Raw genomic sequence first — 56,702 nt, 5'->3', positions numbered from 1 at the left:
GCTCGAAGGCGCCGGGCAGCCGGCGTCGAGCACGGAGGCCCTGCGCTCGGGCCGGGGCGTGCTGCTCGACCTCCAGGGCAACGCCGAGCTGCGCCGCCGGGCCGCCCCCTGGATCGACCGCGTCGACCTCGTCACCGCCACCGTCCCCGGCCCCACCGCCGGCTGCCTCGGGGAGACCAGCGCCCTGCTGCTGCGCCCCGACGGCCATGTGGCGTGGGCCGCGCCGGGCAGCTTCGCCGATCTGCCGATGGCGCTGGAGCGCTGGTTCGGCCCGGCGCGCTGAACCCTCCCACGGCCCTCCCACCGGCCCTCCCACCGGACCTCCCACCGGCCCTCCCTCCGGCCCTCCCACCGCTTCTCGACGGCCCCTCCACGGCCCCTCCACGGCCTCGCAGGCCCTCCCACGGCTTTTCCACGGCCCCTCCCGGGCCGTCCGACACCCTACGGAGACCCCATGCACAGCACGTTGATCGTGGCCCGGATGAACCCCGGCTCCAGCGAGGAGGTCGCCCGGCTCTTCCGCGACTTCGACGGCAGCGACATGCCGCACCGGATGGGCACCCGCCGCCGCCAGCTCTTCTCCTACCGCAACCTCTACTTCCACCTCCAGGACTTCGACGCCGACAACGGCGGCGAGCTGATCGAGGCAGCCAAGACCGACCCGCGCTTCCAGCGGATCAGCGACGACCTCAAGCCGTTCATCGAGGCGTACGACCCGGTGACCTGGCGGTCCCCGGCCGACGCCCTCGCCACCCGCTTCTACGACTGGGAGGGGCGCGGGTGAACGCCAGACGCGTGGTCATCACGGGGGTCGGCGTCACCGCCCCCGACGGCATCGGGGCCAAGAGCTTCTGGAGCCTGCTGAGCGAGGGGCGCACCGCCACCCGCGGCATCACCTTCTTCGACCCCTCCGCGTTCCGCTCCCGGGTCGCGGCCGAGATCGACTTCGACCCGGAGGCGCACGGGCTGAGCCCGCAGGAGATCCGCCGGATGGACCGGGCCGCCCAGCTCGCGGTCGTCACGACGCGGGAGGCGGTCGCCGACAGCGGGCTGGACCTGACGGCGCTGGACCCGTACCGCACGGGCGTCACCATCGGCAGCGCGGTCGGCGCGACGATGGGCCTGGACGAGGAGTACCGGGTGGTCAGCGACGGCGGCCGGCTCACGCACGTGGACCACACCTACGCGGTCCCGCACCTCTACAACTACCTGGTGCCCAGCTCGTTCGCGGCCGAGGTCGCCTGGGCGGCCGGGGCCGAGGGCGCCGCCACCGTCGTCTCGACCGGCTGCACCTCGGGCATCGACGCGGTGGGCCAGGCGGTGGAGCTGATCCGCGAGGGCTCGGCCGATGTGATGGTGGCCGGGGCGACGGACGCGCCGATCTCCCCGATCACCCTGGCCTGCTTCGACGCCATCAAGGCGACGACCCCGCGCAACGACGACGCCGAGCACGCCTCCCGCCCCTTCGACGGCACCCGCAACGGGTTCGTGCTGGGGGAGGGGTCGGCGGTCTTCGTCCTGGAGGAGCTGGAGAGCGCGCGCCGGCGCGGGGCGCACATCTACGCGGAGATCGCCGGGTACGCCTCGCGCTGCAACGCCTTCCACATGACGGGGCTGCGCGCGGACGGGGCGGAGATGGCCGAGGCGATCACCGTCGCGCTGGGCGAGGCCCGGCTGAACGCCGAGTCCATCGACTACGTCAACGCGCACGGCTCGGGCACCAAGCAGAACGACCGCCACGAGACCGCCGCCCTGAAGAAGAGCCTCGGCGACCACGCGTACCGGACGCCGGTCTCGTCCATCAAGTCGATGGTCGGGCACTCGCTGGGCGCGATCGGCTCGATCGAGATCGCCGCGTCCGTCCTCGCCATGGAGAACAACGTGGTGCCCCCCACGGCCAACCTGCACACCCCGGACCCCGAATGCGACCTGGACTACGTGCCGTTGACGGCGCGTGAGCACCGTACGGACACGGTCCTGACCGTCGGCAGCGGCTTCGGCGGCTTCCAGAGCGCCATGGTGCTCGCCCGGCCGGAGAGGAGCCAGCCGTGAGTACGAGCACGAGCACGAGCGCGAGTACGGGAACGAGTACGGGCACGAGTGCGGGGACCCCGCGCGCGGTGGTGACGGGGCTAGGCATCACCGCCCCCAACGGCCTCGGCACGGAGGCCTATTGGGCCGCTGTCCGGGTCGGCAAGAGCGGCATCGGCCGCATCACCCGCTTCGACCCCTCGCAGTACCCGGCGCGGCTGGCCGGGGAGGTGCCGGGGTTCACCGCGTCCGAGCACCTGCCGAGCCGGCTGATGGCCCAGACCGACCACATGACCCGCCTGGCCCTCGTCGCCACCGACTGGGCGCTCGCCGACGCGGGGGTCGTACCGGCCGAACTCCCCGCGTACTCCATGGGCGTGGTCACCGCCAGCTCCTCCGGGGGCTTCGAGTTCGGCCAGGGCGAGCTGCGGAAGCTGTGGGCCGAGGGCAGCCAGTACGTCTCCGCGTACCAGTCCTTCGCCTGGTTCTACGCGGTCAACAGCGGCCAGATCTCCATCCGCAACGGGATGAAGGGCCCCAGCGGGGTCGTCGTCTCCGACCAGGCGGGCGGCCTGGACGCGCTGGCCCAGGCCCGCCGCCAGATCCGCAAGGGGACCAGCCTGGTCGTCTCCGGCTCGGTGGACGCCTCGATCTGCCCCTGGGGCTGGGTCGCCCAGCTCGCGGGCGGCCGGCTCGCCACCGGCGACGACCCGGACTCCGCGTACGTCCCCTTCGACGCGGCCGCCGCCGGGCACGTCCCCGGGGAGGGCGGCGCCATCCTGATCATGGAGGACGAGGCGGCGGCCAGGGAGCGCGGCGCCACGGTCTACGGACACATCGCCGGGTACGGCTCCACCTTCGACCCGGCGCCCGGCAGCGGCCGCCCGCCCGGCCTCCGCAAGGCCATCGAACTCGCCCTGGCCGACGCGGAGTTGACCCCGGGTGACATCGACGTGGTGTTCGCCGACGCGGCGGCGATACCCGAGCTGGACCGGGCCGAGGCCGAGGCCCTGAACGCCGTCTTCGGGCCGCGCGGGGTGCCCGTCACCGCCCCGAAGACGATGACCGGGCGCCTCTACTCGGGGGCCGCGCCCCTCGACGTCGCGACCGCCTTCCTCGCCATGCGGGAGGGGCTCGTCCCGGCCACCGTCAACGTCGAGCCGGACCCCGCCTACGACCTGGACCTGGTGACCGGGCAGCCCCGGGTGCTCCCGGTCCGCAACGCGCTGGTGCTGGCCCGGGGCCACGGCGGCTTCAACTCGGCGGTCGTCGCCGGCGCGCTCTGAACCCTCTGAACCCTCCGAACCCTCGGACCCCTTTCCCCGCAGTACCCCCCCGCAGCTGACAGAGAAGGACGGAACAAAGACATGGACAACCAGACCTTCACCCTGGAGAACCTCAAGCGCATCCTGCGCGAGGGAGCCGGCGCCGACGAGAGCGTCGACTTCGACGGCGACATCCTCGACGCGGACTTCGAGGCGCTGGGCTACGAGTCCCTGGCGATCCTGGAGACGTGCGGCCGGATCGAGCGCGAGTACGGCATCACGCTCGACGACTCGGTGGTCAGCGACGTGCGCACGCCGCGCCACATGGTCGAGGTCGTGAACGAGCACCTGGGGCAGACGGCCGCCGCGTGACGGGCCCCTGAGACCTCTACGGCACCCGCACCCGTAACCGGCTCACGTACCCGTACCCGTACCCGTACCCGTACCTCTTCCGATTTCCCGTACCCCCCTCGTATCTCCCAAGGAGCAGTCATGCCCGGAAACGACCGACCCGTCGCCCTCATCTCCGGCGCCACCAGCGGCATCGGCCTGGCGGTGGCCCGGCTGCTGGCCACGCAGGGGCACCGCGTCTTCATCGGCGCCCGTGACGCCGAGAACGTCGCCGCCACCGTCAAGTCCCTGCGCGAGGAGGGCCTTGAGGCCGACGGCACGGTGCTCGACGTGCGCTCCCCGGACTCCGTCGACGCCTTCGTGACGACGGCCGTCGAGCGGTTCGGCACGGTCGACGTCCTCGTCAACAACGCGGGCCGCAGCGGTGGCGGGGTCACCGCCGACCTGGACGACGAGCTGTGGAACGACGTCATGGAGACCAACCTCACCAGCGTCTTCCGGCTCACCCGCGCCGTACTGAACACCGGCGGCATGCGCCACAAGGACCGCGGCCGGATCATCAACATCGCCTCCACCGCCGGGAAGCAGGGCGTGGTGCTCGGGGCTCCCTACTCCGCCTCCAAGCACGGCGTCGTCGGCTTCACCAAGGCGCTCGGCAACGAACTCGCCCCCACCGGCATCACCGTGAACGCGGTCTGCCCCGGGTACGTCGAGACGCCGATGGCCCAGCGCGTGCGGGCCGGCTACGCGGCCGCGTACGAGACGTCCGAGGACGCGATCATGCAGAAGTTCACCGCGAAGATCCCCCTCGGCCGCTACTCCACCCCCGAGGAGGTGGCCGGCCTGGTGGGCTACCTCGCCTCCGACACGGCGGCCTCCATCACCGCGCAGGCACTCAACGTCTGCGGTGGCCTCGGCAACTTCTGAGCCGCGCCGGCCCCACCGGGCCCCGGCCCCACCGGGCCCCGGCCCCACCGGCCGCCGGGGCCCTGCCGGCTTCCCGGGCCCTGCCCGCTTCCCGAGTGAGACGACCCGAGGAGATGAAGAGCATGTCCGACCCCCAGCTGCGCGAGGTGGAGCACGAGATCACGGTCTCGGCCCCGGCCGAGGAGGTGTACCGGCTGATCGCCGAGGTGGAGAACTGGCCGCGGATCTTCCCGCCGACCATCTACGTCGACCACATCGAGCGCTCCGACGACGAGGAGCTGATCCGGATCTGGGCCACCGCCAACGGCGAGGCCAAGAACTGGACGTCGCGCCGGTTCCTGGACCGGGAGGCGATGCGGATCACCTTCCGCCAGCAGGTCTCGACCCCGCCCGTCGCGACGATGGGCGGCACCTGGATCATCGAGCCGCTCTCCGCCACCGAGTCGCGGATCCGGCTCCAGCACGACTACACCGCCGTCGACGACGACCCGGCCGGACTCGTCTGGATCGAGGAGGCCGTCGACCGCAACTCGCGCTCCGAGCTCGCCGCCCTGAAGGCCAACGTCGAACTGGCTACGGCTTCGGCGGAGTTGACCTTCTCCTTCGAGGACTCCGTCGAGATCGCCGGCTCGGCCAAGGACGTCTACGACTTCATCAACGAGGCCGGCCTCTGGTCGGAGCGGCTGCCGCACGTGGCGGTCGTCCGGCTCACCGAGGACAGCCCCGGCCTCCAGACCCTGGAGATGGACACCCGGGCCAAGGACGGCTCCGTACACACGACGAAGTCGTACCGCGTCTGCCTGAACGGCGAGAAGATCGCGTACAAGCAGACCACCCTGCCCGCCCTGATGAGCCTGCACACCGGCCTCTGGACCTTCCAGGAGACCGCTGCCGGGGTCACCGCCACCTCCCAGCACACCGTGGTCGTCCGGCCCGAGAACATCGGGAAGATCCTCGGGGCCGAGGCGGACGTCGCGCAGGCGAAGGAGTACGTGCGGTCGGCGCTCAGCACCAACAGCCGCGCCACCCTCGGCCACGCCAAGGACTACGCCGAAGCACGGCGCTGACGCCGTGCGGGCCCCCGTCACCACGGACGCCGTCGTGGACGGCGTCCTGGATCCGGATGCCGTCGGGACCGTCATGGACACGGACGTCGTCGTCGTGGGCGCGGGCCCCGTCGGGCTGATGCTCGCCGGGGAGCTGCGGCTCGGCGGCGCCGACGTGATCGTGCTGGACCGGCTCGACGCCCCGACGACCGAGTCCCGCGCGTCCACCCTGCACGCCCGCACGATGGAGATCCTCGACCAGCGCGGGCTGCTGGAGGGGATCGGAACCCCGCCGGACGAGCCCATGGGCCACTTCGGCGGCCTCCCGCTGGACCTGCGGCTGCCCGGCCCCCACCCGGGGCAGTGGAAGGTCCCGCAGACCCGCACCGAAGAGGTCCTCGCCGCCTGGGCCGTGCGGCTCGGCGCCGAGGTGCGGCGCGGCCACCGGGTCACCGGCCTGGAGCAGCACCCGGACCGGGCCGTGGTCGGGGCGGCGGGGCCGGGCGGTGTCCCGGTCCGGATCACGGCCCCGTACGTCGTCGGATGCGACGGTGAGGAGTCCACCGTGCGCCGCCTCGCCGCCATCGCCTTCCCCGGGGCCGACGCCGGACGGGAGCTGATCCGCGCCGACGTCGACGGCATCGACATCCGCGGCCGGCGCTTCGAACGGCTGCCCCGCGGACTGGCCATCGCGGCCCGCAGGCCCGACGGCGTCACCCGCGTCATGGTCCACGAGTTCGGCCGGACCCCCCGCGCCGGCGAGGCGTCCTTCGCCGACGTCGTGGACGCCTGGCACAACGTCACCGGCGAGGACCTGTCGGCCGGAACCCCCTTGTGGGTCAACGCGTTCGGCGATGTCTCCCGGCAGGCCGACCGCTACCGCGCCGGCCGGGTGCTCCTCGCCGGGGACGCCGCCCACGCCCAGATGCCGATCGGCGGCCAGGCCCTCAACCTGGGCCTCCAGGACGCGGTCAACCTGGGCTGGAAACTGGCGGCCGTGGCCGGCGGCCGGGCCCCGGCCCGCCTGCTGGACTCGTACCACGAGGAGCGCCACGAGGTGGGCCGCCAGGTCCTCTCCAACATCCGCGCCCAGGCCCGGCTGCTCCTCGGCGGACCGGAGGTCACGGGCCTGCGCCAGGTGATCGGCGAGCTGCTCCCGTACGAGGGGGTGCGGGCCCGCCTGGCCGGAATGATCAGCGGCCTGGACATCGCGTACGCCGGGAAGCTCCCGGACGCGGGCCGCCCGGGCAGCGGCCCGCACCCGCTCGCGGGGCGCAGGCTGCCGCCGGTCACGTTGAAGCTCCGCCCGTCCCGGGGCCGTGCGGTGCTCCGGGGCGGCGCGGGGGGTTCCTCCGCGTACGGCCCCGAGGCGGACGGCTCGTCCGTGCCTACGGCGGCCCTGCTGCGGTCCGCTCGCGGGGTGCTGCTGGTGACGGCGGACGACCCGGCGCGGCGGGAGCTGCTGGCGGGGGCCGCCGGGCCGTTCGGCCGGAGCGTGGACGTCGTGACGGCGTTCCGGCCGGCGGACGGTCCGGTCGGGGCGCCGCTGGACGGTGCGGATGCCGTCCTGGTCCGGCCGGACGGGTACGTCGCCTGGGCCGGTACGTCGGCCACGGGCCTCGAAGCGGCGCTCGGCACATGGTTCGCGCGAGACGCGCGGACCACTGCGACCACTGCGACCACTGCGACCACTGCGGACACCGCTGCGACCACCGCTGCCGTCGCGAAGACCGACACCCCGGCCATTTCGACGCCCAGCACCCCGGCCCTCTCGAAGGCCGGCACCCAGGAACGACACCGATCACCCATGGGCCCGTACACCGGCTCACACCACGTCAGGAGAGAGAACATGGGCAAGCTCATCGGAAAGACGGCGCTGGTCACCGGCGCGAGCCGGGGCATGGGGCGGGCCACCGCCGAGCGGCTGGCACGGGAGGGCGCGCTCGTCGCCGTCCACTACGCCACCGGCGCGGACGCGGCGGCCGAGGTCGTGGAGCGCATCGAGAAGGACGGCGGGCGCGCCTTCGCCGTCCAGGCCGACCTGGGCGTGCCCGGCGGCGTCCACGAACTCTTCCTCGGGCTCGAAGAGGGCCTCAAGGAGCGCACCGGCTCCACGGAGCTGAACATCCTGGTCAACAACGCCGGGGTGATGGGCGGGGTCGCGGCGGAGAACACGACCCCCGAGCAGTTCGACCGCATCTTCGCGGTCAACGCGAAGGCCCCGTTCTTCGTCATCCAGCGGGCCCTCACCAACATCCCCGACGGCGGCCGGATCGTGAACATCTCGTCCGGGCTCACGCGGTTCGCCAACCCGGACGAGATCGCCTACGCGATGAGCAAGGGCGCCGTCGAGATGCTCGCCCTGCACTTCGCCAAGCTCCTGGGCCCGCGCAACATCACCATCAACTCCGTCGCGCCCGGCATCACCCGCAACAGCAACCCGGTCTTCGACATCCCGGAAGCCGTCACGGCCATGGCGGGGCTGTCCACCTTCAACCGGGTGGGCGAGCCCGAGGACGTCGCCGACGTCATCGCCTTCCTCGTCTCCGACGACGCCCGCTGGGTCACCGGCTCGTTCGTCGACGCGAGCGGCGGGACCCTGCTCGGCTGACCGCTGCCGGCCGTGCGTGTGCGCCGCCGGCCGGCCGTCGTCCCTTGTCCCCGACCCGTGCGGCGGAGCGCCGCCGCCCCGACACCGCTGGAGCGCCGGACCATGACCAGCTCCTTCGTCCCCTCGCCCACCGCACCCGCTCCGGCGCACGCCCCGTGGAGCCCCCGGATGTGGGGGCTGCTGGTCGTGCTCGCCGGCAACATGCTCATCGACGCGCTCGAAGTGTCCGTGGCGCTCGTGGCGCTGCCCGCGATCGGCACGGACCTCGGCGCGCCCCTCACCACGACGCAGTGGACGGTTACCGGATTCGCCGTCGGCTTCGGCGGCCTGATGCTGTTCGGCGCCCGCGTGGTGGCGCTGCTGGGGCGGCGCCGGGTCTACCTCGCCGCCCTCCTCGGCTTCGCCGCCGCCTCGCTGGTCGGGGCCCTCGCCGAGGACCCCTCGCTCCTCACCGCCACCCGCGTGGTGAAGGGCTTCTGCGCGGCGCTGACCGCCCCCACCGGGCTCGCGATCATCGCCACCGCCTTCCCCGAAGGGCCGCCCAGGAACCGGGCCCTGTCCGTCTACACCCTCTTCGGCGCGGGCGGATTCACCGCAGGTCTCCTGCTCTCCGGCTGGCTGACCGCCTTCAGCTGGCGGCTGACCTTCGCCTTCCCGGCCCCGGCGGTCCTGGTCCTGTTCGTCCTGGGCCTGCGGCTGATCCCGCGCACGGAGGAGGACGGGTCGGGCCGGCCACCGGGTGCGGCGGAGGGCCGGGGGAAGCGGCCACCGGGCGCGGCCCAGCGGCGTTACGGCTTCGCGGGCGCGGGCGCGGTCCTCGTCGGCCTGCTCGCCCTGGTCCAGGGCATCACGTCCGTACCCGCCCACGGGTGGGCCGATGTCCGCTCCACCGGCCTGCTGGTCCTGGCCGGAGTGCTGCTCACCCTCTACACCGCCCTCGAACGCGCCTCGGCCCACCCGCTCGTACGGTTCGAAGCGCTCCGCAGCGGCGCGATGGTCCGCTCGGCGCTCGGCGCGGCCTGCCTCAACGGCTCCTATCTGGGGCTGCTGTTCGTCCTCACCCACCAGCTCCAGACCCTGGCGGGCTGGTCCCCGCTGCGGACCGCCGCCGCGTTCCTGCCGGCCGCGGCCCCGCTCGTGGTGACCGCGCTCTTCTCCGGACGGATCGTCGCCCGCTTCGGCGCGCCGCGCCTGATCGCCGCCGGGGCGCTCCTCCCGCTCGCCGGGTACCTGCTGCTCCTGCGAACGCCCTGGCCACCGGCGTACGCCACCGGGATCCTGCCCACGATGCTGCTGGTGGGGGCCGGTTTCGTGCTCTCCTTCGCCGCACTGAACAGTCAGGCGACCTCCCAACTGCCGCCCGCCGAACGGGGTGCGGGCAGCGGCCTCTACCAGACCGGCGTCCAGGTGGGCGCCGCGCTCACGGTGGCCCTCGTGGCCGCGCTGCTCGCCGGGTTCGCGCCACCGGCGGGGGCGGGGGCGGCGGAGATCGCGGCGGCCGGCCGCCCGGCGCTGACCCTGGTCGCCGTGGTCGGCGGCCTGGGCCTGCTGACCGCACTCACCGGCCTGCGCCCCCGGCGTACGGGCCCGCCCTGACCACCCGGGCGGGGCACGCCGGCCCACCCGGGCGTACGCGGGCTCACTGGGCGCAGGGGCTCATCAGGCGTACATGCGCCGGGCGGGCGCCCCTGAGCGCACCGGACCACCGCACCCGGCCTCCCTCCCCGCCCCTCGGACCCCAGGGACAGACAGCCATGGACACCGCGCACGCCCCCGCCCCTCCCCTCGCCGCCCCACCGGCCGCACCCCACCCCCGCCCCGCCCCCGGCCACGTGGACGTCTGGCTCGTACGCCCGCCCCACCCCGGCCGTCCGGCCGCAGACGACGGCCACCGGCCCCCGCCCCACCCCGGCCGTCCGGCCGCAGACGACGGCCACCGGCCCCCGCCCCGGCCTCAGCCCCAGGCCCACGCGGCCCGGACCGACGCCGACCCGCCCCCCGGCCTCAGCGCCGACGAACTCCGGCGGGCGGCCTCCTTCGTGCGCCCCGCCGACCGGGCCACCTACGCCACCGCGCACACGGCACTGCGGCGGCTGCTGGGCGGCTACCTCGACCGGCCGCCCGCCGCCCTCACGTTCGTACGGGAGCCCTGCCCCGGCTGCGCGGGCCCGCACGGCCGGCCCGCCGTGGTCCAGGCCCAGGCCGGCGGACCGCCGCTGCACTTCTCCCTGGCGCACAGCCGGGGGCTGATCGCCGTCGTGGTGGCCCCGCGCGTCATCGGCGTCGACGTCGAACGGCTGCCGTCCGCGCAGACCGTCGAGGCGTGCGCCCGCGCACTGCACCCCGGGGAGCAGGCGGAGCTGGAGGCCGCGCCGCCGGGTGAGCGCCGGGCGCACTTCGGCCGGCTGTGGACCCGTAAGGAGGCGTACCTCAAGGCCCTGGGCACCGGCCTGTCCCGTCACCCGCGCACCGACTACCTGGGGTCCGACCTCCGCCGCAGGCCCGCCCGCTGGGCGGTGCTCGACCTGCCCGCCGGGCCGGAGCACGCGGCGGCGATCGCGGTGCCCGGCGACCGCCCGGACCACGTCGCCGTCCGGTGGCTGCCCGCCGAACCCCTGTACGGCGACGGCGCCCCGGACGCACACCCCGGCAGCACGATCACCCGAAGCTCACGTTGAGGAGCGTGCACCCATGTCGACCGACGAGAAGACCACTGCACAGAACCCTCCCCGCATCACGGCGGAGAACGCCGCCGCCCCCCGGCTCGCCGCGCGGGGCCACTGGACGGCCATGGAGCGCCTGGAAGAACTCGGCCTGATCAAGGAGGAGGTCCACAAGGGGCCCGATCCGCTGGCCACCGAGCGCCAGCACGCCAAGGGCAAGCTGACCGCCCGGGAACGGATCGACCTGCTCCTCGACGAGGGCACGTTCACCGAGGTCGAGCCGTTGCGCAGACACCGGGCCACCGGCTTCGGGCTGGAGGACAAGCGCCCCTACACGGACGGGGTCATCACCGGCTGGGGCACGGTCCACGGCCGGACCGTCTTCCTGTACGCCCATGACTTCCGGATCTTCGGCGGGGCCCTGGGCGAGGCGCACGCGGCCAAGATCCACAAGATCATGGACATGGCCCTGGCGGCCGGTGCGCCGCTGGTCTCGCTCAACGACGGTGCGGGCGCCCGCATCCAGGAGGGGGTCTCCGCGCTCGCCGGCTACGGCGGCATCTTCCTCCGCAACACCAAGGCGTCCGGGGTGATCCCGCAGATCTCCGTCATGCTCGGCCCGTGCGCGGGCGGCGCCGCCTACTCGCCGGCGCTGACCGACTTCGTCTTCATGGTCCGCGGGATCTCGCAGATGTTCATCACCGGCCCGGACGTGGTGCGGTCCGTGACGGGCGAGGAGATCACCCAGGACGGGCTGGGCGGAGCCGATGTCCACGCGTCGACCTCCGGCGTGGCGCACTTCGCCTACGACGACGTGCGCGCCTGCATGGAGGACGTCCGCCACCTGCTGTCGCTGCTGCCGTCCAACAACCGGGACCTGCCCCCGGGCGCCCCGGTCACCGACCCGGCGGACCGGTCGGCCGACCGGTTGCTGGAGCTGGTGCCCGACGACCCGCAGCGGGTCTACGACATCCGGACCGTGATCGAGGAGATCGTCGACGACGGCGACTACTTCGAGGTGCATCCGGCCTGGGCCACCAACATCGTCTGCGCCCTGTCCCGGATGGGCGGCGAGGTCGTGGGCATCGTCGCCAACCAGCCCGCCTCCTCCGCGGGCGTGCTCGACATCAACGCCTCCGAGAAGGCGGCGCGGTTCGTCCAGTTCTGCGACTCGTTCAACATCCCCTTGGTCACGCTGATCGACGTACCGGGCTTCCTGCCGGGCGTGGACCAGGAGCACAACGGCATCATCCGGCGGGGCGCGAAGCTGCTCTACGCGTACTGCAACGCCACCGTCCCCCGGATCTCCCTGGTCCTGCGCAAGGCGTACGGCGGCGCGTACATCGTCATGGACTCCCGCTCCATCGGCACCGACCTCGCGCTCGCCTGGCCGTCGAACGAGATCGCCGTCATGGGCGCGGAGGGCGCCGCCAACGTCATCTTCCGCCGCGAGATCAACGCCGCGGACGACCCGGACGCGGTGCGGCAGCAGAAGATCAAGGAGTACCAGGTCGAGCTGATGCACCCCTACTACGCGGCCGAACGCGGGCTGGTGGACGACGTGATCGACCCGCGCCAGACCCGGCGGATCATCATCCGGTCGCTGGCGATGCTGCGCCACAAACACGCCGACCTGCCGTCGCGCAAGCACGGCAACCCGCCGCAGTGAGCGCGCCCGGCGGAAGGACCGCCACCGTGGGCGCACCCGGCGGGGTCGGCGTGCCCGGCGTGCCTGGCGTGCCCAGCGGGGCCGGCGTGCCTGGCGTGAAGACCGCCACCGTGGGCGTGCCCGGCGTGCCCAGCGGGGCCGGCGTGCCCGGCAGGGACGGCAGGGACGGCAGGGACGGGCCGGAGGGCGCCGCCACCTTCCGCATCGTGCGGGGGCAGCCCACCGCGGCCGACCTCGCCGCCCTGACCGCGGTCCTGCTGAGCCGGCTGGCGACGGCGGAAGCGTACGGGGACGAGTGCGCCGGGCCCCCGCGTACGGCCGGCTGGCGCCGCCCGGAGCGAGCGGCCCCGCACCGCGACCCGCGCGGCTGGCGGGCGTCGGGAAGCGGCACGGGCTGATCGGGGCCCGCAGCCAGGGCGCGTCCGCCCTCTCAACACCCCTCTGCGCGAAAGGAGTTCCGATGCCCCAGCTCTCGCCCCTCGCCGTCGCGGTCGCCGAAGCCGGCACCGCCGCACCGCAGGTCCGCGCGATCACCCTGCACGCCGACGGCCTCGCCCTGTCCGCCCTGCTCGCCGAGCCGGTGGACACGGCGCCCCGCGCGGTCCTCGTGGCCCTGCACGGGGGAGGCATGCGTGCCGGCTACTTCGACAACCGCGCCCGCCCCGGCCTCTCCCTCCTCGCCCTGGGGGCCCAGCTCGGCTACACCGTGCTCGCCGTCGACCGCCCCGGTTACGGCCTCTCCGCCGCGCGGCTGCCCCGGGGCCTGGACCTGGAGGACTCCGCCCCCGTCCTGCGCGCCGCGCTGGCCGACTTCTCGGCGCGGTACGCCACCGGGGCCGGCCTGTTCCTGGTCGCCCACAGCTACGGGGGCAAGCTCGCGCTGGCGGCGGCCGACGCGGCGGCCGACGCGTTCGGGGACGTCCTGCTCGGCGTGGACATCTCCGGTCTCGGCCACCGCCTCGCCGTCGCCCCGCACCAGCTCCCCGGCCCCGGCGGCCAGGGGGACTGGCGCAAGCACTGGGGAGCCCTGCGCCTCTACCCGCCGGACGCCTTCCGGCTGGGGCAGGCGCTCCTCTCCCCGGTCCCGGAGACCGAGGCGGCGCAGGGGCCGTCGTGGCCGGAGCTGTATCCGGAGCTGGCCGCACGGGTACGGGTCCCCGTCCGCTTCACCTTCGCCGAGCAGGAGCAGTGGTGGCGGTACGACGAGGAGGCGGTGGCGGACCTGATCCGGCCGTTCGCCTCCGCCCGGGTGCGCGTCGACCACCAGCCCGACGCGGGCCACAACATCAGCCTCGGCTGGGCGGCCCGCACGTACCACCTGCGGGTCTGCGGATTCCTGGAGGAGTGCCTCCTCGCACGCGACGCGGCGGTGCCGCAGCGTCGGCCTGTGGGGGCGGCCTTATGAACACGGGAGGCACCATGCAGTACGCCACGCTCGACCAGGCGACCTCGCCGCCGCGGCCACCGCTGCCGCCGCGCCCGTTCGTGCTCGCGCGCCCACGTACCCGCCCGGCGCGGCCGGCCGGGCCCGTAGGGCACCAGGTACGCCCGTCACGGCCCGCCCTCCTGGCCGGTGAGGACCTGGACACCCCTGACCAGCACATATTCCGGGGAACCGACTGATTCACGCAGGCGTAAGCGGCGCCCGACCGACTCACGCGGGCGTACGCGGGCCCCCGCCGACTCGTACGGCCCCCGCCGACTCGTACGGCCCCCGCCGACTTGTACGGGCCCCCGCCGACTCGTACGGACTCACGCCGACGAGGCGACCCGCACCCGCCGGCTCCCGCCGTCGGAGAGGAAGCCCGCCAGCTCCCGCCCCTCCTCCCCGACGGCGGTCCGCTCGGCGCGGGAGAACGGCCGCAGCGGCGCGACCACCACCGTGTCCGTCCCCGGCTCCACGTCCCAGGTCGCGGAGACCCGGCCGTCGACCAGGACGACCCGGGCGCCGGTGACCGACAGGCCCCGGTCGGCGTCGTCGATGATCCGGGTGCGGTCGTCGTAGCCGAGGACCGCGTTGTCGAACGCGGGCAGGAACCGTACCGGCGCGGGGGTGTCGGCGTCCGGCCGCGGCGCGTCGGGGAGGTCCAGCAGCTCCCGGCCCCGCTCGTCGCGGAAGGCGACCAGCTCCCCGCGGAGGGCGGCCACCGCGCCCGGCAGCCCGGCCAGCCCGGACCAGGCGCGTACGTCGGCGGTGGCGGCGGGCCCGTACGCGGCGAGGTAGCGCCGTACCAGCGCCTGCCCCACCGGGTCGGCCCCCTCGTCCGGGGACGGCGGATCGACCTCGCGCCCCAGCCAGGAGGAGACCAGGGCGTTGCGCACCCCCGCCTTCGTCCGCCACACCCCGCGCGGCGGCAGCTGGACCATCGGCAGGACACCGGCGACGAGCATCTCGCCCAGGGCCCGGGTCCCCGGCTCCGGCCAGCGGTCGGCGACCGCGCGGGCGAGTGCGGGCATCGAGCGGGGTTCGCCGTCGGCCAGCACCGCCCGCCCCGCCGCCGCGAGTTCGCCGAGGTCGACCCCGGCGAGCTCGCGGCGGTAGGCCCCGAGCACCCGCTGCCGCAGCATGGCGTTGTGGCGGGCCCGCCAGGCGAGGGCGTCCTCGGCGGTGACGAGGTGCACGGTGCGGCGCATGAGGTGGGTGCGTACGACGCGCCGCCCGGTCAACAGGTCGTTCAGCGCGGCGGGTTGGAACCCGCGCAACCGTGACCACAGCCCGGTGAACGGCTCCTGCGGCTCCTGCGCCTGCAACCCGCAGAGGTGCGCGACGGCTTCGAGGGCCGGTGCGTCGGCCCGGTCGAGCAGCAACTGCCGTGCGAGCGTGGCCCGGTTGAGCGTGCGAGCGTCGAGAACGGGCGCACGGCCGACCGGCTTACGACGGCTGGAGGACGCAGGACCGGAGGACGCAGGGCCGGACGGCGCGGGGTCGGAGGGCGCGGGGCCGGAGGGTGTACGGCCGGCTGATGCGCGGCTCACGTCGAGGTCTGCCCGTCGATCGCCTCACGCAGGATGTCCGCGTGCCCGGCGTGCTGGGTCGTCTCGGCGATGACGTGGATCAGCACGCGGCGGACGCTGCGTACGGCTCCGGGTTCGTTCCACGGCGCGTCGGGCAGCGGGTGCGTGGCGGACAGGTCGGGGAGGTCGGCGACGACCTTCTCGGTGCGGGCGGCGACCTCCTCGTACCGCGCGAGAATGCCGGACAGGGTCTCACCGGGCAGGACCTGGAAGTCGTTCTGCCGGTCGATGGCCCACTGCGGGTACGCGCTCGCGGTACCGGCCGCGAACTGCTCCCACGTCACGCCCTCGGGCAGGTCGAAGGACATCGCGGAGGGGCCATCGACCACGAACCGCAGCCAGCTCTCCTCGGTGGAGGTGACGTGCTTGAGCAGCCCGCCCAGGCAGAGCGCGCTGACGGTCGGCCGCTCGGCGATCTGCTCGTCGCTGAGCCCGCGCGCGGTACGGATCAGGGCGGCGCGCGCGTCGGCCAGCTCGGCGAGGAGGTCGGCGCGCTCGCTGTCCGGTGCGGGGGACGGGGTGGCGGACGGGGAGGAGGTCATGGTGATCGGGCCTTTCGTTTCGTACGCGTTCTCGGGCACGGATCCACCATCGCAAGAGAAGCGGTCAGGTTGTGTCCGCTACTGCGTGCAACCATGGATGTCATGCCGAAAACTTCAGCGCGGCTGCTGTCGCTGCTCTCCCTGCTCCAGGCGCGCCGGGACTGGCCGGGGGCGCTGCTGGCCGAACGGCTGGACGTCAGCGCCCGTACGGTACGCCGCGACGTGGACCGGCTGCGTGAGCTCGGCTACCCGGTCGTGGCCATGAAGGGCCCGGACGGCGGCTACCGCCTCGACGCGGGTACGGAGCTGCCGCCGCTCCTCTTCGACGACGAGCAGGCCGTGGCCCTGGCGGTCGCCCTCCAGATCGCGACCACCACCGGCGCGGGCATCGAGGAGGCGGCGGCCCGCGCGCTGAACACGGTCCGCCAGGTGCTGCCCGCCCGGCTGCGCCACCGCGTCGACACCCTCCAGGTCACCGCCGTGGACCGCCCGGAGGCCCGCCCGGAGCCTCAGGTGGACAGCGGTGTGCTGATGGCGATCGGGGCCGCCGTGCACGCGCGCGAGGTGCTGCGCTTCGACTACAGCCCGGTGTCGGGGCCTGGAGGGGGAGGGGCGGGGGTGTCGTCCGGTCCCGGGCGAGGGGCGGCGGCGTCGGGGCCTGTGCGAGGGGCGACCGGGGCGTCGGGTCCCGAGCGAGGGGCGGCGGGGGCGTCCGGTCCCGTAGGGGGAGGGGCGGCGGCCGAGGGTGAGGGCGGGCCCGGCGGCGCCTGGGGTGTGCTGTCCCCGCCTCGCCGGGTGGAGCCCCACCACCTCGTCACCTGGGGCCGGCGCTGGTACCTCGTGGCCTGGGACCTCGATCGCGGCGACTGGCGGACCTTCCGTGCCGACCGGATCGCCCCGCGCACCCCCACCGGGCCCCGCTTCACCCCGCGCGAACTGCCCGGCGGGAGCGTGGCGGCCTTCGTCACCGCCCGGTTCCGGGGCGCCACCGCCGCCACCGAGGACGGTGTCGGCGGATGGCCCTGCCGGGGGGAGGTGATCCTCGCCCTCCCCGCCGCCGACGTCCTCCGCCACACCCGCGAGGGGATCGTCGAGGAGCTCGGCCCGGACCGCTGCCGTCTGGTGCTGGGCTCCTGGTCGTGGGCCGGCCTGGCGGCCGCGATCGGCAGGTTCGACGCCGACATCGAGGTCGTCGGCCCGCCCGAACTCCGAGCGGTGTTCGCGCAGTTGGCGACCAGGTACGCGGCCGCCGCCGGTACGAAGGCGACGCCCCGTCACCCGTAACCTGCCACGCGTAACCTGCTATCCGTACCCCGTCAGCCGTACCCCGTCAGCCGTCAGCCCTACCCCGTACCCCGTCAGCCGGCCAGCTCCCCGAGGAGTGCCCAGGTGCGGCGGCGGTCGGCGTCCCCGGCGACCTCCGTCGCCGCGAAGACCACCTCCGTGGCCCCCGCGTCCCGGTAGCGCCGTACCTCGGCGGCGACCGCCTTCTCGTCCCCGATCGCTGCCACGTCGACCGCTCGCCTGCCGCCGGAGAGCTCGATGGCGCGCGTGTAGGACGGGATCTTCTCGTAGAACGCCAACTGCTCGGTGAGCCGCTGCCGTACGGAGTCGACGTCGTCGGTCACCACGCCGTTGACCAGCGCGACGATCCGGGGCGCGGGCCGCCCGGCCGCCTCGGCCGCGGCGGTGACGGCCGGGACGATGTGGTCGGCCAGGGCGCGTGGTCCGGCCATGTAGGGCAGGATCCCGTCCGCCAACTCCCCGCTGACGCGCAGCGCCTGGGGCCCCATCGCGGCGACGAGCAGCGGCACACCGCCCTCGGCGCCCGGGACGCGGGCGGGGATCGGGGTGGCGGCGGTGATCAGCTCGCCGTGGAAGTCGGCGGTACCGGTCTCGGTCAACTGCCGTAGGGCGGTGAGGAATTCACGCAGGCGGGCGATGGGCCGCTCGAACGGGATCCCGAAGCCGTCCTCGGTCAGGTGCCTGGTGCCGAGCGCGAGCCCGAGGTGGTAGCGGCCGTGGGTGGCGGCCTGTGCGGTCTGGGCCTGGCTGGAGACGAGCAGGGGGTGCCGGCCGAAGACGGGGACGGCGGACGTCCCCACCTGGAGGCCGGGCACCTCCCGCCCGACGATCCCCGCGAGCGCGGGTGAGTCCACGCCGAAGCGCTGCCCGAACCACGCCGACCGCAGCCCCGCGTCCGCGGCCTCGCGGGCGAGCGCCACGGTGGCGTCGATCTCGTTGCCGGCGTCGCGTGCGTTGAGTGCTACTCCGATGGCCATACCGATGCCAACGGGCGGCGGCCGGACCGGAATTCCGTACGGGTGTGACGGCTGCTTGTCAGTTGTGTGAACGGACCCCCAGCCGCGCGATCACCTCAACCCGTCTCCACCTCAAGGGACTTGTCAACCCCCCGCCGCCCCAGCAGCTCGGCCACCCGATGGAACCCCTCCATCCCGTGACCGAGCCCGATGGCCTGCCGGGCCAGTCCCTCGGCCGCGCGCATGACGCCCGCGTCGATGCCGTGGGCTTCGGAGGTGTGGATGACGTGGGCCATGGTGGACGCCGTCGAGGTGAGCGGGGTGCCTTCGGCGGAGAACGTCCCCCGGTCCACCTCCTCCGCGACCTCAGTGAAGATCGCCGGAAGGATGGCACCGATCCCCGAGGCGAAGGGGGCCAGCTCCCGGGCGGTGATCCCTTCGGCCCGTGCCACCGCCAGGGCGTGGTTGAAGCCGGCCATCGCGGTCCAGAAGATGTCGAGCAGGGCGACGTCGTAGGCCGCGGCCCGGCAGACCGTCTCACCGAGGTGGGTGTGGGTGCCGCCCAACGCATCGAGCACAGCCCGGTGTTCGCGGTAGAGGTCCTCGGGCCCGCTGTAGATGAAGACCCCGCCCGGGGTCCCGATGGTCTCGGTAGGCGTCATGATCGCCCCGTCCAGGTACCGGATGCCATGCTCGGCCGCCCACGCCGCGGCCTCCCGGGCCCGGTCCGGGGTGTCGGCCGTCAGGCTGACCACGGTGCGGCCCTTGAGGGCACCGGCGACCGCGTCGCGCCGCAGGATGGCATCCATCGCGTCGTAGTTCACCACGCAGACCACGGTCAACGCGCTCGCGGCAACGGCCTCCTCGGCCGACGGAGCGCTCACCGCGCCGCGCTCGACCAGCTCCCGGTCCCGCCCAGGAGTACGGTTCCAGACGGTGGTCCGCAGCCCGGCATCGAGGAACGCGCCCGTCAGGGCCCGTCCCATCGGCCCCAGCCCGATGACGGTGACGGCAGACTGTTCACGTTGCTGATTCGACAGCGACATGGCTCAACTCCTAGGAATAATCGGTGATTTCGCAACGAATGGGGCGAAGATGACACGCAGCCGTGCCCAGGACCCGAACGTGTGCGGGGTGACCGCCGCGATAGCGGTGATCGACGGAAAGTGGAAGACGGGCCTGATCTGGCTCCTGTCCTCCGGCCCACGCCGCCCGGGTGAGCTGCGCCGTCAGCTGCCGGGCCTCAGCGAGAAGGTGCTGACGCAGGCGCTCCGCGACATGGAGGCCGACGGGCTGGTGCACCGGGAGGTGCACGACGTCCTGCCGCTGAAGACGACGTACTCCCTGACCGCGGACGGCCAGGAACTCTCCCACCTCCTCGACGCCCTCTCCGACTGGGGCCACCGCCGCCTGGCGAGGCTCACCGACACCCGGCCGGCCTCCTGACGCACCACGCTCCTTGCCTCCCCGCCCCGTTCGGGGGCCGCCCGGCCGCCCTCCACCAGGATCGGCCCGCCGCCGGGCGTTGCCCAGTACCCACAAAAAGGTGGCTATGGGGGGGCGGCGCCCGGCGTCACCGTGCACCTGCTCGATGCCGCCCCCTTTCGATGAAGACGGCCCTGCCGGCCCTTGCGCCGCCGGTACGATCCACGGAGTGCCCGACGGTGAGGGGAACCATCTTGAAGCGCACGTCCGCCGCGGCCGCCCTTGCCGCGGCCCTGGCCCTGACCACGGCAGCCTGTAGCGGCGGCAACGGTGGCGACGACGACAAGCCCAGGGCCGCTGCCGCCGACAGCGCGAAGCCGTCCCCGTCCGCCACGTACAACGACCGGCTGCTGGACGAGGGGCAGAAGCGGTTCATGGCCGTCGTATGGAAGTACACGCCCAAGCAGGCCGAGATCTCCGCGATGTCCGCGCAGGAACTCAAGGCCATGACGGACACCTATTCGGGCGAGTGCTCGGGCCGACGGAAGGACCGCGAGCAGTCGTTGAAGGGCTCCCCGACCGGGCAGAAGGTCACCCCGGAGCAGTTCACGGAAGTGCTGAACGCCTGGGACACGCTGTGCGGCATCGAACCGGTCGACCGCGAGGAACTGCTGAAGCACGTCAAGATCTCCAACGGACGCGTCGACCCGGACTTCGGGGGCGGACCGGTGTATCTGTACGACCTCTCGATCACCAACCTCGGCAAGGAGGCGGCTGACTACCGCGTGACCATCGAGGCGTACGACAAGGACGGCGACTTCCTCGGCGACCACGAGGCCTTCGCCGAACGCCTGGGCCCGGACAAGACCAACCGCCAGCCGGAGCAGTTGATCGTCCCGGACGCGGTCTCCAACGGCACCATCGCGGACATCGCCGAGCTCAAGGTCACCGATGTGGAACGCGTCCGCGGCGGCTCCCTGTTCCAGTAGGCCTTGACCGGTGCCCCTTGACCGATGTCCCCCACCCGTGAGTTCGACAGCAGCACCCACCCGGGAGACGCTGACGGAACGCGGCTTCCGTGGGTTTGTGCCGTTCCGCGAACTGGGCGACAGCGGCGTCCCCGCGGAGCCCGGGATCTACGTGGTGCTTCGCACGAGCACGGAGACCCCTTCGTTCCTCTCCCGTAGCCCTGCCGGCCACCTCAAAGGCCGTGACCCATCCGTGACGACCGGCGAGCTGGGTGGCGCCTGGGTCGAGGGCGCCACGGTCATCTACATCGGAAAGGCGTCGGCGGGCAAGGACGGCCGGAGGGGGCTGCGGAAGCGGCTCGACGAGTACCGCCGCCACGGCGCTGGGGGGATGGCCGGCCACTGGGGCGGGCGCTACATCTGGCAGTTGGCGGATGCGGAGGCTCTGCTCGTTGCGTGGCTGCCGACACCTGAGGGAGATCCGGCTGCGGCTGAGGCGGAGCTGATCGCGGAGTTCACGCAGCTCCACGGAGCGCGGCCATTCGCCAACCGGAACAAGGGCGTCGCACCGTCCTGAGACGGTCGCCGCCCTTCTCGAACGTGACCTCCTTCGCCACCGCCTCGTCATCGACGAGACGGCTGAGGCCCGTCATCTGCACTCGCTCCAGCCAGTCCGACAGGGCCAGCGCTTCATCAGAGGTGAGCTTGCATGCATCCGCGCTGCTCGGTCACACGTGGCGCGCGACACTTTTGCAAGCATGTGCTTGCAAAAGTTAGCGGGGGTGTTGCAGTATCGAGTCATGGCATCACTCAACGTCGGCAATCTCGGTGAGTACCTCCGGGAGCAGCGCCGTGCCGCGCAGCTCTCGCTGCGGCAGCTCGCGGATGCCGCCGGGGTGTCGAACCCCTACCTCAGCCAGATCGAGCGTGGTCTGCGCAAGCCCAGTGCGGAAGTGCTCCAGCAGGTCGCCAAGGCGCTGCGGATCTCGGCCGAGACCCTCTACGTACGGGCGGGAATCCTCGACGAGCGGGAGCGGGAGGAGCTGGAGACGCGGGCCGTCATTCTGGCCGATCCGTCGATCAACGAGCGGCAGAAGAACGTCCTGCTGCAGATCTATGACTCCTTCCGCCGCGAGAACGGGTTCGTGCCCGAGGCGGAGGACGGGCCGGGCGGGACGGCCGAGGCCGGCAGGACGTCAGAGGCCGACGAGACCTCTGAGGCCGACAAGGCGGCTGAGGCCGACGAGACAGGCCGGGCCCCCGGTGTGGACGGGACGCTCAAGGCAGATGCCAGGAAAGACGACAACCCTCACAGCTAGCAGCTGGTTCTGATGATCCGGGAGGACCACAGTCATGGCCATCACCGATGACCTGCGCAAGACCCTCACCGACCGCACCCCCCTCTACTTCGCCGCAGGTACGGCCGACCTGGCCGTGCAGCAGGCGCTCAAGGTCCCGGCGCTGATCGAGCAGCTGCGGGCCGAGGCGCCCGAGCGGTTCGAGGCCGTACGCAACACCGACCCCAAGGTCGTGCAGGAGAAGGTGACCACGCAGGCCAAGGAGGCCCAGGCCACCGTGCAGGCGAAGGTCACCGAGGTGTTCGGGGCGCTCGACGCCGCCGACCTGAAGAAGCTGGGCGAGAGCGCTCAGGACCTGGCGCTGCGCGGCGTGGGCATCGCCGCCGAGTACGCGGTCCGGGCCCGGGAGACGTACGAGAAGGTCGCCGAGCACGGCGAGCAGACCGTGCGGACCTGGCGCGGCGAGACGGCCGACGAGATCGTCGAGATCGCCACCGTCGTGGAGGCCGAGCCGAAGGCCGCGACCAGGAGTGAGCCCAAGCCGGCCGCGACGCCCGCCGCCACGGCCAAGAGCGCGCCGGAGCCGGCCGCGGTGAAGCCGGCGGCGGCGAAGCCCGCACCCGCCGTGAAGCCCGCCACTCCGGCCGATGCCAAGGCCACTCCGGCCGACGCCAAGGCCGCGGAGGCCAGGGCCGCCGAGGCGAAGGCCGCGCCCGCGAAGAAGGCCCCTGCCCCGCGCAAGCCCGCCGCCAAGAAGGCCACACCGCCCGCCGGGGAGTGACCCCGAAAACTCCGGCGGCTCCGGCGGCCCGGACGGCTCCGTACACCCCTGCGCTCCGTGCGAAGGAAGAGTGACCGGGGCGCGGGGTGGGCACCTTTACCGGTGGTCGGTTCGTTGTCCCGGTACCTTGGCCGCAGGGCGCTCATCCACTCACTAGGCGGTTCACACCATGTTGCTCTCAGGATTCGGCACACTCCTCCAGCTGCTCTATCTGGGCATGCTGGTGCTGGCCGTGGTCGCCTTCGTCTTCGCGGCGACCGCCCGTGAGGACGCCTACCGTGCCGCCGACAAGAAGAAGAAGTCGTTCTGGCTGATCATTCTCGGCGTCGCCGTCGCCGTGAACCTGCTCATCCCCCTGCTCTTCCTCCAGCTCGCGGGTGTGGTCGCGTCGATCGTGTTCATGGTCGACGTACGGCCCGCGCTCAAGGAGGTCTCGGGCGGGGGCGGCGGTGGCCGCCGGGGCGGTTCCAGCAGCGACGGGCCCTACGGGCCGTACAACGGCGGGCGCTGAGCGTTCGCGGCAGAGGTAGTAGGAGTAGCGGTCGATACGGGGCCGGGGCGCGAGGCGCTCCGGCCCCGTCGCCGTATCCGCTGCGGGTCGCGGCCCAGCAGCAGCACCGCCACGTCGTCCGTCAGCTCGCCGCCGTTCAGCTCCCGCACCTCGGTGACCGCTGCCTCCAGCAGGTCCTCGCCCGCCAGCCCCTGCTCCAGCCGGCTGTTGACCATCGCGACCATGCCGTCCTGGCCGAGCCGCTGACTGCTGCCCGCCCCGACGCGGCCCTCGATCAGCCCGTCCGTGTACATCATCAGGCTCCACTCCCCGCCCAGCTCGACCTGGCGGCGCGGCCACCGGGCGCGCGGCAGCAGCCCGAGCGCCGGCCCGCCGTCCTCGTACGGGAGCAGCCGCGCCGGCCGGCCGTGGCGGGCCAGCAGCGGTGCGGGGTGGCCGGCCAGGCAGAGTCCGGCGCGGCGGCCGTCGGGGGCGATGTCGACGGTGCAGAGCGTCGCGAAGATCTCCTCGCTCTGCCGTTCGTGCTCCAGCACCTCCTGGAGGGTGGTGAGCAGCTGGTCGCCGCAGAGCCCGGCCAGTGTCAGGGCCCGCCAGGCGATCCGCAGCTCGACGCCGAGCGCCGCCTCGTCCGGGCCATGGCCGCAGACGTCGCCGATCATCGCGTGGACCGTGCCGTCCGGGGTGCGCACGGTGTCGTAGAAGTCGCCGCCGAGGAGGGCACGGCTGCGGCCCGGCCGGTAGCGGGCCGCGAAGCTCAGGTCGGAGCCCTCCAGGAGCGGGGTGGGCAGGAGGCCGCGCTCCAGGCGGGCGTTCTCCTGGGCGCGCAGCCCGGACTCCGTCAGCTGGTGCTGGGCGATGTCGGCGCGCTTGCGCTCGACGGCGTACCGGATCGCGCGGCTGAGCACCCGGGCGTCCAGCTCGCCCCGGAAGAGGTAGTCCTGCGCCCCGACGCGTACCGCCTCGGTCGCCAGCTCCGTGTCGTCCTGCGCGGTGAGCACGAGGACCGCGTGGAGCGGGGCGATCCGCAGCACGTGGGTGAGGACCGCCAGCTCGTCGGTCCGGCCGGGGGCGGGCTCCGGCCGGTGTCCGGTGCCGGGCTCGGCGGCTCCCGGTGCCCCGGCTCCCGGCGCCCCGGTTCCGGGTGCGGTGGCTCCCGGTGCGGCGGCTCCCGGCGCTGAGGCGGAGCCGGTCGGCAGGGGCAGCGCGAGGTCCAGCAGGATGCAGTCGACGTCGTCGGTGAGCAGCCGCCCGGCCTCGGTGAGGTTGCGGGCGGTACGGATACGGACCCGGGTGCCGGCCGCTGCCGAGAGCTCGGGTCCCGTGATGCTGCCCGCCGGGTCGTCCTCGATCACCAGGACCGTGAGGTCGGCGCCATGGCTGGTCTCCGCAAGGGGAGAGTCACGTTGCTGCGGTACGGGTTCGGGTATGGGCATCGGTTCGGGTCCTCCCCTCCCCCCGAGGGTGCGGCGGGGCGACGATCGACGCCCCGCCAGTCGGGGACGATAGCGGTCGTCGGCGGGGGAACGGAATGGCGCACGGGGAACGGCCCCTGTCATATGCGCCGTCATAAGCCGCGTCCTGGCACGGATCCGGCGCGATGGGGCGCTCCGGGGGCGGCAAAGAGGCCATGACAAACATCACCCGCGCACGCCGGCGCCCCCGCTCGCCACGTGGTGCCGCGCACGCCGACGCCCCCATTTACCACGTGGCGCCGCTCACGTACCGCGAAGGCTACTTGTCCGGCCGGACCACGCCGAGGATCGTCATCGAGCCCGCGCCCGCCAGCGTGACGTGGCGGCCGGGGCGCGGGGAGTGGACCATCGTGCCGTCGCCGACGTACATCCCGACGTGGCTGGCGTCGGCGTGGTAGATGATCAGGTCGCCGGGGCGCATGTCCCGGATGTCGATGCGCGGGAGCAGCCGCCACTGCTCCTGCGAGGTGCGCGGGATCGGCCGGCCCGCCGCCGCCCAGGCCTTCGAAGTAAGCCCGGAGCAGTCGTACGAGCCGGGGCCCGTGGCCCCCCATACGTACGGCTTGCCGATCTGCGAGGTCGCGAAGGCCACCGCCGCCTTGCCGGCCGCGCTCGTCGCGCCGCTGGTGCTCGGGGTGTCCTGGACGGGGCGGGTGGCGAGCCAGGCGGTCTGCGCCCTGTTCGCGGCTTCCTTCTCCAGCTGGCGGAGCCGGGCGCGCTCCTTCTTCTCCAGCTGCGATTCGAGCTTCTCCGCCGCGGCTATCTGGGCGTTGATCTTCTTCTTGGCCTGGGCCTGCTTGACCCGGTTCGTCTCCAGCTTGTGCCAGTTGGTGCTCGCGTCCTGGGTGTACGTCTCCAGGTCCTCCTGGGTCCGGGTCAGGTCGGCCAGCACCGCCTTGTTCGCCTGCTGGCTCGTGCGGACCTTGTTCACCCCGTCCAGGAAGAGCTTCGGGTCGTCGCTGAGGACCAGCTGGGCTCCGGGCGGCAGGCCGCCGTTGCGGTACTGCTCGCGCGCCTGGGCGCCGGCGCGGTCCTTCAGCTCGGCTATGCGGGTCTGGCCGTCGACGATCGCCTGGGCCAGCTTCACGATCTCGCCGGACTGCTTCTTGGCCTGCTCCTCGGCGAGGTTGTACGCGTCGGTCGCCGCTCCGGCCTTCCGGTAGAGCGTCTCGATCTGCTCGCGGACCTTCTCGAGGTCCTTCTCGGACGAGGGCGGCGCGGCGGGAGAGGCCGGAGAGACAGGAGAGGCCGGGGCGGTGGCGGACGGGGACGGCGACGCGTCCGGCGTCGGCGCGGCCATCGCCTGGGCCGGGACGGTCAGCAGGCCCAGCGCACAGACCAGCGTGATGGCCGCGGCGGCACGGTGGCGTCGGTTCACGAGCTCCCCCTCCAGGCTGAATCTCCGGGCCGGTCTCCGGGTCCAGACAGGACAACAATCAAGACAAAAGCAACGGAAGCCGGATAGTGGACATCTGACTTACCATCAGTAACGTTCACGTGACGTCGCGATCGTGCCATGTCGTCCCGTAAAGCAACAGAGGCAGTCGGCGCCTGGGCCGGTACCTGACGCGCCCTCTCCCCACCCCAGGGACGAACAACGCACCCGTGACGTTCCCCCGAAGAGCATACTTTCGCCCGGTCAGGGGGATGAACGGGCGAATGTACGGCCAGGAACCGTTCAGCGGCGCTCGGGCCGCAGGGCGTCCCAGGCCACGGTGGCCTCGCCCTGCCGCCACCGCCGTACGCCGTCCGTCACCGGCCAGTCGGCCGACAGCGCCCGCACCGCCGCGATCCAGCGCTGCCGGGCGCCGAGCGAGGCGTACGGGGAGGCCGTGGCCCAGGCCCGGTCGAAGTCGCGCAGGAACGCGTGGACCGGCTCGCCCGGGACGTTGCGGTGGATCAGCGCCTTCGGGAGGCGCTCCGCGAGGTCGGAGGGGCGCTCCAGCGAACCGAGCCGGGTCGCGAAGGTGACCGTGCGCGGCCCCTCGGGCCCCAGCGCCACCCAGACGTGGCGGCGCCCGATCTCGTCGCAGGTCCCCTCCACCAGGAGCCCGTCGGGGGCGAGCCGGGAGCACAGCCGGGCCCAGACCTCGGCGACCTGGTCCTCGTCGTACTGGCGCAGCACGTTCGCCGCACGGATCAGCGTCGGCCGCGCCTCCAGCGGGATCTCGAAGCCGCCGTGGACGAAGGTGAGCCCCTCGCGCTCGTACGGTTTCGCCGCGGCGACCCGCTCCGGGTCGATCTCGATGCCCGCCACGGCGGTGCGGGGCTCGGCGGTACGCAGCCGGGCCAGGAGCTCGACGGCGGTCCAGGGCGCGGCCCCGTACCCGAGGTCGACGGCCACGGGGGCGTCGGCGCGGCGCAGGGCCGGGCCGTGCACGGCGGCGATCCAGCGGTCCATGCGGCGCAGCCGGTTCGGGTTGGTGGTCCCGCGGGTGGCGGTGCCGATGGGGCGCTGGCGCATGCGGTGAGCGTATGCGACGGGTGAGGGGCGGGGGCGCGGGCGCCTGTGGGTAGGGGGAGGGCGCCTGCGGGTGGAGGGCGCGGGCATCTGCGGGTGGAGGAAGGGTTCCGCGAGCGGGAGCAAGGATTCCGCGAGTGGGGGAGGGCACCCGCAGGTGAGGTGGGGGCACCCGGTCCGCCCAGGCGCGGCACCGCCCCCACCGTTTCCGTAATGATTTGGTAAAGCGGAAATGAAAGCCGGAATTCCGCTGTTCTCGCCCTTCGGAGGGCCCCGCTCCCCTTCGAGGCATGCCCCGAGTGGGCCCCTGAGTGAGGAGGACCGACGACGTGAGCCAGTACGTCTCCCGGCTCGGTTCCGCCCGGCCCGGCCCCCGCATCAGGTTCCCCGGCGGCTTCCCCGGGTCCTCCCGCAAGCCGCGCCGGATCGCGATGCTCTCCGTGCACACCTCCCCGCTGCACCAGCCCGGCACGGGCGACGCGGGCGGGATGAACGTCTACATCGTCGAGCTGGCCAAGCGCCTCGCCGCGATCGGCATCGAGGTGGAGATCTTCACCCGGGCCACCACCGGCTCGCTGCGCCCCGCGGTCGAGCTGGCCCCCGGCGTCCTGGTGCGGCACGTCGACGCCGGGCCGTACGAGGGGCTCGCCAAGGAGGACCTGCCCGCCCAGCTCTGCGCCTTCACCCACGGCGTGATGCAGGCCTGGGCCGGTCAGCGCCCCGGCTACTACGACCTCGTGCACTCCCACTACTGGCTCTCCGGCCAGGTCGGCTGGCTTGCCGCCCAGCGCTGGGGCGTCCCGCTCGTGCACGCCATGCACACCATGGCCAAGGTCAAGAACGCCGCGCTCGCCGAGGGCGACACCCCCGAGCCGGCCGCCCGCGTCATCGGCGAGACCCAGATCGTGCACGCCTCCGACCGGCTGATCGCCAACACCGCCGAGGAGGCCGACGAACTCGTCCGCTTCTACGAGGCCGACCCCTCCGCCGTCGCCGTCGTGCACCCGGGCGTCAATCTGGACCGCTTCCGCCCGGCCGACGGCCGCGCCGCCGCGCGGGCCCGCCTGGGGCTGCCGCAGGACGCGCTGATCCCGCTGTTCGCGGGCCGCATCCAGCCGCTGAAGGCCCCGGACGTGCTGCTGCGCGCGGTGGCCGTACTCCTGGACCGGGACCCGTCCCTGCGCTCCCGCATCGTCGTGCCGGTCGTCGGCGGGCCCAGCGGCAGCGGGCTCGCCAAGCCCGAGGGGCTCCAGAAGCTGGCGGCCCGGCTGGGCATCGCCGACGTCGTACGGTTCCACCCGCCGGTGGGCCAGGACCAGCTGGCGGACTGGTTCCGGGCCGCGTCGGTGCTGGTCATGCCCTCGTACAGCGAGTCCTTCGGCCTGGTCGCCATCGAGGCCCAGGCGGCCGGTACGCCGGTGGTCGCGGCGGCGGTGGGCGGGCTGCCGGTGGCGGTACGGGACGAGGCCAGCGGCTTCCTCATACCCGGCCACGCCCCGGAGGCGTACGCCCGCGCACTGGAACGGTTCGCGGACACGCCGGAGCTGGTCGAGCGCATGGGCGCGGCGGCCGCCGCGCACGCGCAGTCCTTCGGCTGGGACACGGCCGCCTCGGCGACGGCCGACGTGTACACGGCGGCGCTGACCGACCACCGCCGCCGGGCCCGTACGCACCACGGCTGAGCCCGCCCCGCGGTCCCGGTGTCCCCCATCCGCGCCTGCTGCCCCGCGCGTGGGGCTGACGTACGCTCGCAGCATGGCTGACGTACCCGATGGAACAGCAGCGGCCCAGGTCATCGAGGCGACGCTGAACGAGGCCGGGCTCGCCTGGGAGAGCCCCGCACCCGGCAATTACGTGGTGACACTGCCGGGCACCCGCAAGCTGTCGACGACCTGCTCGCTCATCGTCGGCAAGCACTCCCTCTCCCTCAACGCCTTCGTCGTCCGCCACCCGGACGAGAACGAGGCCGAGGTGCACCGCTGGCTCCTGGAGCGCAACCTCCGCCTCTTCGGGCTGAGTTACGCGATCGACTCGCTCGGCGACGTCTACCTGGCCGGCAAGCTGCCGCTCTCGGTGATCACCCCCGAGGAGCTGGACCGGCTGCTCGGCACGGTGCTGGAGGCGGCCGACGAATCGTTCAACACCCTCCTCGAACTGGGCTTCGCGAGCTCGATCCGCAAGGAGTACGCGTGGCGGGTCTCGCGTGGCGAGTCGACGCGCAACCTCGACGCGTTCAGCCACCTGATCGAGCGCTCGTCCGGCGACTGACGACTGGCGACGGACGACTGGCGACTGCCGACGGGCGACGGGCGACGGGCGCTGTGCGGTGATGCCGCCCACACAGCGCGTTCACAGAATGATCACATCCGAATTACGATCACGAGTGGGGGTCATCGTGTGGATCTTCGCTCATAGGTTCGATCGTAAAGTGTGATCACTGCGACGGCCCGTCCCAGACGGCCTCGAAGTGCCGCACGGGGGAAGGGCGGTTGCTCCCCGAACCGAGAGAAGAACCATGCGCGCCACTGCCGTACGCCGTACCGCCCTCGCCGCCTGCGCGGTCTCCCTGGCCCTGCTGGCCACGGCCTGCGGCGGCTCGTCCGACTCCGACGCGGGCGACGGGAAGAACGACAAGGGCGGCGCCACGAGCGGGAGCAGCTCGGCCCCGAAGGCCTCGGCCGAGGCGCTCAGCGCCGCCGAGCTGGAGGCCGCGTCGCTGGCGCAGGGTGACGTCGAGGGCCACAAGGTCGCCAAGGCGGGCCCGGACGATGAGGTTCCGGCGGACGGCCTGAAGGCCGACAAGGAGGCCTGCCTGCCGGTCGTCCACGCCATGTTCGGTGTGGCGGCGGACGGTTCGAAGGCCACCACCAAGCGCAAGGTGGTCACCGACCCGGCGAAGGGCGCCAAGAAGTCGATCGAGGACCTGACGGACGGCGAGGGCGAAGCCGCCCTGGAGGCCGCCTTCGACCTGACGTCCACCTTCGTCGCGCTGAACTCGTACGAGGGGACGGCGGGCGCGGACGCGTACGCCGCGGTGAAGAAGGCCGCGGCGGAGTGCGCGGGCGGCTTCACCGCCACGGTCGCGGGCGACGAGCAGAAGGTCGTCTCGATCACCGAGGAGAAGGTCACCGGCGGCGACGAGGCGGCGGCCTGGACGGTCACGGCCGAGGAGGACGGCGCGAAGGCCCCGTTCAAGCTGGTGGCGCTCCGCAAGGAGGGCACCGTGGCGACGTTCTTCTCCTTCAACCTGGCGGCGGGCCGGGACGGCGGCGCGAAGTTCACCGTGCCGACGGAGGTCGTGGCGGCCCAGGCGAAGAAGCTCGGCTGACCGGCCCCGCTGCCGCACCCCCTGCCCCGGCGCGTCGGCGTCAGGGCAGGGGTACGAGCCGTACGACGGTGACGGTCAGCACGGACCGGGAGACGTAGTAGAGGACGATGGCCCCGGAGACGGTCGCCTCGCGGCGGTCCCGCTCGCTCTTGACGGCGGAGGAGGCGTGCCCGTACGGCTCCCTGCCCAGGGTGCGGGCCATCTCGTCCCGGAAGGACTGCCCGTCGCGCATCTTGGCCAGGGTGTCGTCGGCGGGCGGCGCGTAGGAGATGCGGAAGCTCAAGCGACGCTCCGCCTCTCGGCCTCGTCCTGCGCCAGCCGGTCCAGGATCCGTTCGGCCTCGGGATCGGGAACGGCCTCCAGCATCCAGTGGCGCATGACGGCCTGGATCTCGTGGACACCGGCCCCGTTGATCGCGAGGTCGAACTCCTCGCGTCTCTCCTCGGGCAGCGCGGCCCGGATGTCCGGGATGCTGTTGGGCACCTCGACCTCGGTACCGCCGACGAAGGTCTTCAGAGACTCGCCCATGATCGCTCTCCCCGATCTCCTTGCCCTTGGCCCATGCTCCTCGGTGCCGCCCCGACTGGGGGCTGGGGCGCGTCCGGCGGATCAGGGCCGGACATGCCCTAAGGGGTCACCGTAGTGCGTGCGGCCGGGAGTTCGGCGGGCGGGAGTGCAACCGGTGTACGACCGAGACGTGTCCGTGCCGTGCGCCGGCGGCGGGCCCGGGAGCGGAGCCCGGTAGCCCCGGCGCAGTCGAGCACGCCCCGGCGTCCTTCGTTGCTCCACCCGGCGGGCCGGCGGCCCCAAATGCGTCGACAGGGTTCCGGGCGCCCCGGCACAGTGGTCGACCATGACGAGTAGTGAAGTCTGGAACCGTGCGACCGCCGACCGCTACGACGCCGAGGAGGCGGAGAACTCCTCCGCCGCCGTCCTCGGCCCCGCCCTCTCCTTCCTCGCCGGGCTCGCCGGGTCCGGGCGGGCCCTGGAGTTCGCCATCGGGACCGGGCGCGTGGGCGTGCCGCTCCGGGAGCGCGGGGTGCCGGTGGTGGGCATCGAACTGTCCGAGCCCATGGCGGAGGTGCTGCGGGGCAAGGTGGACGAGGAGACCCCCCCGGTGGTCATCGGGGACATGGCGACCACCGTCGTCCCCGGTGAGTTCACCCTGGTCTACCTCGTCTACAACACCATCTCGAACCTGCTGACCCAGGACGAACAGGTCGAGTGCTTCCGCAACGCCGCACGTCACCTGGGGCCCGGCGGCCGCTTCGTCATCGAGCTGGGCGTCCCGCCGCTGCGGTCCCTGCCGCCCGGCCAGGTCGCGGTGCCGTTCGACGTATCCGAACGGCATCTCGGCTTCGACACCTTCGACCTGGTCGAGCAGGTTCTCGTCTCGCACCACTTCACCCGGGACGGCGAGGACGGCCGCTACCGTCGCGGCAACTCCCGGCACCGGTACGCCTGGCCGGCGGAGCTCGACCTGATGGCCCGCATCGCCGGGCTCGAACTGGAGCGCCGCGTCGCTGACTGGGACGGAGCACCGTTCACCCAGGACTCCGGCAAGCACATCTCCGTCTGGCGCAAGCCGGTCTGAGGCGCCCGCCTCTCCACCTCCTGACCTTCCCGCCTCCCCCCTCACCGCGATGTCGCTCGCGAGGGCCGTGACGGCCCGTCTCAACTCGTCCAGGAGCACCCTCCGTAGGGGAATCCTGGGTGGCGGGCCGGCGCTCGGCCGGGCCGTCGACCGGGAGGGGACCCCGCATGTCTCGAAGCGGACTGAGTCGCCGCGAACGTCTGGCCCTGTGGGGGGTGCTGCTGGGCAGCGCCGTCACGGCCGTGGTCGGAGCGGTGGCCGACGGGGTCATCAGGTGGATGCTCCCGTGAGCCGCCGGCCGGCGGGCGGTGGGCGGCGACGGTCGGGCGCCGCCGGAACGGTCCGCACGGAACGATCGCCACGCGCGCCCCGTACGGGTACGCCACGCGCGCCCCGTACGCGTAAGCCACGTACGCGTAAGTCACCTACGCCACGCACGTGTACGCCACGTACGCCCCGTACGCGCACGTCACGCACGCGCAGGCCGCCCACGCCGCAAGCGCCGTGGTGCGCGATCCGGTCGGGTCGTGCCCGGCCCCGCTCCCGCGCTCATCGGTCACTCCGTGTGTGGCTGCTGTTCCGATACGCGAGGATGTTTCGATGACGGGTCACCGGAGTACGCAGCGGCTGGGGAGCCAGCGGTGCATTCCCAAGCCCCTTGCCGTAGGGCCGCACGCGGTACGGGAGTTGAAGGAGCGCCTGTACCGGCTCTACCTGGAGGCGGGCACCCCGGCCCTCAAGAGCGTGGCGAGCGCCATCGAGCGCGACGACTCGTTCCCGGGCAGCCCGTCGAAGGCCACCGTCCACCGCATCATCGGGTCGGAGGAGTTGGCGGCGGGACAGGCGGACGTGGTCTCCGTCGCGATGCTGCTGGCCCGCATGGCCGGGGCGGACGCCGACGAGGCGGGGCGCCGGATCAAGGAGATGTGGGTCGCGGCCCACCTGGCCGAACCTCTCGGCGTCCCGGTGAAGGAGCTGGACCCCTTCGCCCTGGAGGTGCACCCCGCCATCACCGTACCGGGGCAGGAGGCGTTACCCGTACTGCCCCTCTACGTCGAACGGGCGCACGACCACGAGCTCAACGCGGCCGTGGCGCGGGTGAGTCGGGGCGAGAGCGCCATGGTCACCCTGGTCGGCGAGTCGTCGACGGGGAAGACCCGTACCTGCTGGGAGGCGCTGCGCCGGCTCCCCGAGGGGTGGCGCGTATGGCACCCGTTCGACCCGTCCCGCCCCGACGCGGCCCTCCACCACATCAAGGAGGTGTCCCCCCGGACGGTCATCTGGCTCAACGAGGCACAGCACTACCTCCTGGCCCAGGACCTCAGGACCGCCGAAAGCGTCACCTCGGCCCTGCGTACGGTCCTCAACGACCGGCGGCGCAGCCCCGTGCTGGTGCTGGCGACGATCTGGCCGAGGTTCTGGGAGCCGCTCACCGCCCCGCCCGCCACCGGCTCCGACGACCGGTTCGAGCAGCAGCGCGAACTCCTGACCGGGTTCGGCCGCCACATCGTGGTGCCAAAGGCGTTCACGGACCACGACATCGAGCAGGCATGGCGACAGGCCGGCAGCGACCCGCGCCTCCAGAGCGCGCTGACGGGGGCGGCCGACAAGGAGATCACCCAGTTCCTCGCCGGTGTGCCCCGTCTGATGACGCGCTACCGGACCGCGTCCACCGGCGCCACGGCCCTGATCCACGCGGCCATGGACTACCGGCGGCTGGGCCAGGGCCCCGCCCTGCGGCACGACTTGCTCGTGCAGGCCGCCGAGGGGTACCTCACGGACCGGGAGCTCACGCAGCTCGGCCCCGACTGGACGGCGGCGGCCCTCGCCTTCTGCGCCGAGCCCTGCCACGGCGTGCTGGGCCCCCTGACCCAGATCCCCCACCGGTGCGACGAACCCCGCGAGCCCGTCTACCGCCTGGCCGACTACCTGGAGCAACAAGGCAGGGTGGAAAGGCGGTTGCTCTGCCCGCCCGCCACCTTCTGGCAGGCGGCCGTGCGGCACTGCGCGAGCTCCGAGGACTTCGCCGCCCTGGGGGTCGCCGCCGAGACGCGCGGGCGGCTCCGGGCGGCCGCCGAGCTGTACCAGCGGGCCGTGACGGAGGGCAACACCGAGGTCCTGCCCCACCTCGCCCGGCTGAGGGAGGGCGTCGGGGACACCGGCGAGGCGGCGAGGCTGTACGAAGAGGCGTACCGGAACGACAAGGTGGCGCGGTGGGAACTCGTACGGCTGTGGAGCCTGGCGGGCCGCCTCGGGAACGCCGAGGACCTCGCCGTCCACGCGGCCCAGCAGGGGAACACCTCCTGCCTGATCAAGCTCTCCCAACTGTGGCTGGAGAGCGGCGACGAGCAGGGCGCGGCACGCCTGCGCGGTCGCGCCGCCGACCGGGGCGGGTACAGCACCTTCGCCGAGTTGGTGCGTACGAGGGAAGCCGCCGGGGACCACGAGAGCGCGGAGACCTTCGCCTTCGCGTCGTTGGAGGCGGGCAGCACGTACGCGCTGTCGGAGCTGATCCGGGCCCGGGAGAAGTCCGGCCGCCGCGCGGAGGGCCTGGTCGCCAAGGCCACGGAGAAGGGCAGGGTCCGCCCGGTCCTGATGCTGGCCCGCGCACGCGAACGCTCCGGCGATGTCCCGGGCGCGGAGAGCCTGTTGGCCGAAGCGGCCCGGAACGAGAGCGTGTTCGCCCTGGTGGAGCACGCCCGGCTGCGGAGGAAGGCCGGTGACAAGCGGCAGGCGGAGAGCCTGCTGCGCGCGGCCGTCGGCAAGGGCAGCACGGTGGCGCTGATCGAGCTGGCCCGGCTGCGGGAGAAGGCGGGGGATCCGGCGGAGGCCCTGCGGTTGTTCCGGGCCGCGGCCGACCGGAAGAGCTCCGACGCGCTGGCGGCACTGGCCCTCCTCCGGGAGCAGGCCGGGGCGAGCGCGGAGGCGGAGACCATGGCCTGCGCGGCGGCCGACGCCGGAAGCACGTTCGCTCTGCTGGAACTCGTCTGGCGGCGCGAGGTGACGAGGGACCGCGAGGGCGCGGAGCGCCTGGCCGACACCGCCCTGCGCGCCGGGAACGCCGGAGCGCTCGTCCTGCTGGCCCGCCTGCGGGAGGAGGGCGGGGACGCCGCGGAGGCCGACCGCCTCGTCCTGCGGGCCGCCTGGTCGGGCAACCGCTACGCCCTCGACGAGTTCGTACGGCGCAGGGAGCGCGCGGACGACCCCGAAGGAGCCGAACGCCTGGCGCTGGCGGGGGGCGGCCGGGCCCTGGCCCGGCTCGCCCGGCTGCGGGACGAAGCGGGCTCGGCGGCGGAGGCCGAGCGCCTCTACCACCTCGCGGTCGACGAGGGCGAGGCCGACGCACTGGGGGAGGTGATCCGGCTCAAGGACGAGGCGGGGCACCACGAGGACGCGGACGCCTACGCCCGCCGCGCGGCCCAGGCGGGCCACGTGGACACGCTGGCCGTCCTGGCGGAGCTGCGCGCCGCGTCCGGGGCGGTGGAGGACGCCGACCGGCTCTACCGGGCCGCCGCGGACGCGGGCTTCCACGACGCACTGCGCCGCCTGGCCGAACTGCGCCGCTCGTGGGACCCCGCCTGGGAGACCCTGTGGCGCTACGGCCTGGAGCCGGACGGCTCCACGTCCCTGCCGTGGTGACCGGCCTGCGGAGGACGACGGCCCTGCTCGGCCCGTTGGCCGCCCCGGCTGCCGGTCCGTTCGCCGTCCCGGCTGCCGGTCCGTTCGCCGCCCTGGCCACTGGTCCGTTCGTCGTCCTGGCCACCGGTGCGTTCGCCGTCCCGGCCGCCGGTCCGGTGGGCGAGCCGGGGGACGGTACCGGACGGATCGTCATGCTCGCCGGGGCGCCGGCCGCCACCTGGGGCCTCACCTCCACGGCCCGGCGTACCGCGTTCCCGGAGACCGCCGCCACCGGAGGGGCCGGGCTGAGTTCACCGGAAGGGCCGGGCTGAGTTCTCACAGCGGGCCCAGGCCAGGCCGTGAAAATGCCCCCGACCCGCGCCGTATGCGCGGGCCGGGGGCATGATCAGCGAACCTACTTCTTCTTGCCCTGGTTCTTCACGGCCTCGATGGCGGCCTTCGCCGCGTCCGGGTCGAGGTACGTGCCGCCCGCCTTCAGCGGCTTGAAGTCGGCGTCCAGCTCGTAGGAGAGCGGGATGCCCGTCGGGATGTTGAGGCCCGCGATGTCCTCGTCCGAGATGCCGTCCAGGTGCTTCACCAGCGCGCGGAGGCTGTTGCCGTGGGCGGCGACCAGGACCGTGCGGCCGGTGAGGAGGTCGGGGACGATGCTGTCGAACCAGTACGGGAGCATCCGGACGACGACGTCCTTCAGGCACTCCGTGTCCGGGCGCAGCTCCGGCGGGAGGGTCGCGTAGCGCGCGTCCTCGAACTGGGAGAACTCGGAGTCGCGGTCCAGGGGCGGCGGCGGGGTGTCGTACGAGCGGCGCCAGAGCATGAACTGCTCCTCGCCGAACTCCGCGAGCGTCTGCGCCTTGTCCTTGCCCTGGAGGGCGCCGTAGTGGCGCTCGTTCAGGCGCCAGGAGCGGCGGACCGGGATCCAGAGGCGGTCGGCGGACTCCAGGGCCAGCTGCGCGGTGCGGATCGCGCGGCGCTGGAGGGAGGTGTGCAGGACGTCGGGGAGCAGACCGGCGTCCTTGAGCAGCTCACCGCCGCGGACTGCTTCCTTCTCGCCCTTTTCGGTGAGGTTGACGTCCACCCATCCGGTGAACAGGTTCTTCGCGTTCCATTCGCTCTCGCCGTGGCGGAGGAGGATCAGCTTGTACGGTGCGTCGGCCATGAGTCCGAGCGTAATCGAACCCGTGCGGCCTCCGCGCGCCCGCCCGCGTAGCGGACAGGGCCCCGCGGAGGCGTGAGGCACGCGCCGACGATTGACGGGCGGCGTCAATCGGGTGGCGGCCGGGAAGCCCGGGTTCGTAATGTTCGGAGTGCCGCCGGGAGGCTTACCCGGTGCGCCTTTTTCCGTACGTCCCGTGGGGGGAACCGCATGTCCGTCGCCGGTCTCAAGACAGCCGCCCGCGAGACCGTCTCCGGGCTGCCCCGGGAGTTCTGGTGGCTCTGGCTCAGCACGCTGGTCAACCGGCTCGGCGGCTTCGTCGCCACGTTCATGGCGCTGTATCTGACCCTGGACCGGGGCTACTCGGCCTCGTACGCCGGTCTCGTCGCCGCCCTCCACGGGCTCGGAGGGGTCATCTCCTCGCTCGGCGCCGGAGTGATGACCGACCGGCTCGGGCGGCGGCCCACCATGCTGATCTCCCAGCTGTCGATGGCCGTGTCCGTGGCGGTGCTCGGGTTCATGGAGCACCCGGTCGCCATCGCCTGCGTGGCCTTCTTCGTCGGCATGGCGAGCAACGCCTCACGCCCCGCCGTCCAGGCGATGATGGCCGACATCGTGCACCCCAAGGACCGGATTCGGGCCTTCTCGCTCAACTACTGGGCCATCAACCTCGGGTTCGCCGTCTCCGCCGCCGGGGCCGGGTTCATCGCCGAGTACAGCTATCTCGCCGGGTTCCTCGGCGAGGCCCTCATGACACTCTTCTGCGCCGTCGTCGTCTTCATGAAGGTGCCGGAGTCGCGGCCCGAGCAGGCGCCCGCCAAGACCGTCGGCGGCAAGCGGCCCAAGGACGAGGTGCGGATCACCACCGTTCTGCGCGACGGGCGCTTCATGGGGGTCGTGGGGCTGTCGTTCCTGGTGGCGCTCATCTTTCAGCAGGGGTACGTGGGGCTGCCGGTGGCGATGGGGGCGGACGGGCTCTCCAGCTCCGACTTCGGGACCGCCATCGCCGTCAACGGCGTGCTGATCGTGGCCCTCCAGATCCCCGTCACCCGCTTCATCCAGCACCGCGACCCGCGCCGGCTGCTGATCATCTCCTCGCTGCTGGCCGGGTACGGCTTCGGGCTGACCGCCTTCGCCGGGTCCGTCGCCGTGTACGCCCTGACGGTGTGCGTCTGGACCCTCGCCGAGATCGTCAACGCGCCCACCCAGACGGGCCTGGTCGTGCAGCTGTCGCCGGCTCAGGGGCGCGGCCGCTACCAGGGCATGTACACGATGTCCTGGTCGGTGGCGGCCCTCGTCGCGCCCCTGATGTCCGGCTTCGTGATCGACCACTACGGCGCCGCCTGGCTCTGGGGCGCCTGCGCGGTGATCGGTACGGTCGCCGGCTTCGGCTACTGGCTGCTGATGCGCAACCTGCCCCGCGAGGAGCCCCTCGGCGAGGAGCCGGTCATCGAGCCCGCCCCCGTACCGGCCCTGGCCCGGCCGGACCAGGCCGAGCCCGACCCCGCGTCGGCGGTGGAGCGCGCGGTCTGACCCCTGGCCCCGCGGGAACGACGACGGCGCCCGCCCGGAGAGACGACCGGGCGGACGCCGTCCGCACGCTGTACGGGGTGTGCGGCGCGGGTCAGCCCGAGCAGCCGCCGCACTGGCACGGAGCACCGGACTGGCAGCCGCACCCGCAGCCCGAGCCGCAGCCGCAGGCGCCGAGCACAGTCAGGTGCACCACTTCGGTCGGGGTCTCCAGCTGGGGTTCGGTCGTGGGGGAATCGGCCATGGTCCCTCCTCAGGGGCGTACGGCTGGGCGGCGGACGCCGCTGCGCCGCCGCCGGGGACGTGACGACATGGCAGCACCTGCCGCGTACGGCCGTACGGCCATGGCGCCGTCCCCGCCCCATTGCATGCCCACCCCGCCCGGCGCATCAACGGCGCACACATGCCGGAACGCATGTGCGACTCGCGTGCGCCGGGGATGCGTGAGCCGTGCGCCGGGAGCGCGTGAGCCCTCCGCACCGGCCGGGCGCCCCAAGGGGCACGCGTGAGCCCTTCGCACCGGCCAGGCACCTCAAGGGGCACGCGTGAACCCTTCGCACCGGCCGGGCATCTCAAGGGACACGCGTTCCCATGGAGGACGCTATGAGCCCTCCACCGGCGCCGCCGCCTGGATCTCGTCCGCGTGCTCGCCCGTCACCAGGTAGACGACGCGCTTGGCCACCGACACCGCGTGGTCCGCGAAACGCTCGTAGTAGCGGCCCAGCAGCGTCACGTCGACGGCCGTCTCGATGCCGTGCTTCCAGCGGTCGTCCATCAGGTGCTGGAAGAGCGTGCGGTGCAGCAGGTCCATCTCGTCGTCGTCCTGCTCCAGCTGGAGCGCCAGATCGACGTCCTTGGTGATGATGACCTCGGCGGCCTTGGCCATCAGCCGCTGGGCGAGCTGGCCCATCTCCAGGATGGTGGCGTGCAGGTCGTGCGGGACCGCCGACTGCGGGAAGCGCAGCCGGGCCAGCTTCGCCACGTGCTGGGCGAGGTCGCCCGAGCGCTCCAGGTCGGCGCTCATCCGCAGCGAGGTCACCACGATCCGCAGATCGGTCGCCACCGGCTGCTGACGGGCGAGGAGGGCGATGGCACGTGCCTCCAGGTCGTGCTGGAGGTCGTCGACCTTCTGGTCGCCGGCGATCACGCTCTCCGCGAGCTTCAGGTCGGCGTCGAGCATGGACGTGGTCGCCCGTCCGATCGCCGATCCGACCAGCCGGGCCATCTCGACCAGGTCTTCTCCGATCGAGTCGAGTTCCTCGTGGTAAGCGTCGCGCATGGAAGTCCCTCTCCAGTTCCAGACTGAGGCCGGGGTCTCGGACCGACCCCCACGGTTACACGGTGAGGGCGCAACGCGTCCGTATCCGGCCCCCTAAGTGAACCGGCCCCATCCCCTCGGTGAACTCTGGGCGACGAGTGTTCGAGATGGCACTCGGACGGCTGGGAGAGTGTCGGCGCACCCGCATAACCTTGAAGCATGGACGTGAACGCGGCGGTCGCCGCAGCTGCAGCGATCGCCGGGCTCTGCACCGGTGTGATCGCCATGCTGGCGTTCCGCTGGAGCGAGCGCGACCTGAAACGGCCCACGCGTACGTCCCTGAGGCCCGACAGCAACGCGGCTCTGCCACCGGGAGTGGACACCGTCCTCTCCGTGCTCAGCTCCTCCGCCGTCGTGCTCGACGAGAGCGACAGCGTGGTCAAGGCCAGCTCCGCCGCCTATGCGCTGGGCCTGGTCAGGGGCGGCCGCCTGGCCGTCGAGCCGATGCTCAACATGGCCCGCGACACCCGCCGCGACGGGGAGATACGCCAGGTCGAGCTGGACCTCCCCCGGCGCGGCACCGGCCGCGGGGACGCCCTCGCGGTCTCCGCCCGGGTCGCCCCGCTGGGCTCGCGGCTGGTGCTGCTGCTGGTCGAGGACCTCACCGAGGCCCGCCGGATCGAAGCGGTACGGCGCGACTTCGTCGCCAACGTGAGCCATGAGCTCAAGACCCCCACGGGAGCGCTCTCACTGCTCTCCGAGGCGGTCATGGACGCCTCCGACGACCCGGAGGCGGTGGAGCGGTTCGCCGGACGGATGCAGATCGAGGCGACCCGGCTGACCAACCTGGTCCAGGAGCTCATCGACCTCTCCCGGGTGCAGAACGACGACCCGCTGGAGGACGCCGAGCCGGTCAAGGTGGAGGTGCTGGTCGCCGAGGCGATCGACCGCTGCCGCCAGCAGGCCGGCTCCAAGCAGATCACCATGGCGTCCGGCGGCACCGAGGGCCTCACCGTCTGGGGCAACCGGGGCCAGCTCGTCGGAGCGCTCGGCAACCTCGTCGAGAACGCCGTCAACTACAGTCCCGCCCGCACCCGGGTCGGTATCGCGGCACGCCGCACCGCCGGACCGGGCGGGGACCTCATCGAGATCGCCGTGACCGACCAGGGCATCGGCATCTCGGAGAAGGACCGCGAACGGGTCTTCGAGCGGTTCTACCGCGTCGACCCGGCCCGCTCGCGGGCCACCGGTGGCACCGGTCTCGGCCTCGCCATCGTCAAACACGTGGCCGCCTCGCACGGCGGGGAGGTCACCGTCTGGAGCTCTGAGGGACAGGGCTCCACCTTCACTCTCCGGCTGCCCGAATCGGGCGTCGCGAGAGGGCGCACCACCGGCGGACCGCTTATCGTCAACGGCGACGACGAGGGTCCGTTCGAGACCGACTCCTATGACCCTTTCCCCGCCCCGGAGGCTCTTCCGTGACCCGAGTGCTTGTCGTCGAGGATGAGGAATCCTTCAGCGACGCCCTGTCCTACATGCTGCGCAAGGAAGGTTTCGAGGTCGCGATCGCCGCGACCGGGCCCGACGGCCTGGACGAGTTCGAGCGCAACGGCGCCGACCTGGTCCTGCTCGACCTGATGCTGCCCGGCCTGCCCGGCACCGAGGTGTGCCGCCAGCTCCGCAGTCGCTCCAACGTTCCGGTGATCATGGTCACCGCCAAGGACAGCGAGATCGACAAGGTCGTCGGCCTCGAAATAGGGGCCGACGACTACGTCACCAAGCCGTTCTCCTCGCGCGAGCTGGTCGCGCGTATCCGCGCCGTCCTGCGCCGCCGCGGCGAGCCGGAGGAGGTCACCCCGGCCGCCCTGGAGGCGGGCCCGGTCCGGATGGACGTGGACCGGCACGTGGTCACGGTCTCCGGCGGCAAGGTCGACCTCCCCCTCAAGGAGTTCGACCTCCTGGAGATGCTCCTGCGCAACGCGGGCCGCGTGCTGACCCGCATGCAGCTCATCGACCGGGTCTGGGGCGCGGACTACGTCGGCGACACCAAGACCCTCGACGTCCACGTCAAGCGCCTGCGCGCCAAGATCGAGCCCGACCCCGGAGCGCCGCGCTACCTCGTCACGGTGCGGGGCCTGGGGTACAAGTTCGAGCCGTAAACCGCAGGGCGGCAGACACGTGAAAGGGGCGCTTCCCGACCGGGAAGCGCCCCTCTCACATGTCTGCGCGTCTTTCGTGCGTACGCCGGTGGTGTCTCGCGTACGCGGGTGGCGTCGCGGCGTCAGCCGGTCGCGCCGGTCTCCGGGGAGCCCTCGGTGCCTTCCTGCTGCTCCGTACCGGCCGCCGGGGACTCGTCGGTGCCCGGGGTCTCGGAGCCGCTCGGGTCAGGGGTCTCGCTCGGCTCCGGGGCCTCGGGCAGCGAGCTCGGGCCGAAGTCCTTGTAGTCGCCCTTCGCCGGGACGACGGTCGCGCCGAGGCCGACGTCGCCGGTGCGGCTCAGCTTGAAGACGACCTGCTGGACGTTGCCGTCCTGGGCGGCCTCGCGGCCCTCCTCGATCACGGCGGAGGCGTTGCCCTTGCCGCCGAGGACGACCTGGCCGCCGGCCGGGATCTCGACGGGGCCGGAGCCCTTGGCGGCCTGGAGCTTCACCTGGACGTCGGTGCCGGGCAGCGTGATGCTCTCCAGGATCTCGGCCTCGGTGCCGTCGTTGAACAGGGTCGCGGAGACCACGGCGGGGCCCTCGGCCTCGGACTCGGCCTGCGTGATCACGTTCACGTTCTGGACCTTGACGGTACCCACCGAGGTGGCCGCGTTGTCCGGCCTGACCTTGAGCGTCTCGGCGTTGTTGCCTGCCGCGCAGGCGGACAGGGAGACGATCGAGAACGCGATGGCAGTGGCGGCGAGAGCGCCGTGTCGAAGGCTGCGGCTCACGGCGGCGGCAACTCCTTGAACGATCGGACTGCGGACTTCGGACGTCGGGCGTGTGGCTGAGCGCCCCGCGGATGGCCGGGAAGGGGTGAAACGTAAAGCCGCCCTAAGGGGGTGTCAGCGGCCTTAGGCTACCGAGCCGCCACTCCAGCCCCGCACCCGACCCGCCTCTAGGGGGCGCGGCTCTTCCCGGAGGCCCGGCCGACGGGGTGAACCGCGGTGAATCCGCCACGGCAGACGGGGGCGGGGCCCGGACCGGCGCCGGAGGCGATCCCGAGGCCGAAAACCGTGGGCGCACCAGGCCGGAAACGGTGGGCGCACCAGGCCGGAAACCGGAGCAGCGGCCGTACCGGGGGCCCGCGTGTCATGTGTTGTTCACAAAATCCCGGTGATCAATTCCTCCGGCCCGTGGCGCATTCCCCGTGAAAGGCGGCGCGAGGGCCAGGCCTTGATCAATTTCATTGGGCATGTGCACTTACATCCGTACGGGTGATCGATGTCCGAACGGAGTACGTAAAGTTCACCATCCGGAACCAGACAAAACGGGACTTTCGCCCTCTTCTGTGGGGCTTCCGGGCTGTGTGACGGGAGCGTTTCCCTCTGGTCGCACAGCCGCTCCGACCTGCGAATACCGTCTTCCGGAAGGCTTCCGCAGCACGTTCGTGTTGCTGTTGTCAAGCCCTGAGATATGCCCTGACCTGCGAAAACGCCATTCAGGAGAGGCGATTCTCGTGTTACTCTGGATAGCCACGGAAGGGGTACCTGTCACATGACGTTCAAGGTTGGCGACACCGTGGTCTATCCCCATCACGGGGCCGCGCTGATCGAGGCTATCGAAACTCGCCAGATCAAAGGCGTGGACAAGACCTACTTGGTGCTCAAGGTCGCCCAGGGCGACTTGACGGTCCGTGTGCCGGCGGACAATGCGGAGTTCGTGGGCGTGCGCGACGTGGTCGGGCAGGAGGGACTGGACCGGGTCTTCGAGGTGCTGCGCGCACCGTATGCCGAAGAGCCGACGAACTGGTCCCGGCGTTACAAGGCAAATCTGGAAAAGCTCGCCTCGGGCGATGTCATCAAGGTCGCTGAAGTCGTGCGTGACCTGTGGCGTCGTGAGCGCGAGCGCGGTCTCTCCGCAGGAGAGAAGCGCATGCTCGCCAAGGCCCGCCAGATCCTGGTGAGCGAGCTCGCTCTCGCGGAGAACACGAACGAGGACAAGGCCGAGGCCCTGCTCGACGAGGTCCTCGCGTCCTGAACCGGATCGCACCGGTCGTAAGAATGTGCCGCGGTGCCCGCTGACCAGCCGTTTGTACGGTGTGTCGTCGGGCGCTGCGGCATGTCCGGATCCGGAGGCCGGGGTCGATCCGGATCCATCATCCCGGCTTCCGGATTGATCTCGGCTTTCCGGATCGGTCTCAGTCTCCGGTGGTCGGGAGCCCGACCACCGGTGCTGCCTGTGTTCCGGTCCCGCCCGTGCCCGGTGACGGCGATGCACCAGGCGGCCGGGCGATGGGCGACACGCCCGGCGTTGGTGATGCGCCGACCGTACCGCTGGTCGGTGATGCGCCGACCGTACCGCTGGTCGCCACCGCTGATCGCCGCGGCGACTCCGCTCGACCGGGGGTCACGGAAGGGGCCCGGTCCACGGCAGGGCGTCACGCCCGGCTTGCTGGGCCCCTACCCATGTCGCCCGTGGAAACAAACCTGCCGAACCTTCGGACCTTCGGAGAGCAATCGATGGCATCGACGCAACCCCAGCCCGAGCGGCCCCGCCCCCTCCGTACCGCCGCGGTGATCCCCGCGGCCGGGCGGGGCGTACGGCTCGGACCCGGCGCCCCCAAGGCCCTCCGGGCGCTCGGCGGCACGCCCATGCTCATCCACGCGGTACGCGCCATGGCGGCCTCGCGAGCCGTCTCCCTCGTCGTGGTCGTCGCCCCGCCGGACGGCGCGCCCGAGGTGAAGCACCTCCTCGACGAGCACGCCCTGCCCGAGCGCACCGACTACCTGGTCGTGGCCGGCGGCGACACCCGGCAGGAGTCGGTGGGCCTCGGCCTCGACGCGCTGCCCGAGGACATCGCCGTCGTCCTGGTCCACGACGCCGCCCGCCCCCTGGTGCCGGTCGACACGGTGGACACGGTCGTCGAAGCCGTACGGAACGGGGCGCTCGCCGTCGTCCCCGCCCTGCCACTCGCCGACACCGTCAAGGAGGTCGAGCCCGCCGAGGTGGCCGGGGAGCCGGAACCGGTGCTCTCCACCCCCGTACGGGCCAGGCTGCGCGCGGTGCAGACCCCGCAGGGCTTCGACCGGGACACGCTCGTACGGGCCCACGCCGAGGTCGCACTCGACGGCCAGGGCGCCACCGACGACGCGGGCCTGGTCGAACGCCTCGGCAAGCCGGTCGTCGTCGTCCCCGGCCACGAAGAGGCGTTCAAGGTGACCCGGCCGCTCGACCTGGTGCTGGCCGAAGCGGTACTCGCCCGCAGGAGGGCCAACGATGGCTTCTGAGCAGCACGCGCCCGGGGCCCCCGCCGCCCCCGTCATCCCGCTCGTCGGGATCGGCACCGACATCCACGCCTTCGAGGAGGGCCGCGAGCTGTGGTGCGCGGGCCTGAAGTGGGAGGGCGAGGGCCCCGGCCTGGCCGGCCACTCCGACGCCGACGTCGTCGCCCACGCCGCCTGCAACGCCCTCTTCTCCGCCGCCAGCCTCGGCGACCTCGGCCAGCACTTCGGCACGGGCCGCCCCGAGTGGTCCGGCGCCGCCGGCGTGACGCTGCTCACCGAGGCCGCCCGGATCGTCCGCGCCGAGGGGTACGAGATCGGGAACGTGGCCGTCCAGGTCGTCGGCGTACGCCCGAAGATCGGCAAGCGGCGCGACGAGGCGCAGAAGGTGCTGTCCGCCGCCGTGGGCGCCCCGGTCTCGCTCTCCGCCGCCACCTCGGACGGACTCGGCTTCACCGGGCGCGGCGAGGGGATCGCGGGGATCGCGACGGCGCTGGTCTACCGGCCGCGCTGACGTACGGCGGGCGGTGTGCTGACGTACGGCGGGGGGTGCGCTGACGTGCGACGGGGGGCGTGCTGACGTACGGCGGGGGGTGCGCCGGTGTACGGCGGGCCCGCGCTGATTCACGACGGGCCGCGCGCCGGCGTACGCGGGCGCGCTGGTCCCATCGCCCCCTGCCCGCCGGTCCTGTCGCCCACCTGCCCACCTGCCCGCCTGTCCCGTCGCCCACCCGCCCACCTGCCCGCCGGTCCTGTCGCCCGGCCGCCTTACTGCGCATCGCTTGCACGTACGCTGGTACCGCAAGCGATGTGCCGTACGAGGCAGGAGTGATCCCGGTGACGAGCGCGACCACGGCGACGGCCTACGCGGAAGCCGGCCGCAGGGGCGACGCGTACGGGTACGTCCTGCGCACCGCCACCGCCGACGACCTCGGGGGCGCCCGAGCCGTGATGCTCGACACCGTCTACCGCGACCTGAAGTCCGGTTACGTGCCCCGCTGGCACGCCGACATCATCGACCCCGAGAGCGCCTATCTGCGCCCGGAGCGCTGCACGCTCCTCGTCGTCGAGCACCGGGGCGAGATCGTCGCCACCGGGGCCGTACGCGACCGAGGTCCGCAGGCCCCGCCCAATCCGCGGTGGGTGGCCGACCGCTTCCCCTCCGGGACCACCGCGCAGCTCTGCCGGATCTATGTCCGCCCCGAACACCGCAGGCATGGGCTGGCCCGTCAACTGGTACGTGAGCTGGGCGAGTTCGCGGCACGGGTGGGCGGCTACGACGCCCTGTACCTGCACACCGACCCGGCCGTGCCCGGCGCCGAGCCGTTCTGGCGCTCGCTCGCCCACGAGGTGTGCGACGAGCGCGCGCTGCCCGGCGGTGGGCAGGGCATCGTCCACTTCGAGCTGCCCATGCCGTTCCCCGGCCACCGCCCCGCCGGTTAGATGACAATCGTTTTCATATAAAGTCGCCCTCATGTCCCCCTCCTCCCGCCTCCCCCGCGTCGCCCTGCCGCTCGCCGCAGCCGCGCTCCTCGTCCCCGCCGCCACCGCCTGCTCCTCGGGCGGGCCGGACGGCTCCGGTGCATCCGGTGGGGAGCAGCGGCTGAAGGTGGCCATGGCCTTCCCGCCCGCCCAGGCCATGTCGCCGTACGGGGACGACGCCGTCACCCTCAGCCGCCTCGCCGTCGTCGAGGGCCTGACCAGCCTGGACAAGAACGGTGACGCCCAGCCCGCCCTCGCCACCGCCTGGAAGCGCGACGGAGACCTGGCCTGGACGTTCACGCTGCGGAAGGCGGCCTTCCAGGACGGCACGCAGCTCGACGCGACCGCCGTGGTCCGCTCGCTGGCCGCCGCCCAGAAGGCGTCCCCCAAGCCCCGGGTGCTCTCCGACAGCACCCTCACCGCCACGGCCGAGGGAGCGGACACCGTACGGGTCACGACGAAGGCCGCCGACCCGCTGCTGCCCCAGCGGCTCGCCAACCCCTCGCTCGCCATCCTCTCCGCCGCCGCCTACAAGGACGGCGGGAAGAGCGGTGACAAGGTGAACCCCGCCGGGCACGCCACCGGCCCCTTCACCCTCGCCACGGTGAACGGCGCCGTCAGCGCCACCCTGGAGCGCAACGACACCTACTGGGGCGAGAAGGCCAAGGCCCCCGGCATCGACGTGAAGTTCGTCGCCGACGGAACCGCCCGCGCCAACGCGCTCCGTACCAAGAGCGTCGACATCGCCGAGTACGTACCGATCTCGCAGGCCTCCCTCCTCGGCGACAACCTGGTCCACGAGTTCCCCACCGCCCGCACCAACGGGCTCTCCCTCAACACCGCACGCGGCGTCTTCGCCGACCCGGCGATGCGCGCCGCCGCCCGCGAGGCCATCGACTCCAAGTCCCTGGCCGACGGCGTCTACGAAGGCCGCGCCGACACCGCACAGGGGCTGCTGGGCCCCGGCGTCCGCTGGGCCGCCGACCTGCGCACCGCCCCCACCGGACGGGCCGAGGCCGCCACCCCGGCCGAGGTCGCGAAGACGAAGGAGATCGTCCTCGCCACCTACACCAATCGGCCCGAACTCCCCGAGGTCGCCACCGTCGTCCAGCAGCAGCTGGAGAAGCGCGGCTTCACCGTCAAGCAGGTCGTCCGCGACTACGCGCAGATGGAGGCCGACGCGCTCGGCGGGAAATTCGACGCCTTCATTCAGGCGCGCAACACCCTTCTCGACACCGCCGACCCGCTCTCCTACCTCGCCTCCGACTTCACCTGCGACGGCAGCTTCAACATCAGCCAGTTGTGCGCGAAGCCGGTCGACGCGGCTGTCTCCCAGGCCGCCTCCCTCGCCGACACCGAGGCGCGCCACCGCGCCGAGATGACCGCCGAGGCAGCCGTCCTCGGCGCCGACGCCCTCGTGCCGCTCGTCCACGAGCGGTTCATCCAGGGGTACGACGACGCCCGCGTCGAAGGCGTCGCCCTCGACCCGATGGAGCGCACCCTGATCACCGCCGGCACCCGCATCGGATGAGCGACCACCGCCGACACCCGCATGGGGTGAGTGACGACGGTCGGCGCCCGCATCGGGCCAGCGACCACTGTGGGTACCCGCATAGGCATCGGACCAGCGACCACCGCCGACACTCGCATCGGGCGGCTGCCCGGGGGATCGCGTGAAGTACCTGGCCGGGCGGCTGGCCACGCTGTTCGCCGTCGTCGCGGTGATCGGGCTGCTGCCCCGGCTCACCCGCACGGACCCGGCCCGCACGATCCTGCACGCCCGGTACGCCGACCGGGAGCCCACCCCGGAGACCCTCGACGCCATCCGTGCCGAGACCGGGCTCGACGGAGGGCCCCTGCACATCCTCGGCTCCTGGCTCGGCGGCCTGTTCCGGGGCGACCTGGGGGAGTCCTGGGTCTCCGGGGAGCCCGTCGCCCCCGACGTGATCGCCGCCCTCGGCAACTCCCTGACCCTGATGGGCGCCTCGCTGGCCGTCGCCCTCCTCCTCGCCCTCGCGCTGAGCGCCCCGACCCTGCGCCGGGGGGCCGCGCGCCGGATCGTGCGGGTGCGCGCCGGGGTGGCGGCGGCGGTGCTCGCCGCGCTGCCGGAGTTCCTGCTCGCGGCGGTGCTGGCCACGGTGTTCGCCGTGCACCTGGGGTGGTTCCCGGCGCTCGGCTGGGGCGCCGGCGACCAGCTCGTGCTGCCCGCGCTCGCCATGGGCGTCCCGGCGGGGGCCCTCCTCGGCCGCCTCCTGGACGACGCCCTGCCCGGCGCCTTCGCCGAACCCTGGGCCCGCGCCGCCACCGCCAACGGCCTGCCGCGCCGCCGGATCGCCGCCCACGCCCTGCGCCGTACGCTGCCGGGCCTGCTGCCCCAGGTGGGCCTGGTCGCGGTCGGGCTGACCGGGGGCGCGGTGGCCGTCGAGACACTGTTCGACATCCCCGGGCTCGGCTCCACCGCCCTCACCGCCGCCCTCGCCCAGAACCTGCCGGTCCTCCAGGCCTGCGTCCTCGCCCTGCTCCTCCTCGGGATCGCCGCCGGACTCGCCACCCGCCTCACCGCCCGCGCCCTCCTCGGCCCGGCCCTCACCGAACGTGCCCTGCCCACCCTCCACGCCCCCCGGCTCCCCGGCCGCCGCGCGCTCACGGTCGCCGCGCTCCTCCTCGGCGCCCTCCTCGTCGCCGTCACCGTCGCGGGCCTCCTGCGCGACCCCCTCCACGTCGACACCGCCGCCCGCCTCGCCGGCCCCTCCGCCGCGCACCCCTTCGGCACCGACAACCTCGGCCGCGACGTCCTCGCCCGCCTCGGCCACGGGGCCGCCCGGACCGCCCTGGCGGCCGTCGCCGTCGGAGCCGTAACCCTTCTCCTCGGTCTCGCCCTCGGAGCCGTACGCGCCGGAGCGCTCACCGAGACCGCCAACGCGCTCCCCGCCGTCCTCGCCGGCCTCGTCGTCGCGGGCATCGCCGGACCGGGCCCCTGGGGAGCGGCAGCCGCCGTGGCCGCCGTCGCCTGGGCCCCGCTCGCGGCCCACACCGCCGCCCTGTACGCCCAGGAGAAGGCCGCGCCCCACCTCACCGCCGCCGTCGCCCTCGGCGCGGAACGGGCCCGCCTGCTCCGCCACCACGTGCTCCCCGGCGTCCTCCCGCCCGTCGCCCGCCACGCCCTCCTGCGCGTCCCGGCCCTCGCGCTGGCCCTCGCCTCCCTCGGGTTCCTGGGACTCGGCACCCAGGCACCCGCGCCGGAGTGGGGCCGGATGCTGTCGGAGAACATGCCGTACGCGGAACGCGCCCCCTGGGCGGTCCTCGCCCCGGCCGCCGCCCTCGTCGTACTCGGCGCGCTCGCCGTACTCACCTCGGCCGCCGCACGCGGGCGCACTCCGGCGGGGCTGAAGTGAGCGCGCGCGAGGGCCGGGGGAGCGCCGAGGGGCGTGGGGGCCTCGATGGCCCCGAGGGCCGCAGGGCGAGCGCCCGCGCACGCCTTGCGGAGCCTGGACCGCCCGAGCCGGCCCCGGCCTCAACGCCCGAAGCGGTCACCCTCGCCCCGGCCCCGGCCTCAATGCCCGAAGCGGTCGCACCCGCCCCGGCACCCGAAGAGGCGGCCCCCGCCCCCACCTCCGCCAAGGCCCCGCGCCGCCGCCCCCGGATCGCGAGCGCCGCCACCCCCTACCTCCGCCTCCTCACCACCACCCAGTTCGCCTTCAACATCGGCTTCTTCGCCGTCCTGCCCTACCTCGCCGCCCACCTCGGCGGCGGCCTGGGCATGGCGGGCTGGCTCGTCGGACTCGTCCTCGGCCTGCGCACCTTCAGCCAGCAGGGCCTCTTCGTCGTCGGCGGCGTCCTCACCGACCGCTACGGCCCACGCCCGGTCGTCCTGGCCGGCTGCGCGCTGCGGATCGCCGGCTTCGGCTGGCTCGCGTACGCCGGTTCCACCGCCACCGTCATCGCGGCCGTCCTCCTCATCGGCTTCGCCGCCGCCCTGTTCTCGCCCGCCGTCGAGTCCGAGACCGCCCGCGAGGCCGTCCGGCACGAGAAGGCCACCGGCACCCCACGCGCCGAGGTGCTCGCCCTGTTCTCCGCCGCCGGACAGGCCGGTGCGTTCCTCGGGCCGCTGCTGGGCTCACTGCTCCTGCTGCTCGGCGGCGGCTTCCGGGCCGCCTGCCTCGCCGGGGCCCTCGTCTTCGTCGCCGTACTGACGGGACACGCCCGACTGATGCCGCACCGGGAGCCGGCGCGGCACGGTGGAGCCACCCGTACGCGCCGGGAGCCGGCGGAGGACGGTCCCGCCACCCGTACGGCTCAACGCGCCACGACGTCTTCCTGGCGCGCGGTCTTCACCAGCCGGCCCTTCCTCGTCCTCTGCCTCGCGTACAGCACCTACCTCGTCGCCTACAACCAGCTCTACCTCTCCCTCCCCGCCGAGGTGGAGCGCGCCACCGGCTCCCAGGCCGCCCTCGGCTGGCTCTTCGCGCTCTCCTCGCTGCTCGTCGTCACCGTCCAGCTGCCGCTGACCCGCCTCTGCGCGCGCCGGATGGCCCCGCGCACCGCCCTGGTCACCGGCCTCACGGTCGTCGCCACCGGGTTCGCCGCCGTACCGCTCACCCCCGGCGGGCCCGGCGGACTGCTGCCCGGCGCCGCCCTCGTCGTCCTGCTCACCCTCGGCCAGATGCTGCTGGTCCCCGCCGCCCGGGGCATCGTGCCGGACCTGGTCGACGACCGGCGGCTCGGACTGGCCACCGGAGCGCTCTCCTCCGTATCCGGCCTCGCGGTCCTCGGCGGCAGCGCCGCCACCGGGGCCCTCCTCGGCGCCCCGGCCCCGGTCCTGTGGACGGCGCTGGCCGCCGTACCGCTGGCCGGAGCCGCCCTCGCGTTCACCCTTCCGGCCGGACACGGCGAGAAGTACGGGCGACGCGGGAAGTAACAGAGGGAGTGCGGAGTTGGGGGTAGGACGGTAGGACCAGAAGAACCGCACCGGCCCCTAGGAGGACGTACGTCATGACCGCCGCACTCTCCACCGAGCTCAAGAACCTGCTCGACACCCCGGTCTTCGTCAACATCGCCACCATCCAGCCGGACGGCAGCCCGCAGGTCTCCCCGGTGTGGGTGAAGCGTGACGGCGACGACGTCCTGATCTCCACCACGGCCGGCCGCCGCAAGGAGACGAACCTCCGCCGCGACCCGCGCGTCACCGTCGTCGTCCAGCCGGCCGACAACCCGTACACCTACGCCGAGATCCGCGGCCGGGCGGAGCTGACCACGGAGGGCGGCCAGGAGCTGATCGACGAGCTGTCGCTGAAGTACACCGGCAAGCCGTACGCGGAGTTCAACCCGGACTCCGCCCAGGACGACGCCCGGGTCGTGGTCCGGATCACCCCGCGCAAGGTCGTCGGACGCCTCTGAGGAGCGTCCGGGTGCGCTTCCGGGGCGCGTACGAGAGCCCCACAGAGCCCCCGGAGAGCCCCTGCGGAGCCGCTGGGACCAGGCCGGTATCAGAAAGTTGTCCCCGCGATTGCCCAAGGGTCGCGGGGCACTGGTGTCGGCCTACTACCCTTGAGGCGTGACTATTCGCCTGCACGACACCAGCGCCCGGCAGATCCGTGACTTCGTCCCGCTCACAGCGGGCTGTGTCTCGATCTACCTCTGTGGCGCTACCGTCCAGGCCGCACCGCACATCGGGCACATCCGTTCCGGGCTGAACTTCGACATCATGCGCCGCTGGTTCACCTACCGCGGCTACGACGTGACGTTCATCCGGAACGTCACCGACATCGACGACAAGATCATCAAGAAGTCCGCCGAGCAGGGCCGCCCCTGGTGGTCGATCGGTTACGAGAACGAGCGCGCGTTCAACGACGGCTACGACGCGCTGGGCTGCCTGCCGCCCACCTACGAGCCCCGTGCCACCGGCCACATCACCGAGATGATCGAGATGATGCGCGGCCTCATCGAGCGCGGCCACGCCTACGAGGCGGACGGCAACGTCTACTTCGACGTCCGGTCCCTCCCCGGCTACCTGGAGCTCTCCAACCAGGAGCTGGACGACCTGCGCCAGCCCTCCGGCGAGGGCGAGACCGGCAAGCGCGACCAGCGGGACTTCGCCATGTGGAAGACGGCCAAGCCCGGCGAGCCCAGCTGGGAGACCCCCTGGGGCCGCGGCCGGCCCGGCTGGCACCTGGAGTGCTCCGCGATGGCCCACAAGTACCTGGGCTCCGCCTTCGACATCCACGGCGGCGGCATCGATCTGATCTTCCCGCACCACGAGAACGAGATCGCCCAGGCCAAGGCGTTCGGCGACGAGTTCGCCAACTACTGGGTGCACAACGGCTGGGTCACCATGTCCGGCGAGAAGATGTCCAAGTCGCTCGGCAACTCCGTCCTCGTCAGCGAGATGGTCAAGCACTGGCGCCCCATCGTCCTGCGCTACTACCTGGGCACCCCGCACTACCGGTCCATGATCGAGTACAGCGAGGAGTCCCTGCGCGAGGCCGAGTCCGCGTTCGCGCGGATCGAGGGCTTCGTCCAGCGCGTCACCGAGAAGGCCGGGGAGACCGTCGCCCCCGCCGCCGAGGTGCCGCCGGCCTTCGCCGAGGCCATGGACGAGGACCTGGGCGTGCCGCAGGCCCTCGCGATCGTCCACACCACCGTCCGCCAGGGCAACAGCGCGCTCGCCGCCGACGACAAGGAAGCCGCCGTCGCCCGCCTCGCCGAGGTCCGGGCCATGCTCGGCGTCCTCGGACTCGACCCGCTCGACGAGCACTGGGCGGGCGAGGGCGACCGGGGCGAGGACCTCCACGGCGTCGTCGACACCCTCGTACGCCTCGTCCTCGACCAGCGGCAGTCGGCCCGCGCCCGCAAGGACTGGGCCGCCGCCGACGCCATCCGCGACCAGCTCAACCAGTCCGGACTCGTCATCGAGGACAGCGCCAACGGTCCCCGGTGGACGCTCGGGCCGCGCTGAGCACGCCCTCTGAGCAGTGCAATGGTGCCGCCCGGCGATCCGGGCGGCACACTGGGACGTACACGATCCGCATACGCATGTGGATCGCAGATTTACAGGAACAGGTAGGTCATGGCCGGGAACAGCCAGCGCAGGAACCGCCGCACGTCCAACAAGAAGGGCATGCAGGTCGGCAGCGGTGGCCAGCGACGCCGTGGTCTCGAAGGCAAGGGACCCACGCCGCCCGCCTCCGCCCGCAAGGGACACAAGAAGAACCGGGTGGCCAACGCCCAGGCCAAGCAGGCCGCCGCCCGCCGCCCCGCGCCCCGGCGCGGGGGCGTGAAGGGCACGTCCGAGATGGTCGTGGGCCGCAACCCGGTCTACGAGGCCCTGCGCGACGGTGTGCCCGCCACCACCCTCTACGTCCAGCAGTACATCGACAACGACGAGCGCGTCCGTGACGCCCTCAAGCTCGCGGGCGAGCGCGGCAACATCAACCTGATGGAGGCCCCGCGCCCCGAGCTGGACCGGATGACGAACGGCCTGAACCACCAGGGCCTCGTCCTCCAGGTCCCGCCGTACGAGTACGCACACCCGGAGGACCTCACCGCCGCCGCGTACGACAACAACGAGGACCCGCTGATCGTCGCCCTCGACGGCGTCACGGACCCGCGCAACCTCGGCGCGATCGTCCGCTCGGTCTCCGCGTTCGGCGGCCACGGCGTGGTCGTCCCCGAGCGCCGAGCGGCCGGCATGACCGCCGGAGCGTGGAAGTCCTCGGCCGGTACGGCGGCCCGCACCCCGGTCTCCCGGGTCACCAACCTGACCCGCGCCCTGGAGGGCTACCAGAAGGCGGGCCTCACCGTCGTCGGCCTGGCCGCCGACGGCGAGCACACCGTCGAGGACCTCGAAGAGCTCGCCGGCCCGGTCGTCATCGTCATCGGCAGCGAGGGCAAGGGGCTCGGCCGACTCGTCGGCGAGACCTGCGACTACCGCGTCCGGATCTCCATGCCGGGCGGCGCCGAGTCGCTCAACGCCGGAGTCGCGGCGGGCATCGTGCTGTACGAGGTGGCGCGCCGCCGCGGATAGCCGTACCGGCCGTCTCTACGGGCCACGCACCGGTTGTCCCTACGGGCCATGCGACGGCCCGTGGACCGGCCGTCCCTACGGGGCATGGCACCGGCCGTCCCTACGGCCGACCGCACCGGCACCCCCACGGCGTTCGCGCGCCCAACGAGTTGACGCGCGAACGCCGAACAAGGTTCCAGGCGCCGGGATGCCCGAGTTTGGCCGGATCTTGACGGGTCTCGGACACATCGGCGCTGTCAAGGCAGTGTCCTAAGCACCCATCACTCGGTTAGATGAGTGTGGACACCAGAACGCCTCGGTTCGACGAGCAACCCGCCCTGAGCATGACCAAGGTGGACAGCGACCCCGCGCAGGTCATCGTCAACCACGCCAGCTTCCGGGTGCAGCTCGCCCCGGGCCAGCGCGCCCGGCTGCGGGGCCTCGCGGACACGGCCCGCATCCCCGCCATGAGCGGTGCCGGCGGCGGCCGCAGGCGGGCACCGGTCGTCTGGAGCGGCAGATCGGCCCCGGGCGACCCCGGCGCCACCGGCCTCCTCCAGGCCGTACGCAACTCCACCGCCGGCCACCTCGACACCGCACTCACCGCCGGGACCCTCACCGCCGGGCCCGCCGACGGCCATGCGGCGGGCGCCACCCAGGTCATCCCGTTCCTGGAGGAGACCCAGCCCAACCCCGTACTCACCGCACCGCAGCAGCCCGGACGCACCGGCCCCCTCCTGCCGCCCATGCGCCAGGCCGTCGGCGCGTACGACTCCGTGGACGACGAACCGGGCACCCCCGGCGCCGACGACGACGGCGACGAGGAGACCACCGAGGCGCGCGCCCGACGCCACGGCAACGACCCCGTCCGGCACGCCTATTACCCCGGCCACCGGATGAACCTCGGCGTCGTCCTGCTCCCCATGCGGGTCCTCCTCGGCTTCATCTCCATCTACGCCGGCATGGGCAAGCTCTGCGACCCCGTCTACTTCGACGGCGGCGAACGCGGCTCCATGGTCAAGTGGCTGAACTCGCTGCACCCCTGGGCCCTCGCCGAACCGCTGCGCGACTTCGCCCTCTCCCACCCCGTCGGCGCCGGACTGACCGTCGCCTTCCTCCAGGTCGTCGTCGGCGTCCTCACCGTCCTCGGCCTCTGGCAGCGCGTCGCCGCCTCCGTCGGCGCCCTGCTCTCCGCCGCGCTCCTGGTGACCGTCAGCTGGCGCACGGTCGCCGTGTACGACGCCCCCGACATCATCCTCCTGGCCGCCTGGAGCCCCCTGATCATCGCGGGCGCCCCCGTCTACTCCGTCGACGGACGGCTCGCCGGGGAAGCCTGGCGCACGCTCGGACCCCGCTCCGAACTCTGGGACCTGCGCCGCCGCGTCCTGCGCCGCGGGGCCGTCGTCGCCAGCGTCGTCACCGGCCTCACCCTCCTCATCGGCTCCATCCTCGGCGGCGCCGTCCGCTCCACCGAGGTCGTCACCGTCCCCGGCCGCAACGACAGCCCCACCAACCGCCTCCCCGGCATGCCGCTCCCCCAGGAGTCCACCGGCGGGAGCCAGGCCTCCCGCACGCCCCAGGAGGAGGAAGAGCGCCGCCCCGAGCCCACCCGCTCCGGCGAGGCCACCACCCCCGCCGCCGACCAGGTCGCCCCCGGCGCCACCCGCGACTCCGGCGGCGGCCAGAGCACCGGGTCCGACGCCCAGCCCAGCGAGACCCAGGGCACCGGCCAGGAACCCCCGCCGCAGACCGCCCCCCAGCAGCAGCCCCCCGCCGCCACCAGCGCCGGCCCCACCTCCTCCGGCTCCACCGGCACCACCGGATCGGACGGCTCCACCGGCGGCGGCGCGGAACCCGAGGCCCCGCCCACCTCCGGCGGCGGCGAAGGCGCCACCCCGGGCGGCTCCACCGGCGGCGGCCGCAACCCCATCGGCGGCCTCCTCGGCTGACCCGGCCGGAACAGAGCGAGGGGCGGCCCCCCACCCGGAACCATC

General features: G+C 73.1%; 54 protein-coding genes (1 of these 54 running past the window's edge). 41 read left to right on the top strand and 13 right to left on the bottom strand.

The window, feature by feature from the left end; genetic code table 11:
• From AB0917_RS08445 to AB0917_RS08385, 13 genes are all read left to right on the top strand, one after another.
• Positions 1–283, top strand: partial view of an FAD-dependent monooxygenase gene (locus tag AB0917_RS08445; RefSeq protein WP_366818717.1) — the final stretch only. It extends 1,184 nt beyond the left edge of the window; only the last 283 of its 1,467 coding nucleotides appear in the window; its start codon lies off the left edge, out of view; it ends in the stop codon at positions 281–283.
• A gap of 171 nt (positions 284–454) precedes the next feature.
• Positions 455–784 (top strand): TcmI family type II polyketide cyclase, encoded by a 330-nt coding sequence (locus tag AB0917_RS08440; RefSeq protein ID WP_366818716.1) that lies wholly within the window; start codon positions 455–457, stop codon positions 782–784.
• Positions 781–2,052 (top strand): beta-ketoacyl-[acyl-carrier-protein] synthase family protein, encoded by a 1,272-nt coding sequence (locus AB0917_RS08435; RefSeq protein WP_366818715.1) that lies wholly within the window; start codon positions 781–783, stop codon positions 2,050–2,052. The genes AB0917_RS08440 and AB0917_RS08435 overlap by 4 nt, the downstream gene beginning before the upstream one ends.
• A 68-nt stretch (positions 2,053–2,120) precedes the next feature.
• Positions 2,121–3,317 carry a ketosynthase chain-length factor gene (locus tag AB0917_RS08430; protein WP_366818734.1) on the top strand — a complete coding sequence of 399 codons (1,197 nt, stop codon included), beginning with the start codon at positions 2,121–2,123 and terminating at the stop codon, positions 3,315–3,317.
• Positions 3,318–3,398: 81 nt separating this feature from the next.
• Positions 3,399–3,668: an acyl carrier protein gene (locus AB0917_RS08425; RefSeq protein ID WP_366818714.1), complete on the top strand. Its 270-nt coding sequence runs from the start codon at positions 3,399–3,401 to the stop codon at positions 3,666–3,668.
• Between the two features lie 120 nt (positions 3,669–3,788).
• Complete coding sequence (fabG, locus tag AB0917_RS08420) at positions 3,789–4,574, top strand: 3-oxoacyl-ACP reductase FabG (RefSeq protein ID WP_366818713.1); 786 nt, start codon at positions 3,789–3,791, stop codon at positions 4,572–4,574.
• 122 nt (positions 4,575–4,696) lie between these two features.
• Positions 4,697–5,641 (top strand): aromatase/cyclase, encoded by a 945-nt coding sequence (locus tag AB0917_RS08415; RefSeq protein ID WP_366818712.1) that lies wholly within the window; start codon positions 4,697–4,699, stop codon positions 5,639–5,641.
• Positions 5,642–5,714: 73 nt separating this feature from the next.
• A complete protein-coding gene (locus AB0917_RS08410) occupies positions 5,715–8,231 on the top strand; it encodes an SDR family oxidoreductase (RefSeq protein ID WP_366818733.1) in 2,517 nt (838 codons plus the stop codon).
• 102 nt (positions 8,232–8,333) lie between these two features.
• Positions 8,334–9,827, top strand: a complete 1,494-nt coding sequence (locus tag AB0917_RS08405) for an MFS transporter (protein ID WP_366818710.1) — start codon at positions 8,334–8,336, stop codon at positions 9,825–9,827.
• Between the two features lie 158 nt (positions 9,828–9,985).
• Complete coding sequence (locus tag AB0917_RS08400; RefSeq protein ID WP_366818709.1) at positions 9,986–10,909, top strand: 4'-phosphopantetheinyl transferase superfamily protein; 924 nt, start codon at positions 9,986–9,988, stop codon at positions 10,907–10,909.
• Between the two features lie 112 nt (positions 10,910–11,021).
• Positions 11,022–12,563: an acyl-CoA carboxylase subunit beta gene (locus AB0917_RS08395; protein ID WP_366818732.1), complete on the top strand. Its 1,542-nt coding sequence runs from the start codon at positions 11,022–11,024 to the stop codon at positions 12,561–12,563.
• Between the two features lie 95 nt (positions 12,564–12,658).
• Positions 12,659–12,961 carry an acyl-CoA carboxylase epsilon subunit gene (locus AB0917_RS08390; protein ID WP_366818708.1) on the top strand — a complete coding sequence of 101 codons (303 nt, stop codon included), beginning with the start codon at positions 12,659–12,661 and terminating at the stop codon, positions 12,959–12,961.
• A gap of 62 nt (positions 12,962–13,023) precedes the next feature.
• On the top strand, positions 13,024–13,968 hold the full coding sequence (locus AB0917_RS08385; protein ID WP_366818707.1) for an alpha/beta fold hydrolase: 945 nt from the start codon (positions 13,024–13,026) through the stop codon (positions 13,966–13,968).
• A gap of 347 nt (positions 13,969–14,315) precedes the next feature.
• On the opposite strand, the gene AB0917_RS08380 is transcribed toward AB0917_RS08385, so the two are convergent.
• Together AB0917_RS08380 and AB0917_RS08375 are read right to left on the bottom strand one after the other, a co-directional pair.
• Positions 14,316–15,371, bottom strand: a complete 1,056-nt coding sequence (locus tag AB0917_RS08380; protein ID WP_366818706.1) for a winged helix DNA-binding domain-containing protein — start codon at positions 15,369–15,371, stop codon at positions 14,316–14,318.
• 164 nt (positions 15,372–15,535) lie between these two features.
• The gene (locus AB0917_RS08375) at positions 15,536–16,120 is read right to left on the bottom strand and encodes a DinB family protein (RefSeq protein WP_366818730.1); all 585 of its coding nucleotides are present in this window, start codon (positions 16,118–16,120) and stop codon (positions 15,536–15,538) included.
• 102 nt (positions 16,121–16,222) lie between these two features.
• On the opposite strand from AB0917_RS08375, the gene AB0917_RS08370 reads away from it, so the two are divergent.
• Complete coding sequence (locus AB0917_RS08370; RefSeq protein WP_366818705.1) at positions 16,223–17,404, top strand: WYL domain-containing protein; 1,182 nt, start codon at positions 16,223–16,225, stop codon at positions 17,402–17,404.
• A gap of 74 nt (positions 17,405–17,478) precedes the next feature.
• On the opposite strand, the gene AB0917_RS08365 is transcribed toward AB0917_RS08370, so the two are convergent.
• Positions 17,479–18,402, bottom strand: coding sequence for an LLM class F420-dependent oxidoreductase (locus AB0917_RS08365; RefSeq protein WP_366818704.1), 924 nt, complete (start codon positions 18,400–18,402; stop codon positions 17,479–17,481).
• Between the two features lie 95 nt (positions 18,403–18,497).
• Positions 18,498–19,427, bottom strand: coding sequence for an NAD(P)-binding domain-containing protein (locus AB0917_RS08360; RefSeq protein WP_366818703.1), 930 nt, complete (start codon positions 19,425–19,427; stop codon positions 18,498–18,500).
• Positions 19,428–19,476: 49 nt separating this feature from the next.
• Here AB0917_RS08360 and AB0917_RS08355 point away from each other — a divergent pair, with 49 nt between their 5' ends.
• From AB0917_RS08355 to AB0917_RS08330, 6 genes are all read left to right on the top strand, one after another.
• Positions 19,477–19,827, top strand: coding sequence for a helix-turn-helix domain-containing protein (locus tag AB0917_RS08355; protein ID WP_366818702.1), 351 nt, complete (start codon positions 19,477–19,479; stop codon positions 19,825–19,827).
• A 233-nt stretch (positions 19,828–20,060) separates the two neighbouring features.
• Complete coding sequence (locus AB0917_RS08350; RefSeq protein ID WP_366818701.1) at positions 20,061–20,795, top strand: hypothetical protein; 735 nt, start codon at positions 20,061–20,063, stop codon at positions 20,793–20,795.
• A gap of 232 nt (positions 20,796–21,027) precedes the next feature.
• A complete protein-coding gene (locus tag AB0917_RS08345; protein ID WP_366818700.1) occupies positions 21,028–21,351 on the top strand; it encodes a hypothetical protein in 324 nt (107 codons plus the stop codon).
• Between the two features lie 223 nt (positions 21,352–21,574).
• On the top strand, positions 21,575–22,093 hold the full coding sequence (locus tag AB0917_RS08340; RefSeq protein ID WP_366818699.1) for a helix-turn-helix transcriptional regulator: 519 nt from the start codon (positions 21,575–21,577) through the stop codon (positions 22,091–22,093).
• A 34-nt stretch (positions 22,094–22,127) separates the two neighbouring features.
• Entirely contained in the window at positions 22,128–22,853 is a 726-nt protein-coding gene (locus AB0917_RS08335; protein WP_366818698.1) for a hypothetical protein, read from the top strand.
• Positions 22,854–23,022: 169 nt separating this feature from the next.
• Positions 23,023–23,364 (top strand): DUF2516 family protein, encoded by a 342-nt coding sequence (locus AB0917_RS08330; protein ID WP_366818697.1) that lies wholly within the window; start codon positions 23,023–23,025, stop codon positions 23,362–23,364.
• On the opposite strand, the gene AB0917_RS08325 is transcribed toward AB0917_RS08330, so the two are convergent.
• The 3 genes from AB0917_RS08325 to AB0917_RS08315 all read right to left on the bottom strand — a co-directional run bounded on the left by AB0917_RS08325 (position 23,337) and on the right by AB0917_RS08315 (position 27,300).
• Complete coding sequence (locus AB0917_RS08325; RefSeq protein ID WP_366818729.1) at positions 23,337–24,791, bottom strand: SpoIIE family protein phosphatase; 1,455 nt, start codon at positions 24,789–24,791, stop codon at positions 23,337–23,339. The two genes, AB0917_RS08330 and AB0917_RS08325, sit on opposite strands and share 28 nt — an antisense overlap.
• A 304-nt stretch (positions 24,792–25,095) precedes the next feature.
• On the bottom strand, positions 25,096–26,214 hold the full coding sequence (locus AB0917_RS08320) for an NlpC/P60 family protein (RefSeq protein WP_366818696.1): 1,119 nt from the start codon (positions 26,212–26,214) through the stop codon (positions 25,096–25,098).
• A 300-nt stretch (positions 26,215–26,514) separates the two neighbouring features.
• Complete coding sequence (locus tag AB0917_RS08315) at positions 26,515–27,300, bottom strand: class I SAM-dependent methyltransferase (protein ID WP_366818695.1); 786 nt, start codon at positions 27,298–27,300, stop codon at positions 26,515–26,517.
• 326 nt (positions 27,301–27,626) lie between these two features.
• Here AB0917_RS08315 and mshA point away from each other — a divergent pair, with 326 nt between their 5' ends.
• From mshA to AB0917_RS08300, 3 genes are all read left to right on the top strand, one after another.
• Positions 27,627–28,979, top strand: coding sequence for a D-inositol-3-phosphate glycosyltransferase (gene mshA / locus AB0917_RS08310; RefSeq protein ID WP_366818694.1), 1,353 nt, complete (start codon positions 27,627–27,629; stop codon positions 28,977–28,979).
• Positions 28,980–29,052: 73 nt separating this feature from the next.
• Positions 29,053–29,565: a YbjN domain-containing protein gene (locus AB0917_RS08305; protein ID WP_366818693.1), complete on the top strand. Its 513-nt coding sequence runs from the start codon at positions 29,053–29,055 to the stop codon at positions 29,563–29,565.
• 247 nt (positions 29,566–29,812) lie between these two features.
• Positions 29,813–30,625: a hypothetical protein gene (locus AB0917_RS08300; protein WP_366818692.1), complete on the top strand. Its 813-nt coding sequence runs from the start codon at positions 29,813–29,815 to the stop codon at positions 30,623–30,625.
• 40 nt (positions 30,626–30,665) lie between these two features.
• On the opposite strand, the gene AB0917_RS08295 is transcribed toward AB0917_RS08300, so the two are convergent.
• On the bottom strand, positions 30,666–30,908 hold the full coding sequence (locus tag AB0917_RS08295; RefSeq protein ID WP_018511077.1) for a hypothetical protein: 243 nt from the start codon (positions 30,906–30,908) through the stop codon (positions 30,666–30,668).
• On the bottom strand, positions 30,905–31,153 hold the full coding sequence (locus AB0917_RS08290) for a hypothetical protein (protein WP_366818691.1): 249 nt from the start codon (positions 31,151–31,153) through the stop codon (positions 30,905–30,907). The genes AB0917_RS08295 and AB0917_RS08290 overlap by 4 nt, the downstream gene beginning before the upstream one ends.
• 325 nt (positions 31,154–31,478) lie before the next feature.
• Here AB0917_RS08290 and AB0917_RS08285 point away from each other — a divergent pair, with 325 nt between their 5' ends.
• From AB0917_RS08285 to AB0917_RS08270, 4 genes are all read left to right on the top strand, one after another.
• The gene (locus AB0917_RS08285; RefSeq protein ID WP_366818690.1) at positions 31,479–32,219 is read left to right on the top strand and encodes a class I SAM-dependent methyltransferase; all 741 of its coding nucleotides are present in this window, start codon (positions 31,479–31,481) and stop codon (positions 32,217–32,219) included.
• Positions 32,220–32,386: 167 nt separating this feature from the next.
• Positions 32,387–32,509, top strand: coding sequence for a hypothetical protein (locus tag AB0917_RS08280; RefSeq protein ID WP_366818689.1), 123 nt, complete (start codon positions 32,387–32,389; stop codon positions 32,507–32,509).
• A gap of 310 nt (positions 32,510–32,819) precedes the next feature.
• Positions 32,820–35,858, top strand: a complete 3,039-nt coding sequence (locus tag AB0917_RS08275) for a hypothetical protein (RefSeq protein ID WP_366818688.1) — start codon at positions 32,820–32,822, stop codon at positions 35,856–35,858.
• Positions 35,855–36,169 (top strand): hypothetical protein, encoded by a 315-nt coding sequence (locus AB0917_RS08270; protein WP_366818687.1) that lies wholly within the window; start codon positions 35,855–35,857, stop codon positions 36,167–36,169. Before AB0917_RS08275 ends, AB0917_RS08270 begins: the two co-directional genes overlap by 4 nt.
• Positions 36,170–36,252: 83 nt before the next feature.
• Here the strand turns inward: AB0917_RS08270 and AB0917_RS08265 are convergent, their stop codons facing one another.
• Entirely contained in the window at positions 36,253–37,014 is a 762-nt protein-coding gene (locus AB0917_RS08265; RefSeq protein WP_366818686.1) for a phosphoglyceromutase, read from the bottom strand.
• A gap of 207 nt (positions 37,015–37,221) precedes the next feature.
• On the opposite strand from AB0917_RS08265, the gene AB0917_RS08260 reads away from it, so the two are divergent.
• Positions 37,222–38,544 (top strand): MFS transporter, encoded by a 1,323-nt coding sequence (locus AB0917_RS08260; protein WP_366818685.1) that lies wholly within the window; start codon positions 37,222–37,224, stop codon positions 38,542–38,544.
• Between the two features lie 91 nt (positions 38,545–38,635).
• Here AB0917_RS08260 and AB0917_RS08255 read toward each other — a convergent pair whose 3' ends face one another.
• Together AB0917_RS08255 and phoU are read right to left on the bottom strand one after the other, a co-directional pair.
• A complete protein-coding gene (locus AB0917_RS08255; RefSeq protein WP_179222504.1) occupies positions 38,636–38,785 on the bottom strand; it encodes a hypothetical protein in 150 nt (49 codons plus the stop codon).
• A gap of 357 nt (positions 38,786–39,142) precedes the next feature.
• On the bottom strand, positions 39,143–39,820 hold the full coding sequence (phoU, locus tag AB0917_RS08250; protein WP_366818684.1) for a phosphate signaling complex protein PhoU: 678 nt from the start codon (positions 39,818–39,820) through the stop codon (positions 39,143–39,145).
• Positions 39,821–40,018: 198 nt separating this feature from the next.
• On the opposite strand from phoU, the gene AB0917_RS08245 reads away from it, so the two are divergent.
• Together AB0917_RS08245 and AB0917_RS08240 are read left to right on the top strand one after the other, a co-directional pair.
• Positions 40,019–41,281: an ATP-binding protein gene (locus AB0917_RS08245; protein WP_366818683.1), complete on the top strand. Its 1,263-nt coding sequence runs from the start codon at positions 40,019–40,021 to the stop codon at positions 41,279–41,281.
• The gene (locus AB0917_RS08240) at positions 41,278–41,958 is read left to right on the top strand and encodes a response regulator transcription factor (RefSeq protein ID WP_003968183.1); all 681 of its coding nucleotides are present in this window, start codon (positions 41,278–41,280) and stop codon (positions 41,956–41,958) included. Before AB0917_RS08245 ends, AB0917_RS08240 begins: the two co-directional genes overlap by 4 nt.
• A 122-nt stretch (positions 41,959–42,080) precedes the next feature.
• On the opposite strand, the gene AB0917_RS08235 is transcribed toward AB0917_RS08240, so the two are convergent.
• Positions 42,081–42,731 carry a DUF461 domain-containing protein gene (locus AB0917_RS08235; RefSeq protein ID WP_366818682.1) on the bottom strand — a complete coding sequence of 217 codons (651 nt, stop codon included), beginning with the start codon at positions 42,729–42,731 and terminating at the stop codon, positions 42,081–42,083.
• A gap of 766 nt (positions 42,732–43,497) precedes the next feature.
• Here AB0917_RS08235 and AB0917_RS08230 point away from each other — a divergent pair.
• The 11 genes from AB0917_RS08230 (at position 43,498) to AB0917_RS08180 (ending at position 56,657) form a co-directional block, all read left to right on the top strand.
• Positions 43,498–43,980, top strand: a complete 483-nt coding sequence (locus AB0917_RS08230) for a CarD family transcriptional regulator (protein ID WP_006380568.1) — start codon at positions 43,498–43,500, stop codon at positions 43,978–43,980.
• 482 nt (positions 43,981–44,462) lie between these two features.
• On the top strand, positions 44,463–45,230 hold the full coding sequence (gene ispD, locus AB0917_RS08225) for a 2-C-methyl-D-erythritol 4-phosphate cytidylyltransferase (protein ID WP_366818681.1): 768 nt from the start codon (positions 44,463–44,465) through the stop codon (positions 45,228–45,230).
• Positions 45,220–45,738: a 2-C-methyl-D-erythritol 2,4-cyclodiphosphate synthase gene (gene ispF / locus AB0917_RS08220; RefSeq protein WP_366818680.1), complete on the top strand. Its 519-nt coding sequence runs from the start codon at positions 45,220–45,222 to the stop codon at positions 45,736–45,738. Before ispD ends, ispF begins: the two co-directional genes overlap by 11 nt.
• 437 nt (positions 45,739–46,175) lie before the next feature.
• Complete coding sequence (locus AB0917_RS08215; protein ID WP_366818728.1) at positions 46,176–46,667, top strand: GNAT family N-acetyltransferase; 492 nt, start codon at positions 46,176–46,178, stop codon at positions 46,665–46,667.
• A gap of 31 nt (positions 46,668–46,698) precedes the next feature.
• Complete coding sequence (locus AB0917_RS08210; protein WP_366818679.1) at positions 46,699–48,237, top strand: ABC transporter substrate-binding protein; 1,539 nt, start codon at positions 46,699–46,701, stop codon at positions 48,235–48,237.
• A 142-nt stretch (positions 48,238–48,379) separates the two neighbouring features.
• On the top strand, positions 48,380–50,101 hold the full coding sequence (locus AB0917_RS08205; protein WP_366818678.1) for an ABC transporter permease subunit: 1,722 nt from the start codon (positions 48,380–48,382) through the stop codon (positions 50,099–50,101).
• Positions 50,102–50,262: 161 nt separating this feature from the next.
• Positions 50,263–51,624, top strand: a complete 1,362-nt coding sequence (locus AB0917_RS08200; RefSeq protein ID WP_366818677.1) for an MFS transporter — start codon at positions 50,263–50,265, stop codon at positions 51,622–51,624.
• Positions 51,625–51,698: 74 nt separating this feature from the next.
• Positions 51,699–52,103: a PPOX class F420-dependent oxidoreductase gene (locus AB0917_RS08195; RefSeq protein WP_366818676.1), complete on the top strand. Its 405-nt coding sequence runs from the start codon at positions 51,699–51,701 to the stop codon at positions 52,101–52,103.
• A 157-nt stretch (positions 52,104–52,260) separates the two neighbouring features.
• Positions 52,261–53,661: a cysteine--tRNA ligase gene (gene cysS / locus AB0917_RS08190; protein WP_366818675.1), complete on the top strand. Its 1,401-nt coding sequence runs from the start codon at positions 52,261–52,263 to the stop codon at positions 53,659–53,661.
• 111 nt (positions 53,662–53,772) lie between these two features.
• On the top strand, positions 53,773–54,729 hold the full coding sequence (gene rlmB, locus AB0917_RS08185) for a 23S rRNA (guanosine(2251)-2'-O)-methyltransferase RlmB (RefSeq protein ID WP_003968193.1): 957 nt from the start codon (positions 53,773–53,775) through the stop codon (positions 54,727–54,729).
• A 272-nt stretch (positions 54,730–55,001) separates the two neighbouring features.
• Positions 55,002–56,657, top strand: coding sequence for a DoxX family membrane protein (locus AB0917_RS08180; protein WP_366818673.1), 1,656 nt, complete (start codon positions 55,002–55,004; stop codon positions 56,655–56,657).
• Positions 56,658–56,702: the final 45 nt, after the last annotated feature.

The sequence above is a fragment of the Streptomyces sp. NPDC007346 genome (genome assembly GCF_040703535.1).
Lineage (GTDB): Bacteria > Actinomycetota > Actinomycetes > Streptomycetales > Streptomycetaceae > Streptomyces.
The sequence above is the reverse complement of the archived record's forward strand: the minus strand, read 5'-3'. Positions and strand labels throughout refer to the sequence as shown.

Bases quoted from the DNA above. Each gene is read 5' to 3' on its own strand.
- AB0917_RS08370 (WP_366818705.1), top strand. From the start codon at position 16,223: ATGCCGAAAACTTCAGCGCGGCTGCTGTCGCTGCTCTCCCTGCTCCAG.
- AB0917_RS08400 (WP_366818709.1), top strand. From the start codon at position 9,986: ATGGACACCGCGCACGCCCCCGCCCCTCCCCTCGCCGCCCCACCGGCC.
- rlmB (WP_003968193.1), top strand. From the start codon at position 53,773: ATGGCCGGGAACAGCCAGCGCAGGAACCGCCGCACGTCCAACAAGAAG.
- AB0917_RS08290 (WP_366818691.1), bottom strand. From the start codon at position 31,153: ATGGGCGAGTCTCTGAAGACCTTCGTCGGCGGTACCGAGGTCGAGGTG.
- AB0917_RS08415 (WP_366818712.1), top strand. From the start codon at position 4,697: ATGTCCGACCCCCAGCTGCGCGAGGTGGAGCACGAGATCACGGTCTCG.
- AB0917_RS08395 (WP_366818732.1), top strand. From the start codon at position 11,022: ATGGAGCGCCTGGAAGAACTCGGCCTGATCAAGGAGGAGGTCCACAAG.
- ispF (WP_366818680.1), top strand. From the start codon at position 45,220: ATGGCTTCTGAGCAGCACGCGCCCGGGGCCCCCGCCGCCCCCGTCATC.
- AB0917_RS08265 (WP_366818686.1), bottom strand. From the start codon at position 37,014: ATGGCCGACGCACCGTACAAGCTGATCCTCCTCCGCCACGGCGAGAGC.
- AB0917_RS08180 (WP_366818673.1), top strand. From the start codon at position 55,002: ATGAGTGTGGACACCAGAACGCCTCGGTTCGACGAGCAACCCGCCCTG.
- AB0917_RS08330 (WP_366818697.1), top strand. From the start codon at position 23,023: ATGTTGCTCTCAGGATTCGGCACACTCCTCCAGCTGCTCTATCTGGGC.
- AB0917_RS08365 (WP_366818704.1), bottom strand. From the start codon at position 18,402: ATGGCCATCGGAGTAGCACTCAACGCACGCGACGCCGGCAACGAGATC.
- AB0917_RS08305 (WP_366818693.1), top strand. From the start codon at position 29,053: ATGGCTGACGTACCCGATGGAACAGCAGCGGCCCAGGTCATCGAGGCG.
- fabG (WP_366818713.1), top strand. From the start codon at position 3,789: ATGCCCGGAAACGACCGACCCGTCGCCCTCATCTCCGGCGCCACCAGC.
- AB0917_RS08340 (WP_366818699.1), top strand. From the start codon at position 21,575: ATGGCATCACTCAACGTCGGCAATCTCGGTGAGTACCTCCGGGAGCAG.
- AB0917_RS08275 (WP_366818688.1), top strand. From the start codon at position 32,820: ATGACGGGTCACCGGAGTACGCAGCGGCTGGGGAGCCAGCGGTGCATT.
- AB0917_RS08355 (WP_366818702.1), top strand. From the start codon at position 19,477: ATGACACGCAGCCGTGCCCAGGACCCGAACGTGTGCGGGGTGACCGCC.
- AB0917_RS08300 (WP_366818692.1), top strand. From the start codon at position 29,813: ATGCGCGCCACTGCCGTACGCCGTACCGCCCTCGCCGCCTGCGCGGTC.
- AB0917_RS08315 (WP_366818695.1), bottom strand. From the start codon at position 27,300: ATGCGCCAGCGCCCCATCGGCACCGCCACCCGCGGGACCACCAACCCG.
- AB0917_RS08195 (WP_366818676.1), top strand. From the start codon at position 51,699: ATGACCGCCGCACTCTCCACCGAGCTCAAGAACCTGCTCGACACCCCG.
- AB0917_RS08375 (WP_366818730.1), bottom strand. From the start codon at position 16,120: ATGACCTCCTCCCCGTCCGCCACCCCGTCCCCCGCACCGGACAGCGAG.
- AB0917_RS08405 (WP_366818710.1), top strand. From the start codon at position 8,334: ATGACCAGCTCCTTCGTCCCCTCGCCCACCGCACCCGCTCCGGCGCAC.
- AB0917_RS08425 (WP_366818714.1), top strand. From the start codon at position 3,399: ATGGACAACCAGACCTTCACCCTGGAGAACCTCAAGCGCATCCTGCGC.
- AB0917_RS08360 (WP_366818703.1), bottom strand. From the start codon at position 19,427: ATGTCGCTGTCGAATCAGCAACGTGAACAGTCTGCCGTCACCGTCATC.
- AB0917_RS08200 (WP_366818677.1), top strand. From the start codon at position 50,263: ATGCCCGAAGCGGTCGCACCCGCCCCGGCACCCGAAGAGGCGGCCCCC.
- ispD (WP_366818681.1), top strand. From the start codon at position 44,463: ATGGCATCGACGCAACCCCAGCCCGAGCGGCCCCGCCCCCTCCGTACC.
- AB0917_RS08210 (WP_366818679.1), top strand. From the start codon at position 46,699: ATGTCCCCCTCCTCCCGCCTCCCCCGCGTCGCCCTGCCGCTCGCCGCA.
- AB0917_RS08215 (WP_366818728.1), top strand. From the start codon at position 46,176: ATGCTCGACACCGTCTACCGCGACCTGAAGTCCGGTTACGTGCCCCGC.
- AB0917_RS08230 (WP_006380568.1), top strand. From the start codon at position 43,498: ATGACGTTCAAGGTTGGCGACACCGTGGTCTATCCCCATCACGGGGCC.
- AB0917_RS08245 (WP_366818683.1), top strand. From the start codon at position 40,019: ATGGACGTGAACGCGGCGGTCGCCGCAGCTGCAGCGATCGCCGGGCTC.
- AB0917_RS08280 (WP_366818689.1), top strand. From the start codon at position 32,387: ATGTCTCGAAGCGGACTGAGTCGCCGCGAACGTCTGGCCCTGTGGGGG.
- AB0917_RS08260 (WP_366818685.1), top strand. From the start codon at position 37,222: ATGTCCGTCGCCGGTCTCAAGACAGCCGCCCGCGAGACCGTCTCCGGG.
- AB0917_RS08335 (WP_366818698.1), top strand. From the start codon at position 22,128: ATGGCCATCACCGATGACCTGCGCAAGACCCTCACCGACCGCACCCCC.
- AB0917_RS08410 (WP_366818733.1), top strand. From the start codon at position 5,715: ATGGACACGGACGTCGTCGTCGTGGGCGCGGGCCCCGTCGGGCTGATG.
- phoU (WP_366818684.1), bottom strand. From the start codon at position 39,820: ATGCGCGACGCTTACCACGAGGAACTCGACTCGATCGGAGAAGACCTG.
- AB0917_RS08385 (WP_366818707.1), top strand. From the start codon at position 13,024: ATGCCCCAGCTCTCGCCCCTCGCCGTCGCGGTCGCCGAAGCCGGCACC.
- AB0917_RS08255 (WP_179222504.1), bottom strand. From the start codon at position 38,785: ATGGCCGATTCCCCCACGACCGAACCCCAGCTGGAGACCCCGACCGAA.
- AB0917_RS08285 (WP_366818690.1), top strand. From the start codon at position 31,479: ATGACGAGTAGTGAAGTCTGGAACCGTGCGACCGCCGACCGCTACGAC.
- AB0917_RS08440 (WP_366818716.1), top strand. From the start codon at position 455: ATGCACAGCACGTTGATCGTGGCCCGGATGAACCCCGGCTCCAGCGAG.